General features: G+C 51.3%; 56 protein-coding genes (1 of these 56 running past the window's edge). 19 read left to right on the top strand and 37 right to left on the bottom strand.

What is annotated here, in order from left to right; genetic code table 11:
* The 14 genes from pgmB to pspA form a co-directional block, all read right to left on the bottom strand.
* On the bottom strand, nt 1–588 hold the 5' portion of the coding sequence (gene pgmB, locus ACJHWK_RS16800) for a beta-phosphoglucomutase (RefSeq protein WP_001523149.1). Its footprint begins 72 nt before the window's first position; the window shows 588 of its 660 coding nt (coding positions 1–588); the start codon lies at nt 586–588; the stop codon falls past the left edge of the window.
* Nucleotides 585–2,852, bottom strand: coding sequence for a kojibiose phosphorylase (gene ycjT, locus ACJHWK_RS16795; RefSeq protein ID WP_087901802.1), 2,268 nt, complete (start codon nt 2,850–2,852; stop codon nt 585–587). The genes pgmB and ycjT overlap by 4 nt, the downstream gene beginning before the upstream one ends.
* Nucleotides 2,849–3,904 carry a Gfo/Idh/MocA family protein gene (locus tag ACJHWK_RS16790; RefSeq protein WP_000833579.1) on the bottom strand — a complete coding sequence of 352 codons (1,056 nt, stop codon included), beginning with the start codon at nt 3,902–3,904 and terminating at the stop codon, nt 2,849–2,851. The genes ycjT and ACJHWK_RS16790 overlap by 4 nt, the downstream gene beginning before the upstream one ends.
* Before the next feature lie 9 nt (nt 3,905–3,913).
* Nucleotides 3,914–4,702 carry a sugar phosphate isomerase/epimerase family protein gene (locus ACJHWK_RS16785; protein WP_001523146.1) on the bottom strand — a complete coding sequence of 263 codons (789 nt, stop codon included), beginning with the start codon at nt 4,700–4,702 and terminating at the stop codon, nt 3,914–3,916.
* An 18-nt stretch (nt 4,703–4,720) separates the two neighbouring features.
* Complete coding sequence (locus ACJHWK_RS16780; protein ID WP_001523140.1) at nt 4,721–5,773, bottom strand: zinc-dependent alcohol dehydrogenase; 1,053 nt, start codon at nt 5,771–5,773, stop codon at nt 4,721–4,723.
* Nucleotides 5,774–5,803: 30 nt separating this feature from the next.
* Nucleotides 5,804–6,646, bottom strand: coding sequence for a carbohydrate ABC transporter permease (locus tag ACJHWK_RS16775; RefSeq protein WP_000224659.1), 843 nt, complete (start codon nt 6,644–6,646; stop codon nt 5,804–5,806).
* A complete protein-coding gene (locus ACJHWK_RS16770; protein ID WP_001080790.1) occupies nt 6,633–7,514 on the bottom strand; it encodes a carbohydrate ABC transporter permease in 882 nt (293 codons plus the stop codon). The genes ACJHWK_RS16775 and ACJHWK_RS16770 overlap by 14 nt, the downstream gene beginning before the upstream one ends.
* 20 nt (nt 7,515–7,534) lie before the next feature.
* Nucleotides 7,535–8,827, bottom strand: coding sequence for an ABC transporter substrate-binding protein (locus ACJHWK_RS16765; RefSeq protein WP_170886130.1), 1,293 nt, complete (start codon nt 8,825–8,827; stop codon nt 7,535–7,537).
* Between the two features lie 14 nt (nt 8,828–8,841).
* Nucleotides 8,842–10,521 carry a glucosylglycerate phosphorylase gene (gene ycjM, locus ACJHWK_RS16760; RefSeq protein ID WP_170886131.1) on the bottom strand — a complete coding sequence of 560 codons (1,680 nt, stop codon included), beginning with the start codon at nt 10,519–10,521 and terminating at the stop codon, nt 8,842–8,844.
* 213 nt (nt 10,522–10,734) lie between these two features.
* A complete protein-coding gene (gene pspE / locus ACJHWK_RS16755; protein ID WP_000473128.1) occupies nt 10,735–11,049 on the bottom strand; it encodes a thiosulfate sulfurtransferase PspE in 315 nt (104 codons plus the stop codon).
* Between the two features lie 74 nt (nt 11,050–11,123).
* The gene (gene pspD, locus ACJHWK_RS16750) at nt 11,124–11,345 is read right to left on the bottom strand and encodes a phage shock protein PspD (protein ID WP_001295585.1); all 222 of its coding nucleotides are present in this window, start codon (nt 11,343–11,345) and stop codon (nt 11,124–11,126) included.
* A gap of 8 nt (nt 11,346–11,353) precedes the next feature.
* Nucleotides 11,354–11,713, bottom strand: a complete 360-nt coding sequence (pspC, locus tag ACJHWK_RS16745) for an envelope stress response membrane protein PspC (protein WP_000907387.1) — start codon at nt 11,711–11,713, stop codon at nt 11,354–11,356.
* The gene (gene pspB, locus ACJHWK_RS16740; protein ID WP_001274963.1) at nt 11,713–11,937 is read right to left on the bottom strand and encodes an envelope stress response membrane protein PspB; all 225 of its coding nucleotides are present in this window, start codon (nt 11,935–11,937) and stop codon (nt 11,713–11,715) included. The genes pspC and pspB overlap by 1 nt, the downstream gene beginning before the upstream one ends.
* A 53-nt stretch (nt 11,938–11,990) precedes the next feature.
* On the bottom strand, nt 11,991–12,659 hold the full coding sequence (gene pspA / locus ACJHWK_RS16735; protein WP_000511025.1) for a phage shock protein PspA: 669 nt from the start codon (nt 12,657–12,659) through the stop codon (nt 11,991–11,993).
* 166 nt (nt 12,660–12,825) lie between these two features.
* Between pspA and pspF the strand changes: the two genes are divergently transcribed.
* The gene (gene pspF, locus ACJHWK_RS16730; RefSeq protein WP_000852835.1) at nt 12,826–13,803 is read left to right on the top strand and encodes a phage shock protein operon transcriptional activator; all 978 of its coding nucleotides are present in this window, start codon (nt 12,826–12,828) and stop codon (nt 13,801–13,803) included.
* 119 nt (nt 13,804–13,922) lie between these two features.
* Here the strand turns inward: pspF and puuE are convergent, their stop codons facing one another.
* The 5 genes from puuE to puuD form a co-directional block, all read right to left on the bottom strand.
* Complete coding sequence (gene puuE / locus ACJHWK_RS16725) at nt 13,923–15,188, bottom strand: 4-aminobutyrate transaminase (protein WP_000069237.1); 1,266 nt, start codon at nt 15,186–15,188, stop codon at nt 13,923–13,925.
* Between the two features lie 37 nt (nt 15,189–15,225).
* Nucleotides 15,226–16,506, bottom strand: coding sequence for a gamma-glutamylputrescine oxidase (gene puuB, locus ACJHWK_RS16720; RefSeq protein ID WP_001523131.1), 1,281 nt, complete (start codon nt 16,504–16,506; stop codon nt 15,226–15,228).
* Between the two features lies 1 nt (nt 16,507).
* Entirely contained in the window at nt 16,508–17,995 is a 1,488-nt protein-coding gene (puuC, locus tag ACJHWK_RS16715) for an aldehyde dehydrogenase PuuC (protein WP_170886133.1), read from the bottom strand.
* A gap of 149 nt (nt 17,996–18,144) precedes the next feature.
* A complete protein-coding gene (gene puuR / locus ACJHWK_RS16710) occupies nt 18,145–18,702 on the bottom strand; it encodes an HTH-type transcriptional regulator PuuR (protein WP_001278727.1) in 558 nt (185 codons plus the stop codon).
* A 26-nt stretch (nt 18,703–18,728) separates the two neighbouring features.
* Nucleotides 18,729–19,493, bottom strand: a complete 765-nt coding sequence (puuD, locus tag ACJHWK_RS16705; protein ID WP_001308626.1) for a gamma-glutamyl-gamma-aminobutyrate hydrolase — start codon at nt 19,491–19,493, stop codon at nt 18,729–18,731.
* 211 nt (nt 19,494–19,704) lie between these two features.
* Here puuD and puuA point away from each other — a divergent pair, with 211 nt between their 5' ends.
* From puuA to sapF, 9 genes are all read left to right on the top strand, one after another.
* Nucleotides 19,705–21,123, top strand: coding sequence for a glutamate-putrescine ligase (puuA, locus tag ACJHWK_RS16700; protein WP_001296746.1), 1,419 nt, complete (start codon nt 19,705–19,707; stop codon nt 21,121–21,123).
* Between the two features lie 148 nt (nt 21,124–21,271).
* Nucleotides 21,272–21,436, top strand: a complete 165-nt coding sequence (locus tag ACJHWK_RS16695) for a protein YmjE (RefSeq protein WP_120795382.1) — start codon at nt 21,272–21,274, stop codon at nt 21,434–21,436.
* Nucleotides 21,426–22,811 carry a putrescine/proton symporter PuuP gene (gene puuP, locus ACJHWK_RS16690; RefSeq protein WP_001308624.1) on the top strand — a complete coding sequence of 462 codons (1,386 nt, stop codon included), beginning with the start codon at nt 21,426–21,428 and terminating at the stop codon, nt 22,809–22,811. Before ACJHWK_RS16695 ends, puuP begins: the two co-directional genes overlap by 11 nt.
* Before the next feature lie 133 nt (nt 22,812–22,944).
* Complete coding sequence (locus tag ACJHWK_RS16685; RefSeq protein WP_001015102.1) at nt 22,945–23,190, top strand: YmjA family protein; 246 nt, start codon at nt 22,945–22,947, stop codon at nt 23,188–23,190.
* A gap of 312 nt (nt 23,191–23,502) precedes the next feature.
* Nucleotides 23,503–25,146: an ABC transporter substrate-binding protein SapA gene (gene sapA / locus ACJHWK_RS16680; protein ID WP_001250221.1), complete on the top strand. Its 1,644-nt coding sequence runs from the start codon at nt 23,503–23,505 to the stop codon at nt 25,144–25,146.
* Nucleotides 25,143–26,108 carry a putrescine export ABC transporter permease SapB gene (sapB, locus tag ACJHWK_RS16675; RefSeq protein ID WP_000583281.1) on the top strand — a complete coding sequence of 322 codons (966 nt, stop codon included), beginning with the start codon at nt 25,143–25,145 and terminating at the stop codon, nt 26,106–26,108. The genes sapA and sapB overlap by 4 nt, the downstream gene beginning before the upstream one ends.
* Nucleotides 26,095–26,985 (top strand): peptide ABC transporter permease SapC, encoded by an 891-nt coding sequence (gene sapC, locus ACJHWK_RS16670; protein ID WP_001146161.1) that lies wholly within the window; start codon nt 26,095–26,097, stop codon nt 26,983–26,985. The genes sapB and sapC overlap by 14 nt, the downstream gene beginning before the upstream one ends.
* Nucleotides 26,985–27,977, top strand: coding sequence for a peptide ABC transporter ATP-binding protein SapD (sapD, locus tag ACJHWK_RS16665; protein ID WP_001128858.1), 993 nt, complete (start codon nt 26,985–26,987; stop codon nt 27,975–27,977). The genes sapC and sapD overlap by 1 nt, the downstream gene beginning before the upstream one ends.
* Nucleotide 27,978: 1 nt before the next feature.
* Entirely contained in the window at nt 27,979–28,785 is an 807-nt protein-coding gene (sapF, locus tag ACJHWK_RS16660) for a peptide ABC transporter ATP-binding protein SapF (RefSeq protein ID WP_000573407.1), read from the top strand.
* A gap of 49 nt (nt 28,786–28,834) precedes the next feature.
* Here sapF and ACJHWK_RS16655 read toward each other — a convergent pair whose 3' ends face one another.
* The 5 genes from ACJHWK_RS16655 to ACJHWK_RS16635 form a co-directional block, all read right to left on the bottom strand.
* Nucleotides 28,835–29,998: a multidrug effflux MFS transporter gene (locus tag ACJHWK_RS16655; RefSeq protein ID WP_001523129.1), complete on the bottom strand. Its 1,164-nt coding sequence runs from the start codon at nt 29,996–29,998 to the stop codon at nt 28,835–28,837.
* Between the two features lie 8 nt (nt 29,999–30,006).
* Entirely contained in the window at nt 30,007–31,380 is a 1,374-nt protein-coding gene (locus tag ACJHWK_RS16650; RefSeq protein WP_001523128.1) for an efflux transporter outer membrane subunit, read from the bottom strand.
* 3 nt (nt 31,381–31,383) lie between these two features.
* Nucleotides 31,384–34,491 (bottom strand): efflux RND transporter permease subunit, encoded by a 3,108-nt coding sequence (locus ACJHWK_RS16645; RefSeq protein ID WP_000492814.1) that lies wholly within the window; start codon nt 34,489–34,491, stop codon nt 31,384–31,386.
* Nucleotides 34,491–35,612: an efflux RND transporter periplasmic adaptor subunit gene (locus ACJHWK_RS16640; protein WP_000873807.1), complete on the bottom strand. Its 1,122-nt coding sequence runs from the start codon at nt 35,610–35,612 to the stop codon at nt 34,491–34,493. Before ACJHWK_RS16640 ends, ACJHWK_RS16645 begins: the two co-directional genes overlap by 1 nt.
* A gap of 148 nt (nt 35,613–35,760) precedes the next feature.
* On the bottom strand, nt 35,761–36,327 hold the full coding sequence (locus tag ACJHWK_RS16635; RefSeq protein ID WP_000202113.1) for a TetR/AcrR family transcriptional regulator: 567 nt from the start codon (nt 36,325–36,327) through the stop codon (nt 35,761–35,763).
* A 477-nt stretch (nt 36,328–36,804) separates the two neighbouring features.
* Here ACJHWK_RS16635 and fabI point away from each other — a divergent pair, with 477 nt between their 5' ends.
* The 3 genes from fabI (at nt 36,805) to rnb (ending at nt 40,866) form a co-directional block, all read left to right on the top strand.
* Complete coding sequence (fabI, locus tag ACJHWK_RS16630) at nt 36,805–37,593, top strand: enoyl-ACP reductase FabI (RefSeq protein WP_000506485.1); 789 nt, start codon at nt 36,805–36,807, stop codon at nt 37,591–37,593.
* Nucleotides 37,594–37,736: 143 nt separating this feature from the next.
* Entirely contained in the window at nt 37,737–38,864 is a 1,128-nt protein-coding gene (locus ACJHWK_RS16625; RefSeq protein WP_170886134.1) for a carboxymuconolactone decarboxylase family protein, read from the top strand.
* Between the two features lie 67 nt (nt 38,865–38,931).
* Entirely contained in the window at nt 38,932–40,866 is a 1,935-nt protein-coding gene (gene rnb / locus ACJHWK_RS16620; RefSeq protein WP_000484983.1) for an exoribonuclease II, read from the top strand.
* A gap of 76 nt (nt 40,867–40,942) precedes the next feature.
* On the opposite strand, the gene ACJHWK_RS16615 is transcribed toward rnb, so the two are convergent.
* Entirely contained in the window at nt 40,943–41,047 is a 105-nt protein-coding gene (locus ACJHWK_RS16615; RefSeq protein ID WP_000221855.1) for a hypothetical protein, read from the bottom strand.
* 53 nt (nt 41,048–41,100) lie between these two features.
* On the opposite strand from ACJHWK_RS16615, the gene pdeR reads away from it, so the two are divergent.
* Complete coding sequence (gene pdeR, locus ACJHWK_RS16610; RefSeq protein WP_000859966.1) at nt 41,101–43,086, top strand: cyclic di-GMP phosphodiesterase; 1,986 nt, start codon at nt 41,101–41,103, stop codon at nt 43,084–43,086.
* Here pdeR and ymiD read toward each other — a convergent pair.
* The gene (ymiD, locus tag ACJHWK_RS16605; RefSeq protein WP_023143869.1) at nt 43,068–43,196 is read right to left on the bottom strand and encodes a protein YmiD; all 129 of its coding nucleotides are present in this window, start codon (nt 43,194–43,196) and stop codon (nt 43,068–43,070) included. The genes pdeR and ymiD overlap by 19 nt on opposite strands.
* Before the next feature lie 36 nt (nt 43,197–43,232).
* Between ymiD and yciZ the strand changes: the two genes are divergently transcribed.
* The 3 genes from yciZ (at nt 43,233) to osmB (ending at nt 44,732) form a co-directional block, all read left to right on the top strand.
* A complete protein-coding gene (yciZ, locus tag ACJHWK_RS16600; RefSeq protein ID WP_001288368.1) occupies nt 43,233–43,406 on the top strand; it encodes a protein YciZ in 174 nt (57 codons plus the stop codon).
* A gap of 89 nt (nt 43,407–43,495) precedes the next feature.
* On the top strand, nt 43,496–44,245 hold the full coding sequence (locus tag ACJHWK_RS16595) for a DNA-binding transcriptional regulator YciT (protein ID WP_001088621.1): 750 nt from the start codon (nt 43,496–43,498) through the stop codon (nt 44,243–44,245).
* Nucleotides 44,246–44,513: 268 nt separating this feature from the next.
* Nucleotides 44,514–44,732 carry an osmotically-inducible lipoprotein OsmB gene (gene osmB, locus ACJHWK_RS16590; RefSeq protein ID WP_000498253.1) on the top strand — a complete coding sequence of 73 codons (219 nt, stop codon included), beginning with the start codon at nt 44,514–44,516 and terminating at the stop codon, nt 44,730–44,732.
* Between the two features lie 125 nt (nt 44,733–44,857).
* Here the strand turns inward: osmB and yciH are convergent, their stop codons facing one another.
* The 5 genes from yciH to pgpB form a co-directional block, all read right to left on the bottom strand.
* Complete coding sequence (yciH, locus tag ACJHWK_RS16585; RefSeq protein ID WP_001523123.1) at nt 44,858–45,184, bottom strand: stress response translation initiation inhibitor YciH; 327 nt, start codon at nt 45,182–45,184, stop codon at nt 44,858–44,860.
* On the bottom strand, nt 45,184–45,921 hold the full coding sequence (pyrF, locus tag ACJHWK_RS16580; RefSeq protein WP_024166568.1) for an orotidine-5'-phosphate decarboxylase: 738 nt from the start codon (nt 45,919–45,921) through the stop codon (nt 45,184–45,186). Before pyrF ends, yciH begins: the two co-directional genes overlap by 1 nt.
* A 190-nt stretch (nt 45,922–46,111) precedes the next feature.
* On the bottom strand, nt 46,112–47,281 hold the full coding sequence (lapB, locus tag ACJHWK_RS16575; RefSeq protein WP_000891353.1) for a lipopolysaccharide assembly protein LapB: 1,170 nt from the start codon (nt 47,279–47,281) through the stop codon (nt 46,112–46,114).
* Nucleotides 47,282–47,287: 6 nt separating this feature from the next.
* Complete coding sequence (lapA, locus tag ACJHWK_RS16570; RefSeq protein WP_000876284.1) at nt 47,288–47,596, bottom strand: lipopolysaccharide assembly protein LapA; 309 nt, start codon at nt 47,594–47,596, stop codon at nt 47,288–47,290.
* A 148-nt stretch (nt 47,597–47,744) separates the two neighbouring features.
* A complete protein-coding gene (gene pgpB / locus ACJHWK_RS16565) occupies nt 47,745–48,509 on the bottom strand; it encodes a phosphatidylglycerophosphatase B (RefSeq protein WP_001256550.1) in 765 nt (254 codons plus the stop codon).
* A 169-nt stretch (nt 48,510–48,678) separates the two neighbouring features.
* On the opposite strand from pgpB, the gene ribA reads away from it, so the two are divergent.
* Nucleotides 48,679–49,269 carry a GTP cyclohydrolase II gene (gene ribA, locus ACJHWK_RS16560; protein WP_001176295.1) on the top strand — a complete coding sequence of 197 codons (591 nt, stop codon included), beginning with the start codon at nt 48,679–48,681 and terminating at the stop codon, nt 49,267–49,269.
* Between the two features lie 63 nt (nt 49,270–49,332).
* Here the strand turns inward: ribA and acnA are convergent, their stop codons facing one another.
* From acnA to topA, 6 genes are all read right to left on the bottom strand, one after another.
* A complete protein-coding gene (acnA, locus tag ACJHWK_RS16555; protein ID WP_001523121.1) occupies nt 49,333–52,008 on the bottom strand; it encodes an aconitate hydratase AcnA in 2,676 nt (891 codons plus the stop codon).
* 163 nt (nt 52,009–52,171) lie between these two features.
* A complete protein-coding gene (gene ymiC, locus ACJHWK_RS16550; protein WP_001310756.1) occupies nt 52,172–52,267 on the bottom strand; it encodes a small membrane protein YmiC in 96 nt (31 codons plus the stop codon).
* A 113-nt stretch (nt 52,268–52,380) separates the two neighbouring features.
* Entirely contained in the window at nt 52,381–52,548 is a 168-nt protein-coding gene (yciX, locus tag ACJHWK_RS16545; RefSeq protein ID WP_000233043.1) for a protein YciX, read from the bottom strand.
* Between the two features lie 2 nt (nt 52,549–52,550).
* Entirely contained in the window at nt 52,551–52,691 is a 141-nt protein-coding gene (locus ACJHWK_RS16540; protein ID WP_001300896.1) for a YmiA family putative membrane protein, read from the bottom strand.
* A gap of 318 nt (nt 52,692–53,009) precedes the next feature.
* Nucleotides 53,010–53,984 (bottom strand): HTH-type transcriptional regulator CysB, encoded by a 975-nt coding sequence (cysB, locus tag ACJHWK_RS16535; RefSeq protein ID WP_000776253.1) that lies wholly within the window; start codon nt 53,982–53,984, stop codon nt 53,010–53,012.
* A gap of 209 nt (nt 53,985–54,193) precedes the next feature.
* Nucleotides 54,194–56,791 carry a type I DNA topoisomerase gene (topA, locus tag ACJHWK_RS16530; protein ID WP_001295576.1) on the bottom strand — a complete coding sequence of 866 codons (2,598 nt, stop codon included), beginning with the start codon at nt 56,789–56,791 and terminating at the stop codon, nt 54,194–54,196.
* Between the two features lie 379 nt (nt 56,792–57,170).
* On the opposite strand from topA, the gene ACJHWK_RS16525 reads away from it, so the two are divergent.
* Nucleotides 57,171–57,422, top strand: coding sequence for a YciN family protein (locus ACJHWK_RS16525; RefSeq protein ID WP_001031530.1), 252 nt, complete (start codon nt 57,171–57,173; stop codon nt 57,420–57,422).
* Nucleotides 57,423–57,530 lie beyond the last annotated feature (108 nt).

Below are 57,530 nucleotides of genomic sequence, written 5' to 3'. Positions count from 1 at the left end.
CCCGGTTAAGCCCGCGCCGATCCCCACCGAGCGCATACCGCTGGCGTTAATGGCGTCAATGCCCGCCTGCGCATCTTCAATACCGATACATGCCTGCGGCGGCACGCCCAGTCCGGCACAGGCGGCGAGAAAGATTTCCGGGTCCGGTTTCGAGTTTTTAAGTTGGGAAGCGTCCGCGCAGAAGGTGAAAAACTCGCGCAGCTCCAGCGCTGCTAAAATCGTCGGCGCATTCAGGGAGACAGAAGCCAGCCCTATAGGGATCTGCTGTGCGCAGAGATCTGTCAGCAAAGAGCGAATGCCGGGCAGCACAGCATTAACCGTCAGTTCGCGCAGTGAGTGGACGTAGAGCAGATTTTTGCGATACGCCAGTTGCGCCCTTTCCTGCGGGTTAAAGTCGCCCTCTTTGCCCCCGTGTTGCAGAATGCGTCGCAGAGACTCATCGCGGCTGATCCCTTTTAGGGATTCGTTAAACTGCGCATCAATGCTGATGCCAATTTCAGCGGCAATCTGCTGCCACGCCTTGAAATGCAGATGCGCGGTATCGGTGATTACACCATCCAGATCGAAAATTACCCCTTGCAGTTTCATTCATCCTCCTGATGCGTGGTAGCGGTCCCATTGAAGGGCAAAATAAAATCACCCAAACAGAAAACAGATTCTTCAGCCACAGATATAAGCTGCCCGTTCAAACGCAGTGAAACGGGCGCAGAAGTTCGAATCGCAATACGCTGCGCGTCGAGAGTGACCTGTAATTCGCAGCCCTGCCAGAACAGAGGGAAAGACAACTGTTGCCACTGCACAGGTAACGCCGGATTCAAATTTAATTCACCGTCACGCACGCTCACCCCGGCAAAACCCTGAATCGCCCCCAGCCAGATAGCGCCAGTTGCGGCAGCATGGATACCGTCGTCGCAGCTATGCGGGTCAGCACCGAGATCGATTTCAGTCCCCTCCCGCCAGAACTGATAACTTTGCGCCAACAGGCCACAGCGTGCGGCAACAATGCCGTGGATCGCTTTACTCAGTGAAGAGTCGTGAATGGTGCGCGGTTCATAAAATTGCAGATTGGCAAGACACGATGCCGCTGAGTACTGCTCCGGCAGCATGTAATTGAGCATCACCACATCAGCTTGTTTGAGGATCTGCATCTCGTTCACTTCTGCGCGTGAATAATCCAGCAGAATGGTTTGCTTCCCCGCCGCCGCTTTGTATTTCGCCAGATTAATCGCTGGTTTCGCCATAAACGAATCATCCTGCGGCAAAACGCCGTCGGGCTGAATTTCTGGCAGCCGCAGTTCTTTAAGGAACATTTCGGCGCGATGGATAAACGCATCGTCGCTACAGCCAAATTGACGAGCGATGTTCAGCGCCTGCTGGACGTTGTAATACGCCATATAGCTGGTGAAGGCGTTATTATTGACATGTTCGGTATATTCGTCTGGCCCAATAACATCATGAATTTCCAGACGGTCGTTAACCCTCACCGTGCGGCTAATCCAGAACTTTGCAGTTTCCAGAAGTAGCGCCATGCCTTCATGAGCAATGAAACTTTCATCCCCCGTGGTCTGCCAGTATTGAACAACCGCCCAGGCGATATCGGCGACCAGATGATGTTCCGCCTGCGCCGAGGCCACTTTTTGCCGCAGCCCGGTGCGAATGTTAATGGCGGCAAATTCCGGCGTCTCTTCTTCGCCGCTGCGCGCGCTTTCCCACGGAAATAGCGCGCCCTGCCAGCCGTTGCGTCGCGCTTTCTCCTGCGCGCCTGGCAAGTTGTGCCAGCGATAACGCAGTAAACTTCGGGCAACCGTCGGATCGCTAAACAGATGAAACGGTAGCAAAAATACTTCTGTATCCCAGAAAACGTGGCCTTTGTAGCCTTCCCCGGTCAAACCTTTTGCCGCAATACTGCTGCGCTCGTCGTGAGCAGGCGTCATGATGCGCAGATGATAAAGCGCATAATCTAACGCCTGCTGATTGTGCTCATCGTTACTCTTTACCGTGATACGACGTTTCTGCCACCATTGACGCCAGTTTTCTGTGGATGCTGCAAGAAGTTGGTCGTAACTCTGCTGTACACACATTTCAAGCTGACGAAGCGATGCACTGCCCCACTCGTCTAAAGCGACGTGTCTGTCGTCCCGCCAGTCGAACCACACCAGTTTTTGCAGCGTCAGCGTTTCGCCTGCGTGAAGTTGCGCACTGGTATGTTGCAGCAAGCGGCGCTCTTTGGCGGTATAGCATTGCTGCACATCACCGCTCACCTTACAGCAACAGCTGATGGCCACATCACTGCGTCCATCCTGAGTGGTATAGATCCCCTGCATCAAATGCTGACCAAACACCCGCACCTGGGTTTCGTCGAGATGTTGTCGTCCGTGGTTGGTTTGCGTGGCGTCAATGCCTGTTGAAATCAGCACTGACGCGTCAGCGTCCAGCGGAGTAATAGTGATTTCCAGCGCAATCAGCGGCAGTTGGTCTGCCGAAACAAAGCGACGGCTGACGATTGTGTAACGCGCGCCGTTACTGGTACACCAGACAACGTTGCGGCGTAATTCGCCACTGGCAAAGTCAAGCTCACGCTGCCATGTTTCGCGGGATAACGCAAAAACCTCACCATTTATGGCAATCTCCATCCCCACGACATCAGGCAGGTTCACCAGTTCGTTGATTTCACCCTTACCCGCCCGATGATACAGCCCCGCCAGATACATCCCACGGGTCTGGCGCGTGTAATCTTCTTCATGGCTGGCGCGAAGCCCAAGATAGCCGTTCCCCTGCGCCATCAGTGAAGCATATTTGTTCAGTGTATGCTGGCTGAAATGGGGTTCTGATAACGTTACTGGCCTGGTCATAATTCCACACGCGTCCCTGTTTCTGCGGATTGATACAACGCCGCCACCAGTTGCTGGATGATGTACCCCTGCTCGGCGTCGGCTATCATCACGGGCTTGCCCTGTACGTGATTGATAAAGGCTTCCATACTGCGCAAATGGCGGTTGTCGTCTGCCATTTCCCGTTGCATCAGCGTCATTAACTCACCGTTGTTATCGGTATAGATATGCGCCGGAAACAGCGTCGCCCCTGCTTTATCGCCACAAAAGCTGACGTTCATAATCGACTGTTCGCGGATGTTGAGTGCAAATGACGTTTCCAGCCACAGAATGCCGCCGTTATGAAATTCAATGGTGCCAAACAGCGAATCTTCGACGCTGTAAGTTGCCGGGTCCCACTCGCCAAATTGACCGCAGCTCTTTTGCGTGCCGATCTTTTGAAAGCTATGCGCAGTCACGCTTTTCACCGCTGGAAAACCCAGCACATACATCGCCGCATCCAGCATATGAATGCCGATGTCGATCAGCGGGCCACCGCCCTGCAATTCTTTATTGGTAAAGACACCCCAGCCGGGAACACCGCAACGACGCAGGGCGCGGGCGGTGGTAACGTAAATCTCTCCCAAAACGCCGTTGGTCACCTGTTCACGCAGCTGTTGCGTATCGAGCGCAAAACGATGGTGAAAGTCGTAGGCCAGCACCTTGCCCTGTTTGCGCGCGGTATCGCACATTTCCCGCGCCTGTTCTGGCGTCATGGCGGGCGGTTTTTCGCACATCACATGGCAGCCCGCTTCCAGCGCCATCAGGGTATGTTCGTAATGAAAACGGTTAGGTGAGCAGACGCTAACCACATCAGGTTTCACCGCCAGCAGCATGGCCTGCGGATCGTCCCACACGGATGCATTCCCGTATTTTTCTGCCAGCGCCTGCGCCTGGGAAAGGCGGCTGTCACAGACAGCCACCAGTTCCAGATCGTTGCGGGTGCAGTAGTACGAAGCATGAACCTTATCCGCCACCTGGCCCGCGCCTATGATCGCGACCCGCAGCGGAGAGCTTGTCATTGCACTTTTCACAAAGACCTCTTAGCAGGTACGCAACCAGGCCAAAGAATCACGGTACGCCTGGGCAGGATCTTCTGCCCGGATACGCCCTTCGTACACCACATAGCCCTGATAGTTATCCGCGCGCAGCTGTTCAAACAGCGCGTGGAAATCCAGGGTGCCGCTGCCCGGCTGGTAGCGATGGTTATCTGCAATATGCACATGACCGAGCAGGTCGCGGTTGTCATGCAGCGCCTGCGCCAGGTTATCTTCTTCGATATTCATGTGATAGAAATCGCCGATAATCTGTACATGTTTAAGATCGTTTTCGACGATGTAACGACGAGCATCGGCGAGGGTGTTGATCATGTGATCCTGATAGCGGTTTAACGGTTCGAGGTACACCACGGTTCCGGTACGCGCTGCCACCTGTTCCAGTACGCGCAGGGAATCACTCACCATTTTGCGGTCGCCATCCAGGCTGCGCGGCGAGGCCATCGGCGGTAAACGGAAGGTAAACATGCCCCACGCTGCCGGAACGACGATACCTTTACCGCCCACTTCGGCCAGCGCTTCAAGAATGCGTTCGATCTGCTTTAAGCCATTAAGACGACGCTCTTCAATAAAGTCGCCAATCCAGCCGTCATAGCCGCCGCAGGCGGTGGTCACCGGTAAACCGGTTTCTTTGATCGCCGCTTTGACTTCTTCGATGTTGTTGACCAGAAGTTTGCCGTCAATCTCAAAACCATCGAAGCCCATCTCTTTGATATAACGAAATTTCTCCAGAATATTTTCCGGAAAGAACGCCTGATTCTGTGTGCCGATTTTCATTTTTTTCATTCCTTTGAATTAAAACGTGACGCCCATTTTGATGCTCAGTTCCGGATGCTGGTCGACATACTGCATGTAGCTTTCCGGGCTATTGGCAAAGGTCACCACCGGGTCGATTAAATCTTCGCAATTGAGATAACCGTTCATCAGCAGTTCCCAGCAGGTTTCTTCGATACGCTTGCGGCTCCAGCGCGGATAATCCGGGTTCGGTTCGCTGCACGCGCGGGAGAAGACAATTTTTGCGTTATTGAAATGCGCTTCGCGTCCGAGGTTAAAACCTTCGGCAAACGGTTTGGCAAACGCGACATAGGAGATGGTGCCGCCATAAGCCAGACCTCGTAGCGCCGATTGCAGCGCGTCGGCATAGCCGCTGGTTTCGATAATCACATCGGCACCCTGCTTGCCGGTTAGCGTTTTGATCTCTTTGCCTACGTCAGTGCCAATGGGGTTAAGGCAGAAATCCGCGCCGTGGCGACGGGCAATATCACAGCGATAGGCGATAGGATCGACGCCAATCACCACCGACGCGCCAGCGCGTTTCGCCAGTTGGATGGCTATTTGACCAATCGCGCCAAGCCCTACCACCACCACAAAATCACCCACGCGCACGTTGGCATCGCGCACGCCGCTCATGGCAAACTGCGCCGGGTCGTAACAAACGGCGTTTTTCCACGAGCTGCCTTCCGGCATTTTGCGCAGCTTGTAGTTATTCACCGCGTTAATGATGACCGTCTCGGAGAGCGGGCCGTAGCCGCATACGCTGTCGCCCACCGCGTAGTCGGTAACGTCGCTGCCGCACTCGATAATGTCGCCAACCACCATGTTGCCAAGCTGGAATTTGCCAAACTCAATGCCGCGCGGCGCATCTGCCGGACGCGGAGTGAACATCTGCCATTCGCCGTTAAAGTCTTCATCGATAAACGGGCTGGCGGCGCGGAAGTCGACCACTTCCGTTCCGTGTTTCGGTGCGCCGAAACGCACGCGGATTTTCACTTCATTGGCTAAAATCGCCCGATCTTCATACTCAACCAGCGCAGCAACACGCGGTGCTGTGGCTACTAACTTTTTCATTTAAAACTCCTTGTAAAGAAACTGGCCGCTTTAGCCCTTCACGCCACCGGCGGTCAAACCACTCTTAATAAAACGTTCCGAAAGCGCATACATAATCACCACCGGCAATGCGGTCACCAGTGAGGCCGCCATCATCCGTCCCCAGATGTAATCTGGCGTACTGAACAGCGCGTTCAGGCCCACCGGTAAGGTGAAATTGCTGGCGCTGGAGAGGAAAATCGACGCAAACAGATAGTCGTTCCACGCCACCATAAAGCAGTAGACGAACACGGATATCAGCCCGGACATCGCCAACGGCACGGTGATGCGGAAGATAATTTGCAGACGGTTGAGGCCATCCATCATCGCCGCTTCTTCGATCTCATCGGGGATGGTGTCGAAGTAGCTTTTCAGCATAAACACGGCGGTGGGCAGAGTTTGCGTCACCATGGTGATGATCAGCGCCATCTCGGTGTCGTAAATGCCCAGCGCGGTGATGATTTTGAACAGCGGCACCACCAGCAAAATGCCAGAGAACATATACACCGTGTAAAAGCTGGCATTGATGGTCATCCGACCTTTAAAGCGCAGGCGGGAAAGCGCGTAAGCCCCAAGAATGCCGAGGAATACCGCCACCACGGATGAAACCACCGACACCACCAGACTGTTACGGAAGTAGTCGACAAACGGGAAAATCATCGGGTTAAAAATGTCGACGTAATGCTCCAGCGTCCACTGCTGCGGCAGCAGCGTAGGATGCAGTGAGATCGCCTCTTTCGCGCCCTTGAACGAGGTCATCAGCATCACAAAAAATGGAAACAGCGTGATGATGAGAAACAGCGCCAGCCCGCAGTAAAAACCGATGCGACTGAGTGTGCGTTTATTTGTTGCCATTGAGGTTCACCCGTTTCCTGGTCAGCAGAATGACAGCGAAAATAATGATGAAGAGCACCACCGAGATCGCCGCCGCTTTTCCTAAATCATTAAAGGCAAAGGCGGTTTTGTAGAGATATACACCGAGAATATCGACCTTGGTCGTCAGCAAATAAACATCCGCGAACATGTAGAACATCCAGATGGTGCGCAGGGTCACCACCGTCGCCAGGACCGGCATAATCGCGGGCAGCGTGACGATGCGAAACCGTTGCCAGGCATTAGCGCCATCCATCTCTGCCGCTTCGTACAGCGATTTGTCGATGGTCTGCAAAATCGCCAGAAACGAGATGAAGGCATACGGGAAGTAGCGCCAGATGGCGAACAGCACCACCAGCACAAAGCTACTGCCCGGATTATCGAACCACAGCGGCGCCTGCTCGTAGAGATGCAGAAGATCGACGCCGAGGTAGTTCACAATGCCGTAGCCGTTGTTGAACATGTATTTCCAGGCGAACACCAGCGAAATGGACGGCGTTACGTAGGAGAGGATCACCAGCGAACGCGCGGTTTTGCGCAGGCGGAACTCGCGGTTGAAAAACATCGCCACGGCCAGCCCGAGCACGGTGCTGCCCGCCACCACCAGCGCCGTATACCAGACCGTCATCCACAGCGAGTGCCAGAAGCCGGGATCGGAGAGAATGCGCACATAGTTACTCACCCCAACAAACGTTGACTCGATGTTGGGATTGAGCGGCAGACGTAAAAAACTGATTTCGATATTCGACACCATCGGCCACGCCACCAGACCGCCCAGCAGTAATAAGCTGGGCGCGAGAAGCAGCAGCGCAAAGGGCATATCGGAACGACCTGAAAAAAGCCTGTTCATTGCGGATTCCTGTCCTGGGTTTAGTGCTGTTCGATCAGTTCATCCAGCTTTTTCTGGCTCGCTTGCAGCGTGCCAGGGAGATCGGCTTTACCCACGGTGACGTTATGCACCATGGAGCTCACCACGCCAGAACCCGTCACATCACCCATGCGGGTAAAATTTTTATCCCCTACTGCGCCAAAGACCTGAATATTTGGCAGTTCGCTGATTAACTGATTTGGCAGCTCACCCAGCGCCTTAATAACGTCGTTGTCTTTCCAGGTGGCGGTAGTGACAACCGCTTTGTTCACCGGCAGCGCCGCGCCTGGCGACATCATCACCCAGTCGGCAATGTTGTCTGCCTGCTCCATAAAGGTGACAAATTTTTCTGCTGCTTCCGTCTCTTCGGTCTTTTGCCCGGCGGTAATGGTCAGCGAGGTCAACATGCCGTAGACCGCAGAGTTTTTCTCGGTTGGCACCACGAAACCGACGTTTTTCGGATCGCCTTCTTTAATTACAGCCGGAAGGATATAGGTGGAGTAAATCGCCAGCGGCGCGGTGCCGTTCATAAAGGCGTCTTTCACTTCCATGATGTCGTTAGAACCCGGCATCGTGTTGGCGGCAAGGTCGCGGTAATAGGTCAGCGCCTGCATCATCTCTGGGGTATCAAGGGTGATTTTGCCTTCTGCGTTAAAGACGTTGGCCTGGTTGGATAACGCAAACTGGGAGAAGGATTGTTCCGTCAGTACGCTTTCTGCCGTCGGCAGTGCAATGCCGTATTTTTTATTCGCCGGGTCATTCAGTTTCTGTGCAACGTCCAGTAGCTGTTGCCAGTTTTTCGGCTCCTCCAGCCCCGCTTTTGCCAGCACATCTTTGCGATACCAGATGCCGCCAATCCAGGCACTCACAGGAACACCGGTCCATGCGCTACCATCTTCGGTGCGCACAATACGCAGTACGCCATCGTAAAACGCGCCTTCACCCACGTTGCTGATGACTGTGGCAACCGCTTTGCGATCGATAAGCTGCTCTTTGTCCATAACTTTGGCGTAGTCATGGCTGGTTTCGATCACTTCCGGCAGCGAGCCGCTACGTGACAGGGTTATGACTTTGGTGTTATAGGCATCTTCTTCCACTGGCACTTGTTTAACGGTGATGCCCGAGTTTTCTTTTTCAAAACGGGCAATCAATTTACTGATAATGGCTTGACGCTCCTGCTCCACCGAAGAATGCATAAATTCGATGGATACATGGGTTTTATTTTCTTCTTTACAGCCTGAAATCAGGGCGCAGGAAACCAGTGCTGATAACAGCACGATTTTTGATTTAATCATGAGATGTTCCTTTTTTATTTAATCCACATAACCTGCCAGGGGCGCAGCGTTATTTCATTACCCAATATATCAACTTCACTAATCAGATCCCGACCGTGCAGATCAGTAATATTTATATGCTGAATATTTTCACTGACATTAAACAATCCTGTCAGACAATTACCATCCGCGTTGTTTCTTTGAATACGCATTACGGATGAATTAACCGTATCGATGGTAAAATCATTATCCGGATGAAACTCGTTATGACTGCAACGAAGTGTAATTAAACGCGACAACTGATGATATACCGCATGCCTTAATGTATCTTCATCGTTCAGTTCTCGGGTTATCTCTTCATTGTGATATTTTTTACGGTTAATCGCACGGTTATATCCCAGTTTTTCGACACCTGCGTAATCATTACGCGAGCCAAGAATACTTTGAATATATATCGCTGGCACACCGGGGAAACTTAACAAAATCGCATGGGCAAGGATAAACCTGGCACACCGCTCTTCATCGCTATTCTCGCGGCGGCTTAACGCATCCATATAGGTGACATTTATTTCATAGGGACTGCGCGTACCGTCGGGATTATTTTTCCAGTTTACTAATGCACCTTCCTGCTGTAACGCCTCGACCAGCGCTAATATTTCGCTTTCTGGTAACAAGCCACGCAGTGGGTTCAGCCCGATGCCATCGTGAGAGGCGAGGAAGTTAAACCAGGTGGTGTTGCTGGAAGGTAGTGTCAGGTTTTGCGCCCACGCACAAAGCGCCTCAACGTTCTGTTTTTGCACCGCATGCAGCACCAGCGGCGGCAGCGAGAACTGATACACCATATGCGCTTCGTCATCGCCTTCGCCAAAGTAAGCAATGTTGTCTTTATGCGGAACATTGGTCTCGGTAATGATCACTGTACCTGGTGCTACGTCATCAATAATCGACCGTAACAGCTTGATAATCAGATGTGTTTTTTCCAGATGGATGCAGCTTGTTCCTGGCTCTTTCCACATAAAGCCAACGGCATCCAGCCGGACATATTCTGCGCCCTTTTCCAGGTAGCACAGCAATACATCCACCATCGCCAGCAACACTTCAGGGCTACGGTAATTGAGGTCAATTTGATCGTCGCTAAAGGTGGTCCATAAATGGCGCGTGGAATTATCATCCATTTGAAACGGTGTTAATAGCGGTAACGCACGCGGACGGGTGACGGCGCTGAGATCGGTTTGCGGATCAACAGCAATAAAAAAATCTTCAAAACCTGGCTGCTGTTGTAAATAGTTTTTAAACCATTCACTTTTTGCCGACATATGGTTGCAGACAAAATCAAACATTAAATGACTGCATTCACCGAGTTGCTGAATATCCTGCCACTCCCCCGCTTCACTGGCGACCTGATGATAATCAATTACCGAAAACCCATCATCAGATGACCATGGATAAAAAGGTAATAAATGAACATGTGAAAAAATGCTTTGCAGCCATTGATGGTAAAACTGATTAAATGTGGGTAGTGGTTTTAAATCATTACTGTGAAATTGATCAGCATAGGTAATTAACACGACATCACTTTCATCCCAGTGTTTTTTACGTCGCTGTGTAATTAATCGTTTCGCACTCTCAAGACGCGTTACAAGTTTCTGTAAATGAGTCGCGGTAAATGTTCCACCGTAGATTTCGTCCAGGTAATCCGTAATTTTCTGTTTCATGTTGCCTTTCCGTGGTAGCGGTCCCATGAAACGAGAGACTACTCCGCAGAAAATAAACTGTCAATTGAGCACAAGGGTTTTAGTCACGCAGGAAATCATTTTTTACCAGGGAAAAAGCGTATTTGTGAGCTGACGCAAATAATCTATGGGGATGTAAATAAGGTGTGACAGAAAAAGTAAACGGCGCATAAGCGCCGCTTAGGGTGGATTCTTTTAACCTTTGACCTTCGGCATTGCGATGTCTTTCAGGCCACCGGCGTTCTCAACGTGGGTATATCCCATCTCGCTAAGGATCTCTTTTGCCTGCCCTGACTGGCGTCCGGCATTGCAATACACTTTCACGGTGTCGTTTTTATCCGGAACGGCGGTGGCAATGCGCTCTTTTACTTCCTTCAGGGGAATATTGATGGCTCCCTGAACGTGCTCTTGCTGATACTGCTCTGGAACACGAACATCGATCCAATGTTCAGCGGCGAAAACGGGCAGTGAAAACACCAGTGTCAGAGCAAGTAAGCCTTTTTTAAACATGTAAGCGTCCTTCTATGGATGAAAATTGCCATCCATAATATGCCTTAGCTTTAACAATTTTTGCGAAACTCCCCTCACCTTTTATAACGCTGCGCCAGTTTATTGGCAGCCCGACTTAACAGCGGTTCCAGCGCCACGGCCAGCAACATTTTCAGTGGTCGGCGAGCAACTGATTTTATCGCCCAGCCAGCTACACCCGCCGGGCCATAGCGCAGTGCGGTAAGAAGTACCAGCTTGCCTGCTAATTTGAAACCAGGCTTCACCTTTTGCCCGGCCTGTTGCCAGCGAGTATTCATAACTTTCCTCACAGTTGACGGAAACGGCTACGTAACGTGAAAGTATCGGAAGTGACATAACGTTCCATCTCGCGTAAACGCGTTTCACTTGCCGCCAGTTCACGGTCGACTTCATCCAGCAATTCACTGCTGGAAGGTAGCTGCTCACCAAAGGCCATGTTGTCCGGCATTGGATCAAGCGCAAATGACAAAATGATGTAAGCAACCAGGGTAAACAGCGCCAGACCGAAGAAAATCGACAGCACCACCAGGATACGCACCAGTTTTACTGGTACATCAAAATAGTTGGCAATCCCGGCGCAGACGCCGCGTACCATGCCCTGCTGCGGAATACGCCATAATTTTTTATTGAGATTAATGCCCGCCATTAGCGATCCCTCCAGTTCGGATGTTCTGCATCAAGAATAGATTCCAGCGCCTGAATACGTTCGCGCATCCGTTTTGCTTCATCAGCCAGTTGCGCTAATCGCTGCTGCTCACTTTGCGACAATTCACTGCGACCAGAACGATTGCTGTAATGCAGCCATAACCAGATCGGTAAAACAAACAGCACAAAAATGGTTAACGGAATAGCCAGAAATAGCGCGCTCATAAGGACTCCTTAGACGATGAGCGGCGGCGCGTTCGGACGCCGCCTGGATGTTATTATTGATTGTCTTGCTTCATTTTGGCTTTTAATTGTGCCAGTTGCTCGCTGATTGCATCATCGGCTTTCAGTTCGGCAAACTGATCGTCCAGCGATTTTTGTTTACCGAAGCTGTGGCTTTCTGCTTCCGCTTCCATCTGGTCAATTCGACGTTCGAAAGATTCGAAACGAGCCATTGCTTCATCCAGTTTGCCACTGTCCAGCTGACGACGCACATCGCGCGACGAGTTTGCCGCCTGATGGCGTAACATCAATGCCTGCTGGCGAGCGCGTGTTTCGCTCAATTTGTTTTCCAGCTCGCCGATCTCTTTCTTCATGCGTGCCAGCGTATCGTCCACCAGCGTCACTTCATGTTCCAGGCTCTTAATCAGATCGGTCAGTTTCTGTTTTTCAATTAACGCCGCACGCGCCAGATCCTCTCTCTCTTTCAGCAGCGCCAGTTCGGCTTTTTCCTGCCATTCAACTTCACGCGCCGACGCTTGTTCAATACGGCGAGTCAGCTGTTTCTTTTCTGCCAGCGCACGCGCCGAAGTAGAACGTACTTCAACCAGTGTATCTTCCATCTCCTGGATCATCAGACGCACCAGTTTCTGTGGATCTTCCGCTTTCTCTAACAGAGCGTTGATGTTGGCATTCACGATGTCGGCAAAGCGAGAAAAAATACCCATAATGTTGTCCTCTTGATTTCTGCGTTCAGGATTGTCCTGCTGAACTATTAATACAATTTGCGTGCCAATTTTTTATCTTTTTGATTTATAATGATCTGATTGAAGAATCAACAGCAACATGCCAGGATGAGTTAGCGAATTACACTAACAAGTGGCGAATTTCATCATGGCAGAATACAAAGATAATTTACTTGGTGAGGCAAACAGCTTTCTCGAAGTGCTGGAACAGGTTTCGCATCTCGCACCGCTGGACAAACCGGTGCTCATCATCGGCGAGCGCGGCACAGGTAAAGAGCTGATTGCCAGCCGTCTGCATTATCTCTCCTCCCGTTGGCAGGGGCCGTTTATTTCCCTTAACTGCGCGGCGTTAAATGAAAATCTGCTGGATTCCGAACTGTTTGGTCACGAAGCGGGCGCGTTTACCGGTGCGCAAAAACGTCATCCAGGGAGATTTGAACGTGCCGACGGCGGTACGCTATTTCTTGATGAACTCGCTACGGCACCGATGATGGTGCAGGAGAAATTATTGCGCGTGATTGAGTACGGTGAACTGGAGCGCGTTGGCGGCAGCCAGCCATTGCAGGTGAATGTGCGGTTGGTATGCGCGACGAATGCCGATCTCCCGGCGATGGTCAATGAAGGTACTTTTCGCGCTGACCTGCTCGACCGACTGGCTTTTGATGTTGTACAACTGCCGCCCCTGCGCGAGCGCGAAAGCGACATTATGCTGATGGCAGAACACTTTGCCATTCAGATGTGTCGGGAAATCAAGCTGCCTCTGTTCCCGGGGTTTACGGAGCGCGCCAGAGAAACATTGCTGAATTATCGCTGGCCGGGAAATATTCGTGAATTGAAAAACGTGGTGGAACGTTCAGTGTATCGCCACGGCACCAGCGATTATCCGCTTGATGACATCATTATTGATCCCTTTAAACGGCGTCCGCCTGAAGACGCTATCGCCGTTTCAGAAACCACCTCGCTTCCAACACTGCCGCTGGATTTACGTGAGTTTCAGATGCAGCAGGAAAAAGAGTTGCTGCAACTCAGTTTGCAACAAGGGAAATATAACCAGAAGCGCGCGGCTGAATTACTGGGGTTAACCTATCATCAGTTCCGCGCGTTGTTGAAAAAGCACCAGATTTAGCGAAGTTGGGCAATACAACTTGCCGGATGCGGCGTGAATGCTTTGTCCGGCATACATAATCAATACGTCGTTTGCAGGCCTGATAAGCGCAGCGCATCAGACATTATTGCGTTGGGCTATTAATCGTTCAGCGCATCCTGCAAAATTTTCATTGCCGCATCGAATTGCGCATCCGGGATGGTCAGCGGATACAGGAAACGAATCACGTTGCCGTATGCGCCACAGGTCAGCAGAAGCAGCCCCTGCGCCAGCGCGCGTTGCTGGATTTTCTGTGCAATCGCCGCTGACGGCTCGCCCGTTTGCGGATCGTTAAACTCTGCCGCAATCATAGACCCCAGACCGCGTACCGCCGCGATGGCCGGAACGCTTTCTTTGGCATCAATCAACGTGTTTGTCAAGCGCTGGCCCAGTTGATTCGCGCGTTCGCAGAGCGATTCTTTGTCGATAATGTTGAGTACCGCGTGCGCGGCAGCCACCGCCAGCGGGTTCCCGGCGTAGGTGCCACCCAACCCGCCCGGCGCGGGCGCGTCCATAATATTCGCGTTACCGACCACGCCCGAAAGCGGCATGCCGCCCGCGAGGCTTTTCGCCATCGTCATTAAGTCCGGCTTATCGGCGTAGTGATCCATGGCAAACAGTTTACCGGTACGCGCAAAGCCGCTTTGCACTTCATCGGCAATCATCACAATGCCGTGCTCGTCGCACAGGCGGCGAATGGCGGCAACCAGCTCTTTTGGTGCAACGTTGAAACCGCCTTCGCCCTGCACCGGTTCGAAAATAATTGCCGCCACCTGCTTCGCTTCAATGTCCGATTTAAACAAGCGTTCGATGGCGTCGAGAGAGTCCTGCGTTGAAACGCCATGTAAATCTGACGGATAAGGTACGTGATATACCGAACCGGGGAACGGGCCGAAGCCGATTTTGTACGGCGCGACCTTTCCGGTCAGCGCCATGGTCATATATGTACGACCGTGGAAGCCGCCGCTAAACGCAATCACGCCAGGGCGTCCGGTATGGGCGCGGGCGATTTTCACCGCGTTCTCCACCGCTTCCGCACCGGTGGTGAAGAACGCAGTTTTAGCCTGCCCGCTCACCGGGGCAAGGGCGTTGATTTTCTCCGCCAGGGTGACGTAGCTTTCGTACGGCACAATCTGATACGCCGTGTGGGTAAACTGTTGCAATTGCTGCTCCACCGCCGCGACCAGATCAGGGTGGCGATGCCCGGTATTCAGCACCGCAATGCCTGCGGCGAAATCGATGTATTCGTTGCCCTCTACGTCCTTCAGCGTAGCGTTTTCTGCCGACTGGGCGAAGAAGTTACACATCACGCCAACCCCGCGTGGGGTAGCAGAAAGACGACGCTGATGGAATTCATTGTTGCTCATGTTTCACACCTTTTGACTCTTCACTGTTAATCGGAAATTAAACGCCCAGACGATCGCGCAGGCTGTAATAAGCCGCGCCCATCGCGGTAAACGGAACGCGCAGCGTGCGCCCGCCGGGGAACGGGTAATGCGGCAGATTGGCGAAGGCGTCGAAACGCTCGGCGTCACCGCGCAGCAGTTCAGCAATCAAACGCCCGGCGAGGTGGGTACAGGTGACGCCGTGGCCGCTGTAGCCCTGCATGTAATAGATGTTGGTATCGAGGCGACCGAACTGCGGCATCCGTGAAAGGGTCAGCAGGAAGTTGCCCGTCCAGCGATAGTCGATTTTGACGCCCTTCAGCTGCGGGAAGGTTTTCAGCAGTTTCGGCACCACAAGACGCTCAACGTCATCCGGGTCTCGCGCGCCGTAGACCACGCCGCCGCCGTACAACAGGCGGTTATCGGCGGTAAGACGGTAGTAATCAAGCAGATAGTTACAGTCTTCCACGCAGTAGTTTTTCGGGATCAGCGAACGGGCTAAATCTTCCGACAGCCGCTCGGTGGTGATCACCTGCGTGCCGCACGGCATGCTGCGTTTCGCTAGTTCCGGCTCTACTTTATCGCCCAGATACGCATTCCCGGCGACAATCACATACTTCGCCGTCACCTGACCATTGGCAGTCCGCACCACGGCTGGCGTGGTGTGCTGGATCTGCGTCACGGCGGAAAGCTCATACACGCGCCCTCCGTTCAGGCGGATGGCATCGGCTTCACCAATGGCGAGGTTTAGCGGGTGAATATGCCCACCGCTGTGATCCAGAAGCGCACCAGTGTAGCGATCGCTGGCGACCTCGCGGCGAATAGCGTTGGCGTCCAGCAGCTCCAGCTGTTTATTGCCGTAGCGTTCCCAGTTCTCTTTCTGCTCTTCGAGTGTGGCGAGCTGTTTATCATTCATCGCCACAAACAGGCCGCCGGGGCGGTAGTCGCAGTCAATCTGATAACGTTTGATACGTTCGCGGATGATCTCTCCGCCTTCAAACATCATGCTGCCGAGCATACGGGCGGTGTCCATGCCGTAGCTTTTTTCGATCACGTCGATGTCGCGGCTGTAGGAGTTCACAAGCTGCCCGCCATTGCGTCCGCTTGCGCCGAAGCCGATGCGTGAGGCTTCGAGAACCACTACATCAAAGCCCGCTTCCGCCAGATGCAGCGCGGAGGAAAGTCCGGTATAGCCGCCACCGACCACGCAAACGTCGCAGGAAATCGACTCATTCAGCGTGTCGAATGGCGCGTATTTATTCGCACTGGCGGAGTAGTAACTGCTGGTATGTTCGGTCATTTCAGGCCTCCAGGCTTATCCAGATAGTTTTCAGTTCGGTGAATTTTTCAAGGGCGTGCAGGGATTTGTCGCGACCGTTGCCGCTCTGCTTATAGCCGCCAAACGGCACGGTCATATCGCCGTCGTTGTAGTTATTGACGAAGACGGAGCCGGCTTTCAGGCGGCGACTCATGCGGTGCGCGCGGGAGAGGTCGCGCGTCCATACTGCCGCGCCGAGGCCGTACTGGCTGTCGTTGGCAAGCTGTAGCGCCTGTTCTTCTGATGTGAAACGCGTGACCACCAGCACCGGACCGAAAATCTCTTCGCGGCTTAAGGACGCATTCGGGTCTACCTCCACAAAGATGGTCGGGCCGATGGCGGCAGCCAGCTCGGCGTTACGGCCATCCAGCAGCAGTTGCCCTTTGCTTTCGCCTTCCCGAATAAAGCTATGGACCGAGTCGGCGTGGGCGCAGTCGATTAAGGTGCCCATGGTGGTTGCGGGATCAAGTGGATGGCCCGGCTGCCAGTTTTGCGCCTGCTGTTTTAACAGGGCTAAGAATTCATCGGCGATGCTCTCTTCTAGCAACAAACGCGTTCCGGCGATACACACCTGGCCCTGGTTGTAGAAAATGCCTGCGGCGGTGGCGCTTGCCGACTGTTGCAAATCCGGGCAGTCGGCGAAAACGATGTTGGCGCTTTTGCCGCCCGCTTCCAGCCAGACGCGTTTCATGTTGCTGTCGCCTGCATCTTTCAGCAGCTGTTTCCCGGTGCGGGTTGAGCCAGTAAAGGCGATGGCATCGATATCGTTATGACGCGACAGCGCCTGCCCCGCTTCATGACCAAAACCCGTCACCACGTTCAACACACCATCCGGCAAGCCTGCCTCTTTAGCCAGCCCGGCGAGACGAATCGCACTGAGCGGTGATTTTTCAGACGGTTTCAGAATCACGCTGTTTCCCGCCGCCAGCGCCGGGCCGAGTTTCCAGCAAGTCAGCAGCAGCGGGAAGTTCCACGGCACGATGGCGGCAATCACGCCGACCGGTTCACGCACGATCATCGCCAGCTCATGGCTACTGGTGGTCGCCACTTCGCCATACACTTTGTCGATCGCTTCGGCGTACCAGCGAATGGCGCGTGCCGCGCCGGGAATATCATCACGCAGGCTGTGACAAATCGGTTTGCCGGTGTCGAGCGTTTCCAGCAGCGCCAGTTCTTCAGCGTTAGCTTCCATTAAATCGGCGAGTTTATTCAGCACCGCTTTACGCTTAGCCGGAGAAGAGAGTGACCAGTCGCCACGTTCAAACACGCCGCGTGCTGCGCTCACCGCACGGTCAATATCGACGCTCTTGCCGCGGGCAATATTCGCCAGCGGTGCCTGGGTGACCGGATCAACGGTTTCAAAAGTTTCATTTTCCGCCGCAGCAGTATATTCACCGTTAATAAATAAGCGGGTTTCAATGGCGAGACTTAACGCTTTATCCTGCCAGTAAGCCAGATGATGAAAATTCATTATGACTCCTGTTTCACGTCTATCAGATATATGCAGTTTGTGAACGTCAGGGCGCAGAGATCCCCGGGCCGTATGCCCGTTTATTTCTGGCGACATTCTTTATAGATTGCCGGGCGCATTGCGCTTACCCGGCTTACAGAACAAAAAGATTAAAACGTGGTGGGCGTATGGGCGCTGATAATTCGGCAAATACCTGCCGACGTATTACTGAAACTGTGCGGGATGCCGGTATTAATGGCATAACTTTGCCCCGCGACGAGGTGGTAATCCTGACCATTAATCGTCAGAACAATTTCACCTTCCAGTACAGTGCCTATTTCCTCACCCTGATGCTTAATTCTTTCCCCAGTGGTTGTGCCCGGCTGGTAAGTTTCAAAGATCATCGCCAGCGTGCGATTCGGGTTACCGTTATGAACCAGCTTCATTGACACACCCTGACTGCCCATCTCAATTAAGTCGTCCTGATTAATGACGACCTGCGGCTCATCAGGTTTTTCCGGCTCGGAAAAGAATTCCGAGAGTGACAGACCATACACCTTCAGCAGCTTTTGCAGCGTACTGATGGCAGGGCTGACTTTATCTTGTTCTATCGTACTGATAGCACTGTGAGTCAGCCCGGAGAGTTCGGCGGCACGACGTTGTGAAAGCCCCTGCTGCTGGCGGATTTCCGACAAGCGTTTTCCTGGCGCCAGTCCCTCATCACTCATATTTGCATTTCCTTAAACTGTAGTGGTCAGAGTCGCTGTTTTTCAGCGATATGGTGCTGACAAGCGGTGATAAAGCCCTCGAACAATATACGCGAAAGCGCGTACTCGCTACTGTTCCATTCCGGGTGCCACTGTACGCCCAGCGCAAAAGGATGATTGATGACGCTAACCGCCTCAACTAAGCCATCCGGCGAGCGAGCTTCAACACGCAACCGTGGGCTAACGACCTTCGCCCCTTGTCCATGCAGAGAGTTTACCCAAAAGTTGCTACATTCAGGTAACAACGCAGACAGTAATCCCCCCTCTTCAACCAGAACTTCATGCGACGGCGCATATTGCTGCTCCACCGGCAGTTCGGGATCTTCCCGATGTTCCAGCAATTCAGGCTGTTCGCACAGCTTGCGATGCAACGAACCACCGGTTGCCACCACCAGTTCCTGTAAACCCCGGCAGATGGCGAAAATGGGGATGCGCCTTTCGAGTGCGGCATTAATTAACGCCATGCTCAGAAGATCACGCCCGGGATCGGCGTCAGGCTCATCGCCGTTTTCACCATATAGGTGCGGCTGCACATTGCTGGGACTACCAGGAAGATAAATACCATCGAGTTTCGGCAAAAGTTGTTCAAGTAATGACGGTTCCGCCAGCGCATGTGGCAGCGCAATTGGCAAGCCGCCTGCGTGGATGATGGCATTCAGGTACTTTTCTTGCAGAGTCTGGGTCGCATGACCCTTAAGCCTGTTCCTGCACATTACGACACCGATAACCGGATTGTTCATTATATTTTCCATACTCAATCTCACAAAGTGGACTAAATTATCGCCATTACTGCGCTTTAAATGACCTTTATGTTCAATATTTTTTCAATCTAGCAGTGGGTTTTCATTTTTGCAAACTCAATTTAACATTTGACAAACATTTAGTTTGCATACAGATTCGAATGGTGGTCATTATATTTTACGCTTTGATAACGAGCGGAAAACAAACCAAAGGCGAAGAATCATGGAAACCAATATCGTTGAAGTAGAGAACTTTGTTCAGCAGTCAGAAGAGAGGCGGGGTAGCGCCTTTACGCAGGAAGTGAAACGCTACCTGGAGCGCTACCCGAATACACAATATGTTGATGTTTTACTTACCGATTTGAATGGTTGCTTCCGTGGAAAACGTATTCCTGTTTCAAGCCTTAAGAAGCTCGAGAAAGGGTGTTATTTCCCGGCCTCGGTATTTGCAATGGATATTCTGGGTAATGTAGTAGAAGAAGCGGGCCTGGGTCAGGAAATGGGCGAGCCGGATCGTACCTGTGTTCCTGTTCTCGGTTCCTTAACCCCTTCTGCCGCCGATCCAGAGTTTATAGGTCAGATGCTCCTGACCATGGTCGATGAAGATGGCGCTCCCTTTGACGTTGAGCCGCGGAACGTTCTTAACCGCCTGTGGCAGCAGCTGCGCCAGCGCGGATTGTTCCCGGTCGTAGCGGTAGAGCTGGAGTTCTATTTACTGGATCGCCAGCGCGACGCTGAAGGGTATCTGCAACCGCCCTGCGCGCCCGGCACCGATGACCGCAATACACAAAGCCAGGTTTACTCCGTTGATAATCTCAACCACTTCGCCGACGTGCTCAATGATATTGATGAGCTGGCGCAGTTACAGCTGATTCCGGCAGATGGCGCGGTCGCCGAGGCCTCGCCAGGTCAGTTTGAAATCAATCTTTACCATACCGATAACGTGCTGGAAGCTTGCGATGATGCGCTGGCACTAAAACGCCTGGTGCGTCTGATGGCAGAAAAGCATAAGATGCACGCCACTTTTATGGCGAAGCCGTATGAAGAGCACGCGGGCAGCGGGATGCATATCCATATCAGTATGCAAAATAACCGTGGCGAGAACGTGCTTTCTGACGCGGAAGGCGAAGATTCGCCGCTGCTGAAAAAGATGCTCGCCGGGATGATTGACCTGATGCCGTCATCAATGGCGTTGCTGGCACCAAACGTGAACTCGTATCGCCGCTTCCAGCCGGGAATGTATGTGCCGACGCAGGCGTCGTGGGGCCATAACAACCGCACCGTCGCCCTGCGTATTCCCTGCGGCGATCGCCATAATCACCGCGTGGAATATCGCGTGGCGGGTGCCGATGCCAACCCGTATCTGGTGATGGCGGCGATTTTTGCCGGTATTTTGCATGGCCTTGATAACGAACTGCCATTACAGGAAGAAGTCGAAGGCAACGGGCTGGAACAGGAAGGCTTACCCTTCCCGATTCGCCAGAGCGATGCCCTGGGTGAGTTTATCGAGAATGATCACCTGCGCCGCTATTTAGGCGAACGCTTCTGCCATGTCTATCACGCCTGTAAAAATGATGAGCTGTTGCAGTTTGAGCGCCTCATCACAGAAACAGAAATTGAGTGGATGTTGAAAAACGCGTAATACCCCTTGCGGGGTTGTTTCATCGGCCTGAGCGGAGCCAGGCCTGACATTTGCTGGTAATCCAGACATTTCCCGGATGTCGCGTTATGGAGCGCAGGCGGCAACGGGCTTCCGTTAACGATTAAGACTGTGACGAGGAAATGAGATGATGCCGATGATTAAATCCCCGCATGGCGAGGGAGGCTGCGTATGCGCCCCTCCTGCGACTGACTGGACTCCGCCCCCTTTGCTTCCCTTGCTAAACAGGTTTGATTTCAGGTCGACACGACCGCAAACCTTATTACGCAGGGGAGGCAGCAACTATGGCTATTAATTCACCACTGACTATTGCTGCGCAATCTGGCAAAACCCGTCTGCGAAAATCACTGAAATTGTGGCAGGTGGTGATGATGGGTCTGGCCTATCTCACGCCGATGACCGTATTTGATACTTTTGGTATTGTCTCCGGCATTAGCGACGGTCACGTTCCGGCGTCCTATTTGCTGGCGCTGGCGGGCGTGCTGTTTACCGCTATCAGCTACGGCAAACTGGTTCGCCAGTTTCCGGAGGCCGGTTCGGCCTATACCTACGCGCAAAAGTCGATTAACCCGCACGTCGGATTTATGGTCGGCTGGTCATCACTGCTGGATTATCTCTTTTTGCCAATGATCAACGTTTTGTTGGCGAAAATCTATCTCTCCGCCCTCTTCCCGGAAGTGCCGCCGTGGGTGTGGGTGGTAACCTTCGTCGCCATTTTAACCGCCGCGAATCTGAAGAGCGTCAACCTGGTCGCTAACTTCAATACCCTGTTTGTACTGGTGCAAATCTCCATCATGGTGGTGTTTATCTTCCTGGTGGTTCAGGGACTGCATAAAGGAGAAGGCGTTGGCACCGTCTGGTCACTTCAGCCGTTTATCAGCGAGAACGCGCACCTGATCCCGATTATTACCGGGGCGACGATTGTCTGTTTCTCCTTCCTCGGTTTCGATGCGGTGACCACGCTTTCGGAAGAGACGCCGGACGCCGCACGCGTGATCCCGAAAGCCATCTTCCTGACGGCGGTATACGGCGGCGTTATCTTTATCGCTGCGTCGTTCTTTATGCAGCTGTTCTTTCCCGATATCAGCCGCTTTAAAGACCCGGACGCCGCACTGCCTGAAATTGCGCTATACGTCGGCGGCAAGCTCTTCCAGTCGATTTTCCTCTGTACCACGTTTGTGAACACGTTAGCGTCTGGCCTGGCGTCGCACGCCAGCGTGTCGCGTCTGCTGTATGTGATGGGGCGTGACAATGTGTTTCCGGAGCGCGTGTTTGGCTATGTGCACCCGAAATGGCGGACTCCGGCACTGAACGTCATTATGGTCGGGATTGTCGCGTTGTCAGCGCTGTTCTTTGATTTAGTCACCGCGACAGCATTGATTAACTTCGGTGCTCTGGTGGCATTTACCTTCGTAAATCTGTCGGTGTTTAATCATTTCTGGCGGCGTAAAGGAATGAATAAAAGCTGGAAGGATCACTTCCACTATTTGCTGATGCCGCTGGTTGGCGCGCTGACGGTGGGTGTGCTGTGGGTTAATCTCGAGTCAACGTCACTGACACTCGGTCTGGTATGGGCTTCGTTAGGCGGCGCATATTTGTGGTATCTGATCCGCCGCTATCGCAAAGTGCCGTTGTATGATGGTGACAGAGCGCCGGTGAGCGAAACGTAATAGTCGGATGCGCGGCGCATTATCCTGCCTGAGGGTAATGCACCGCGCCATTAACTATAAAAAGATGTATGACCCGGATCACGAGTGCTATCATCCGCCCTTATGCTTAGCGCATTAACCCCAGGGGGAAATAATGAACCACGATATCCCGCTAAAATATTTTGATATTGCCGATGAGTACGCGACCGAATGCGCAGAGCCTGTCGCAGACGCTGAACGCACACCGCTGGCCCTCTACTTCCAGTTACTGCTCACCCGTTTGATGAACAATGAAGAGATCAGCGAAGAAGCCCAACATGAAATGGCTGCTGAAGCGGGGATTAATCCCGTACGCATTGATGAGATCGCAGAGTTTTTGAATCAATGGGGTAATGAGTAATTATTTCATTGCAGACGCTCGGTCAGTATCGTTGCCCGGATAAAGCGTTCACGCCGCAGCCGGCTAACAATGACGCGCACTGCAGCGTGCTTTAATGGGTTTCTCACGATCGTACCGCTCTGCTCCTCGCTAAGTTGTTCTGTGAGTTATAGTTATAGAGAAATCACGGGTACGAATGTTGAACAGATGGCGACGTCACCTGTTCAACGACCAACCACACGGCCCTCATTACGACCCCTGAACACAAACGGTAATGGCAAATGTCATTAAATATTAGTAAGATAGCCTCTTTACATAAAATCCATTAATATTATGCGCCAGGTATTATCGTCTCTTTTGGTGATTGCTGGACTTGTGAGTGGTCAGGCAATCGCCGCGCCTGAATCCCCCCCGCATGCTGATATCCGCGATAGCGGTTTTGTCTATTGCGTCAGCGGGCAAGTCAACACCTTTAACCCATCCAAAGCGAGCAGTGGGTTAATTGTCGATACCCTTGCCGCCCAGTTTTATGATCGACTGCTGGATGTCGATCCCTATACCTATCGCCTGATGCCGGAACTTGCCGAAAGCTGGGAAGTTCTCGACAACGGCGCGACCTATCGCTTCCACCTGCGTCGCGATGTTCCGTTTCAAAAAACCGACTGGTTTACTCCCACTCGTAAAATGAATGCCGACGATGTGGTGTTTACCTTCCAGCGAATTTTTGACCGCAACAACCCGTGGCATAACGTCAACGGCAGCAACTTCCCCTACTTCGACAGCCTGCAATTTGCCGATAACGTGAAAAGCGTCCGCAAACTGGATAATCATACGGTTGAGTTCCGACTCGCCCAGCCGGATGCTTCTTTTTTGTGGCACCTGGCGACCCATTATGCATCGGTCATGTCGGCAGAATATGCCCGGAAGTTAGAGAAAGAAGATCGTCAGGAACAACTCGACCGTCAGCCGGTCGGCACTGGACCGTATCAGTTGTCGGAATACCGCGCCGGGCAATATATTCGCTTACAACGTCATGATGATTTCTGGCGTGGTAAGCCGTTGATGCCACAAGTGGTGGTGGATTTAGGCTCTGGCGGTACCGGACGTCTGTCGAAACTCCTGACCGGGGAGTGCGACGTTCTGGCCTGGCCTGCTGCCAGTCAGCTATCCATTTTGCGTGACGACCCACGCTTGCGTTTAACGCTGCGTCCTGGGATGAACGTCGCCTATCTGGCATTCAACACCGCCAAACCGCCGCTAAATAATCCCGCTGTCCGCCATGCGCTGGCACTGGCGATTAATAACCAGCGTCTGATGCAATCCATCTATTATGGTACGGCTGAAACGGCAGCCTCTATTTTACCGCGCGCCTCGTGGGCCTATGACAACGAGGCTAAAATTACTGAATATAATCCGGCGAAATCGCGCGAACAGTTGAAGGCGTTGGGGCTGGAAAACTTAACGCTGAAACTGTGGGTACCAACACGTTCGCAGGCGTGGAACCCCAGTCCACTGAAAACTGCCGAATTGATTCAGGCGGATATGGCACAGGTTGGCGTAAAAGTGGTGATTGTGCCGGTAGAAGGTCGCTTTCAGGAGGCGCGGTTGATGGATATGAGCCATGATCTGACGTTATCCGGTTGGGCGACTGACAGTAACGACCCGGACAGTTTCTTCCGTCCGTTACTGAGCTGCGCGGCAATTCATTCGCAGACCAACCTCGCCCACTGGTGCGATCCGAAATTCGACAGCGTGTTGCGTAAGGCGCTCTCCTCGCAGCAGCTGGCGGCGCGTATTGAAGCCTATGACGAAGCGCAGAGTATTCTGGCGCAGGAATTACCCATTTTGCCGCTGGCGTCGTCATTGCGTTTGCAGGCCTATCGGTACGATATCAAAGGTCTGGTACTTAGCCCGTTTGGTAACGCCTCCTTTGCTGGGGTGTATCGCGAGAAACAGGATGAGGTGAAAAAACCATGATTATCTTCACCTTACGCCGCATTTTGTTATTGATTGTCACCTTGTTCCTGCTGACCTTCGTTGGCTTCAGCTTGAGCTATTTCACTCCACACGCGCCGTTACAAGGCGCGTCACTGTGGAATGCCTGGGTGTTCTGGTTTAATGGCCTGATCCACTGGGATTTTGGTGTTTCCAGCATTAACGGTCAACCGATTGCCGAACAGTTAAAAGAGGTCTTCCCGGCGACGATGGAACTGTGCATCCTCGCCTTCGGTTTTGCGCTGATTGTTGGCATCCCCGTGGGGATGATTGCCGGGATTACGCGCCATAAGTGGCAGGATAACTTGATCAACGCCATCGCCTTACTGGGCTTTTCAATCCCGGTGTTCTGGCTGGCGCTTCTGTTGACGCTGTTTTGTTCACTCACGCTAGGTTGGTTGCCCGTTTCAGGGCGTTTCGATCTGCTCTACGAAGTGAAACCGATTACCGGTTTTGCGTTGATTGATGCCTGGCTTTCGGACTCACCATGGCGGGATGAAATGGTCATGAGCGCAATCCGCCATATGATATTGCCCGTGATCACCCTGTCGGTTGCGCCAACAACTGAAGTGATCCGACTGATGCGTATTAGCACTATCGAAGTGTATGACCAGAACTATGTTAAAGCAGCGGCGACCCGCGGTTTGTCGCGCTTTACTATTTTGCGTCGCCACGTTCTGCATAACGCGTTACCTCCGGTTATTCCTCGCCTGGGCTTACAGTTTTCTACCATGCTGACGCTGGCGATGATCACCGAAATGGTTTTTAGCTGGCCGGGTTTAGGGCGCTGGTTAATTAACGCCATTCGCCAGCAGGATTACGCAGCCATTTCCGCCGGAGTGATGGTGTGTGGCTCACTGGTCATTATTGTTAACGTGATTTCTGATATTTTGGGTGCCATGGCTAACCCTCTGAAACATAAGGAATGGTATGCCTTACGATAGCGTATACAGCGAAAAGCGCCCGCCGGGCACGCTGCGTACCGCCTGGCGCAAATTTTATAGTGACGCCTCTGCGATGGTCGGCCTGTACGGCTGCGCGGGGCTGGCTGTACTGTGTATTTTTGGCGGCTGGTTTGCGCCTTACGGCATCGATCAGCAATTTCTCGGTTATCAATTATTGCCGCCGTCATGGTCGCGCTATGGCGAAGTTTCTTTCTTCCTTGGGACTGACGACCTCGGACGCGATGTTTTAAGCCGTTTACTGAGCGGAGCTGCGCCAACCGTAGGCGGCGCATTTGTGGTGACGCTTGCCGCGACGATCTGCGGCCTGATACTGGGCACCTTCGCCGGGGCGACCCACGGCCTACGCTCAGCGGTGCTTAACCATATTCTGGATACCTTACTGGCGATCCCTTCGCTGCTGCTGGCAATTATCGTTGTAGCGTTTGCCGGACCGAGTTTGTCTCACGCCATGTTTGCCGTCTGGCTGGCGCTGCTGCCTCGTATGGTACGTTCGATTTACAGCATGGTGCATGACGAACTGGAAAAAGAGTACGTTATCGCCGCCCGTCTGGATGGCGCATCAACGCTGAATATTCTCTGGTTTGCTGTGATGCCAAACATCACCGCTGGGCTGGTCACCGAGATCACCCGCGCACTGTCGATGGCAATTCTCGATATCGCCGCGCTGGGCTTTCTCGATCTCGGCGCACAACTCCCCTCGCCTGAATGGGGAGCGATGCTCGGTGATGCGCTGGAACTGATTTATGTCGCCCCGTGGACTGTCATGCTGCCAGGTGCGGCAATTATGATTAGCGTGCTGTTGGTTAACCTCCTTGGCGACGGTGTCCGTCGTGCAATTATTGCGGGGGTGGAATAATGCCATTACTCGATATTCGTAACCTGACCATTGAATTTAAAACCGGTGATGAGTGGGTTAAAGCCGTCGACCGCGTAAGTATGACCTTAACCGAAGGTGAAATCCGCGGTCTTGTTGGCGAATCAGGTTCCGGCAAAAGTTTGATTGCGAAAGCGATTTGTGGGGTGAATAAAGATAACTGGCGTGTTACTGCTGACCGTATGCGTTTTGATGATATCGATTTGCTGCGTCTCTCCGCACGCGAACGGCGCAAGCTGGTAGGTCACAACGTGTCGATGATTTTCCAGGAACCGCAGTCGTGTCTTGATCCTTCAGAACGTGTGGGTCGCCAGTTGATGCAAAACATCCCAGCCTGGACCTATAAAGGCCGTTGGTGGCAGCGTTTTGGCTGGCGCAAACGCCGTGCCATTGAACTGCTGCACCGCGTGGGGATTAAAGATCACAAAGATGCGATGCGCAGTTTTCCCTATGAGTTGACCGAAGGTGAATGTCAGAAAGTGATGATAGCCATTGCACTGGCGAATCAACCGCGTCTGCTGATTGCTGACGAACCGACAAACTCAATGGAGCCAACAACCCAGGCGCAAATCTTTCGCCTCCTGACGCGTCTCAACCAAAACAGCAATACCACTATTTTGCTTATCAGCCATGACTTACAAATGCTTAGCCAATGGGCGGATAAAATTAACGTGCTTTACTGCGGTCAAACGGTGGAAACCGCGCCAAGTAAGGAGTTGGTGACAATGCCACATCATCCTTATACCCAGGCGCTGATCCGCGCGATACCAGACTTCGGCAGCGCGATGCCGCATAAAAGTCGCCTCAATACGCTGCCCGGCGCTATCCCACTGCTGGAACAGTTACCGATTGGGTGTCGTCTGGGGCCGCGTTGCCCGTATGCACAACGAGAATGCATTGTGACGCCACGTTTGACGGGGGCGAAAAATCATCTCTATGCCTGTCATTTCCCGCTGAACATGGAGAAAGAATGAGATGATCGAAACGCTGCTTGAAGTGCGTAATTTAAGTAAAACGTTCCGCTACCGGACCGGTTGGTTTCGTCGTCAGACCGTAGAAGCGGTAAAACCCTTGAGCTTTACGCTACGTGAAGGCCAGACACTGGCGATTATTGGCGAGAATGGTTCGGGTAAATCCACGCTGGCAAAAATGCTGGCGGGAATGATAGAACCTACCAGCGGCGAGTTATTAATTGACGATCATCCGCTGCATTTTGGCGATTATTCCTTCCGTAGTCAGCGTATTCGCATGATTTTTCAGGATCCTTCGACATCGTTGAATCCCCGTCAACGTATCTCGCAAATCCTGGATTTTCCACTGCGTCTGAACACCGACCTGGAACCGGAACAGCGTCGCAAACAGATTATTGAAACGATGCGTATGGTTGGGCTGCTACCGGATCACGTCAGTTACTATCCGCATATGTTGGCACCCGGGCAAAAACAGCGTCTGGGGCTGGCGCGCGCGCTGATATTGCGCCCAAAAGTCATTATTGCCGATGAAGCCCTCGCCTCACTGGATATGTCGATGCGTTCGCAGTTGATTAATCTGATGCTTGAGTTACAGGAAAAACAGGGCATTTCGTATATTTATGTTACCCAGCATATCGGAATGATGAAGCACATTAGCGACCAGGTGCTGGTGATGCATCAGGGCGAGGTTGTCGAGCGAGGCAGCACCGCCGATGTGCTGGCATCGCCGCTGCATGAACTCACCAAACGGCTGATCGCCGGTCATTTTGGCGAGGCATTGACGGCGGATGCGTGGCGTAAGGACCGTTAGTGTTTTGCACCTCATCCTGACAGGGGCCCCCCTCAGGATGAGGTGTTCATTACTTTTGATTGTCGATTCTGGTGAGAGCAACCAGCAATGCCAGCGTATAACACACCGTAATTGCCAGACTCATTTTTAACAGTGTTTCTCCGCCAATTCCCGACAATGGCGCGGCTATACCGCCGAAGACAAACATGCTCATCCCCATCAACGCAGACGCCGTTCCAGATTCCTGCGTCCCTACTGCACTCATAGCCTCTGCCCCGCCAACAGTGCCGATGCCGCTACAAAATGCGATGGTGAAAAATAATGCCACCAGTGCCGGAATGGGCAATTGTATCCATGCGCATAAGACCGTGAGCAATGCACACAAAATTGCCGCTATCAGGCCACCTCGCAACAATGTCATCGCGTTAATCCGTCGAGCCAGGCGCGAAAAGATCCATGAAGCAATGATAAGTCCGATGCCGTTAAGGCCAAACACCAGGCTAAATTGCATTGGACTAAAGCCAAATTCCTTCTGCAACACGAACGACGAAGAGCCGATATATGCAAACAAGCCTGCCAGCATAAAACTTTGAATCAGGCAAAAGCGCATAAAACGGCGGTTCTGCACCACGCTTCGTCCGGTTAATAGCAATGATGAGCCCCTTTTATTTTCTGGCAAGGTCTCATTAATAAATAACACGCAGCCCAGCAACAATACGGTGCTAATTTCAGCCATTACCCAGAATAAAGTGCGCCAGTCAAAAGTGCTAACAATGTACCCGCCCAGCACTGGCGACAACACCGGTGCCAGGCCATTCACCGTCATTAACAGCGCAAAAAACTGGGTCAACGTTACTCCCTGATATTTGTCACGAGCAATAGAACGAGAGAGCACCGAACCACCCGCCCCCGCGATCCCTTGAATAAAACGCCAGACCACCAGCCAGTAAATATTGTTCGTTGTCGCGCACAAAATGGAAGAAACAATAAACAATAGCAACGACAAGATTAACGGACGTTTACGCCCTATTTTGTCGCTCAGAGGGCCAAATAACAGTTGTCCGACGCCAAGACCGATCAGTGATGCGGTCAGGGTTAATTGCGTTATGGTCGTGGTTGCCGCCAGTTGCTCAGACATCTCCGGCAAAGCCGGCAAATAAAGATCGGTACACATCGGGCCTATACCGGCTAAAAGACCAAGAATCAATGCCCATGAAAGAGAGACTCTAGCCATATTATTCCTTACTTGAGTGATGACATGCCGCCGCCCAGCGACTGCCAGAGCGTGATTCGGTTTGTAAAATCAGTCAGTTGCAGTGCCAGCAGCTCCTGCTGTGCGATCCACAAGCTGCGCTGCGCCGTCAACACGGTCAGGTAATCACCAACACCCGCCTGATAGCGACGCAAGCCAACATCGACCGTTTGTTGCTCAGCTTTAACATACTGGCGTTGTGCATCCAGTTGCTCTTCAAGCGTGGTCCGCCGCGCCAGTCCGTTAGCGACATCTTTAAATGCGGTCTGAACGGTTTTTTCATAGGTGGCAATGAGCCCACGCTTTTGTGCTTCTGCGTAACGAAGCTGCGCCAGATTACTTCCGCCAGTGAACAGCGGTAATGTGACCGATGGCGCAAATGACCAGATCTGCATTCCGTGGCTGAACAACGACGACAATGCGTCACTGCCAACACCGGCACTGGCAGTCAGCGAAATCGTCGGGAAAAAGTTAGCCCGCGCCGCGCCAATATCTGCATTGGCGCTCTTCAAATTATGTTCCGCTTCCTGGATATCCGGGCGACGCAGCAGAACATCAGATGATACTCCCGCAGGAACCAGACTTATCATTTGTTCCGGCAGGCTTTCCAGTGTTCCCGGTAGCAGATTTTCCGCAAGCGTTGTACCTGCCAGTAAGTTCAGCGCATTTTTATCCTGCATCACTTGTGTCTGATAGCTGGCAACGCTGGCGCGCGCTTGCTGATAAACACTCATCGCCTCACTGACATCTGTCGCTGCCGCCGTGCCAACCTGTTGCTGGCGCTGGATAATTTTCAATGAGTTTTCTGCACTGGCCATCGTTTCTTTTGCCAGGGCCAGGTTGCTGTTATCAGCCGCCAGTGTCAGCCAGGCGGTGCTGATTTCAGCAATCAGCGTTAAACGAGTGTTCTGGGCTGTAAATTCACTGGCAAGCCAGGTTTCCCGCGCCGCCCGAGATAAACTCTGATTACGACCAAACAGATCTAACGTATAACTGGACACCGTGCCGTCAGCCTCGGCAGTTGTTCCCGTACCATTCGCCAGCGAACGACTGCGAGTCGAACTTAAGGCCGCATTCACCGTCGGAAATAACGACGCATTAGTTTGCCCATAGAGCGCCCGTGCTGAGTCAATATCAGCAATCGCTTTTTGCACATCGCGGTTACTGTTCAGTGCAATGGTTACTACCTGCTGCAATCGGGGATCGTGGATCACCTGCTGCCAGTCATGGCTGATTGCCTTCCCCTGGCCCTGTGCTCCCGGCAAGGTCGCCGGGATTGGGGATTCAGGCGTACTGTAGTGAGGATCGAGCGAGACACATCCCGCACTCAACAACACCAGAAAAATAAGAGAACGACGCAACATAACTTACTCCTGACGGCGCGGTTTACCGGCAAACAAACGTTTCACCAGTACAAAAAACAGAGGAACGAAGAAAATGGCCAGTAATGTAGCGGTCAGCGTGCCGCCAATAATGCCCGTACCAATGGCGATGCGGCTGTTCGCCCCTGCGCCGGTTGCTATCGCCAGCGGCATTACCCCCGCAATAAACGCCAGCGAGGTCATGATGATTGGGCGTAAACGAGTCTGCGCCGCGCGTAATGCCGCACGACTCAAGGAATAGCCCTCTGCAACCGCCGCTTCAGCAAATTCCACAATCAGAATGGCGTTTTTCGACGACAAGCCGATAGTAGTTAATAGCGCTACCTGGAAGTAAACGTCGTTGTTTAAATCACGCATCCAGGCCGCCAGCGCCGCGCCAAGAAGCCCCAGAGGGATCACCAGAATGACCGAGAACGGGACTGACCAGCTTTCGTACAGTGCTGCAAGGCAGAGGAAAACCACCAAAATAGAAACTGCATACAGACTTAATGCCTGACCGCTGGCCAGTTTCTCCTGCAATGACAAACCACTCCAGGCCCATGTTGTTCCCGCAGGAAGACTGTTTGCCAGTTCCTCCATTTTTGTCATTGCATCGCCGGAACTAAAGCCAGTCGCGTTTTCGCCCTGAATTTCATAGGCTGCCGAGCCGTTGTAGCGCACCAGTCTTTCCGGTCCATACAGCCAGCGGGTGGTCGCAAAAGCAGAGAATGGTGTCATGGCGTTATCGCTACCGCGCACAAACCATTTACCTAAGTCTGACGGCGCGGAACGAAATTCACTGTCGCCCTGAATGTAGACTTTTTTCACACGACCACGGTCAATAAAGTCATTCACATAAGTACCGCCCCACGCACTGGACAGGGTGTCGGTGACATCATTCAAACTCAACCCTAATGACACCGCTTTATTACTATCAATATCTACCTGCAATTGCGGCATTTGTGGCAAATCATTGGCACGCACAGAATGTAACTCCGGACTTTGATTCGCTTTTTCTATCAACTGATTACGCATTTGCAGTAGTGTTTCGCGATCGGTTCCACCGTTAGCTAACAATTCAAACGTAAAACCATTGCTTTGCCCCAGCCCATCAACGGCTGGCGGCGTCATCGCAAATACCGTGGCATCACGAATTGTGCCCAGCTCTTTGGTTGCCCGTAGGGCGATAGCCTGGGCGGTGTTTTCTGCCCCTTTACGTTGAGACCAGTTTTTCAACGAAACAAACGCCATCCCGGTGTTCTGTCCGCTACCGCTAAAACTGAAACCATCAACGGTAAAGATGACATCGGTATTTGCTTTCTCGTTAATCAGGAACCAGTCAACAATCTGGCGATTCACTTCTGCTGTACGGGCAGCGGTCGCCCCAGCCGGCAGCGTGTACTGCACCATGATTTCGCCCTGGTCTTCAGTGGGTAAGAAACTGCCCGGCAGTTTCCACATCATCAGGGCCATTCCACCACCCAGCACGACATAAAGCCCCATCGTTCGGGCTGCACGGCGCAGGACATAAATTACGCCTCGCTGATATTTATCTTCAGTACGGCGGTAAAAGCGGTTAAATGCGCCGAAAAAGCCTTTTTTATGTGGCGGAACATGCTGGAGGACGGAACCGCACAGGGCGGGAGTCAAGGTCAATGCCACTACCACGGAAAGCAGCATTGCGGAGATAATGGTTATCGAAAACTGACGATAAATTACCCCCGTAGATCCCCCAAAGAAGGCCATAGGCAGGAATACGGCTGACAACACCAGCGCAATGGCAACCAGTGCGCCAGAAATCTCGCCCATTGATTTTTCCGTGGCTTCACGCGCGGGCAACCCTTCGTCACGCATAATGCGTTCGACGTTCTCCACCACCACAATGGCATCGTCCACCAGCAAGCCGATCGCCAGCACCATTGCAAACAACGTCAGGGTATTAATCGAATAGCCAAACAACGCAAGAACGCCGAATGTGCCCAGCAAAACGACGGGGACAGCTAACGCCGGAATCAGTGTGGCACGCAGGTTTTGCAGGAATAAATACATCACGCAAACCACCAATACGATGGCTTCAAACAGCGTCTGAATTACGTCCTCTACAGAGATTTTAATAAATTCAGTGCTGTCTTTCGGGTATGCGATGTCGTATCCCTGCGGCATGTTCCGCTGGAATTCGGCAATCTTATCCTTGACCAGCGTCGCCGTATTCAGCGCATTCGCACCGGGCGAAAGCATTACAGCAACCCCGGCAGACGGGTGACCGTTAAGTTTGCCGATAGCGGTATAATCTTCACTGCCCATCTCAACGCGAGCCACATCTTTTATACGAACAACTGCGCCGTCTGACTGGCTTTTCACGATAATATTTTTGAACTGATCCACCGTCTGCAAGCGAGACTGCGCACGTACCGTTGCGGTCAGTTGCTGAGTATTCGGTGAAGGCAATGCCCCTATTTTCCCGGCAGTAACCTGCACGTTTTGCGCTTCAATAGCACTTTGCACGTCTGAAGGCATTAGCGAGTAAGACGCCAGTTTGGCCGGGTCAAGCCAGATGCGCATAGCGTATTCCGCGCCAAAGACTTGCAGACTCCCCACACCTTCAACACGCGCCAGCGGGTCCTGAACGTTACTAACCAACCAGTCGGCGATATCCGAACTGGAGGCTTTGTCAGTGGTGTCATACACGGCAGCAATCAGCAAAAAGTTGCTTTGTGATTTCTCCACCGTAACACCCGTTTGCTGCACTTCGCTGGGTAGGCGCGACTCCGCCTGCTGAATTTTATTCTGCACCTGAACCTGTGCAGTATCTGGATCGGTACCTTGTTCAAAGGTCACATTAATACTGACCGAACCATCAGAGCTGCTGGTTGAGCTGAAATAGAGTAAATTATCAAGCCCAGTGAGTTGTTGCTCGATAACCTGAGTCACGCTGTTCTCCAGCGTTTCGGCAGAAGCACCAGTATAAGTGGCTGAAATTTTAATGGTCGGTGGCGCAACGTCAGGATATTGCGCGACGGGCAATGTGCGAATAGCCAGAATCCCCGCCAACATAATCAAAATGGCGATAACCCAGGCAAAGACCGGGCGGCGAACAAAAAAGCGCGAAAACATCAGGCGTTGCCTCCATTAGCCTGAACTTCAACAGCCTTGACGGTCTGCCCTGAAGTGACTTTGGCAGAACCTTCAACAATCAGTCGGTCGCCGTTGTGCAGGCCGTTCAGCACCAGCCATTTATCACCATACGTTTCTCCCGTTTCGAGCGTTCGCTGCTCTACTTTATTGTCTTTATTCACCACCAGCGCAGTTGCATTGCCTTTAGCATCGCGCGTGACGCCCTGTTGCGGCGCGAGAATAGCGTCTTCCATCACGCCTTCATCGACACGAGCGCGAACAAACATTCCCGGTAATAACTGCTGTTGTGGATTGGGGAAAATCGCCCGTAATGTCACCGAACCGGTAGACTCATCTACAGCGACTTCGGTGAGTTCCAGACGCCCTTTTTCGCTGTAGGTTGTGCCATCTTCCAGAATAAGTGAGACGCTCATGGTGTCACTGTTGGTCGCCAGTGACTGTTTACGCAGACGTAATAAATCGACACTGGAGCGAGTGAGGTCGACATACATTGTATCCAGACCACGAATAGTCGTTAACGCTGTATCTTGCGACGCGGTCACCAGTGCGCCAGGGGTTACCGACGAAATGCCAATGCGCCCTGAAATCGGTGCGGTTACCGTGGTCCAGTCAAGATTAATGCGCGCAGTTTCCAGTGCGGCTTTTTTCGCCTCTACACTGGCTTTATCTTGTGCACAGGTAGACTGAGCATCATCAGCATCCTGTTGTGAAACACCGTTCTCTTTCACCAGTCGGGCATAACGCTGCGCTTTCTGGCAATCGGCTTTTACCAGTGCCTGTGCTTGTTGTAATGCTGCCCGAGCTTCATTCCATGCAGCCTGATAACTGGCCGCATCAATCTGGTAGAGCGGCTGTCCAGCCTTGACCAGATCACCTTCCTTAAATAAGCGTTTCTGGATAATTCCCCCAACCTGCGGACGTACTTCGGCACTGAGCGCAGCACTGATGCGTCCGGTTAATTCACTGACTACCGAGACCGGTTGAGATTTGACTGTAACAACGCCGACTTCTGTTTCTGACGGGGATGAATTGTTACTTTGCGTATTATCACAACCAGATAAGAGCAGCATTGCCACTACAGATGTTGCTATATACTTCATTATTTTCTCCAGGGTGAGAAATACCCTCCTCATTAAAATTAATGAGGATATGTCAGGGATATTCAGTTATAACGAACCCGCATCGCGAAATGAATTTCGCAATGAAATAAGGGGGATTAATATCCCCCGCTATTGGTTAATTCTGTTCTTATTTATTTATCAACATACTAACAATATCCTGATATATTTCCTGCAGATGTTGTGGATCGCTTTTTTGCGGTGTTAAACGACGATAAACCGTACCTTCCATCATGGTAGCAAACACTTCAACGCAGCAACGAATGTGCTCGTCGCTAAGATGGGGATGCATTCTTTTCATATGTGCACAACCGTTAGCGAACATTCTGGCGTCAGCTTCTTCAAGCATTGCCATAACCCGCGGGTTGCGTGTGGCTTCTGCAGCCACTTCCAGCATCAGCGCGTCGTCGTCCTCATTTAAGGATTTACGCAAGGCAAGGACTTCCGGGAAGTGATCGGTACGCGCGTCAATGTCCATTTGGGCAATACGAAAGTCGATGATACGGCGAACCATCTCTTCAATAATGGCGTCTTTGTTGGCGAAGTAACGATATATCTGACCCACGCTAAGCTGAGCTTCGCTGGCAATTTGCGACATACTGGCGGCATGAAACCCGCAGCGACGAAAACACCGACGGGCGGCGTTAATGATTTCATCCTGACGCTGTTTGTGGCGTATCTCCAGCTTGCTGGTCATTTCTGTCTCCTGGCCTATCACTTGGTGAGAATGATCGTTCTCATTTTTGCTGATTATACGTTTCTCCAAAGTAATGGAAAGTATTTTTATCTTATTCATGGTGCATATTCTGATAATGAAGAGATTGTGGAGATTATGTGAAGATAGTTGACAATATTAAGTTGGGGTCAATTCATCAGAAAGGCTGCTACTTGTTGTCGCCAGTTCTGTTTTCATCATCAAACTTATCGGAGCTAATACGAATAGTTTCATAGTCAGATTCTATAAGATATTCCCCCAACCTACCCCTTGCAGGCGTCAAGAGTAGATAACGCAAAATGCTCTGTACCGCAGCTTCTCTCCGGTACAGAAAGCGCAACTATAGCCACCCACAGCCAGGTTGATTATAATAACCGTTTATCTGTTCGTACTGTTTACTAAAACGACGAATCGCCTGATTTTCAGGCACAACAAGCATCAACAATAAGGATTAAAGCTATGGGTTTTCTTTCCGGTAAGCGCATTCTGGTAACCGGTGTTGCCAGCAAACTGTCCATCGCCTACGGTATCGCTCAGGCGATGCACCGCGAAGGAGCTGAACTGGCATTCACCTACCAGAACGACAAACTGAAAGGCCGCGTAGAAGAATTTGCAGCTCAATTGGGTTCTGACATCGTTCTGCAGTGCGATGTTGCCGAAGATGCCAGCATCGACACCATGTTCGCTGAACTGGCGAAAGTTTGGCCGAAATTTGACGGTTTCGTACACTCTATTGGTTTTGCACCTGGCGATCAGCTGGATGGTGACTATGTTAACGCCGTTACCCGTGAAGGCTTCAAAATTGCTCACGACATCAGCTCCTACAGCTTCGTTGCAATGGCAAAAGCTTGCCGCTCCATGCTGAATCCGGGTTCTGCCCTGCTGACCCTTTCCTACCTTGGCGCTGAGCGCGCTATCCCGAACTACAACGTTATGGGTCTGGCAAAAGCGTCTCTGGAAGCAAACGTGCGCTATATGGCGAACGCGATGGGTCCGGAAGGTGTGCGTGTTAACGCCATCTCTGCGGGTCCGATCCGTACTCTGGCGGCTTCCGGTATCAAAGACTTCCGCAAAATGCTGGCTCATTGCGAAGCCGTTACCCCGATTCGCCGTACCGTTACCATTGAAGATGTGGGTAACTCTGCGGCATTCCTGTGCTCCGATCTCTCTGCCGGTATCTCCGGTGAAGTGGTCCACGTTGACGGCGGTTTCAGCATCGCTGCAATGAACGAACTCGAACTGAAATAATCGTTCTGTTGGTCAAGACGGGCGGCGTTCTGCCGCCCGTTATCTCTGTTATACCTTTCTGATATTTGTTATCGCCGATCCGTCTTTCTCCCCTTCCCGCCTTGCGTCAGGATAACGATTTCCTTTACGACCAAGGAGCGCCCATGGAACAACGCCACATCACCGGCAAAAGCCACTGGTATCATGAAACGCAATCCAGTACTGCGGAATATGACGTTCTGCCTCTGGTCCCGGAAGCCGCAAAGGTCAGCGATCCCTTTCTGCTCGACGTGATCCTTGATGAAGAAACGCTGGCCCCCTTCCTTTCATGGCTGGTCCCTGCGCGCGTTCTTGCAGTGGAGTTGTTCCCTGACCAGCTTACCGTGAGCCGTTCACAGACCTTCACCGCTTATGAACGCTTGTCGACGGCCCTGACGGTTGCTCAGGTTTGCGGCGTCCAGCGGTTATGTAACTACTATTCGGCGCGACTTACGCCGCTCCCCGGGCCTGATTCCTCCAGGGAAAGTAATCATCGGTTAGCACAAATCACGCAATATGCCCGCCAACTGGCTAGCTCGCCTTCTATTATCGACAACCGATCGCGCCAGCATCTGAATGACGTCGGTCTTACTGTCTGGGACTGTGTGATCATTAATCAAATCATTGGTTTTATTGGCTTTCAGGCGCGGACCATTGCGACATTTCAGGCTTATCTCGGGCATCCGGTACGCTGGTTACCCGGTCTGGAGATACAAAACTATGCCGACGCGTCACTGTTTGCTGATGAGTCAATACGCTGGCGAAGCAGCTATGAGGTGGAAAAACTACCTGAAGAGCACACAAAAAGTTCAACTGCAGAACTTTGCCAACTGGCCGAAACACTCTCTCTCCACCCTATTTCACTTTCCCTTCTCGAAAAGTTGCTAAACAGCACACGGGTCAATACACAGCCGGATAATCAGCTTGCGGCGTTGTTATGCGCGCGGATAAATGGCAGTCCTGCTTGTTTTGCCATCTGTATGGATTCATCAAATGAATATAAAAAAATCAGCGCCCTTCTGCGCAAGGGCGAAAATGAAATTAACCAATGGGCTGACCGTCATTCTGTTGAGCGCGCTACCGTTCAGGCGATACAATGGCTGACCCGAGCACCCGATCGCTTTAGCGCCGCCCAGTTCAGCCCATTACTCGAACACGAAAAATCATCAACGCAGATTATTAATCTGCTGGTATGGAGCGGGCTGTGTGGCTGGATAAATCGCTTAAAAATCGCGTTGGGTGAGACATATTAACCTTGCCGCGTCAGACAGATTCGCGTAAAACTGTCAGCCGCTCTAATGGCCACCAAAATAGACAATTATGTTTCAGGACAACCCGCTGCTAGCGCAGCTTAAACAGCAACTGCATTCCCAGACGCCACGCGCTGAAGGGGTGGTAAAAGCCACAGAAAAAGGCTTTGGCTTCCTGGAAGTCGACGCGCAAAAAAGTTATTTCATTCCGCCGCCGCAGATGAAAAAAGTCATGCATGGCGACCGAATTATCGCGGTTATCCACAGTGAAAAAGAACGTGAATCCGCAGAGCCAGAAGAACTGGTTGAACCGTTTCTGACTCGTTTCGTGGGTAAAGTTCAGGGCAAAAATGACCGTCTGGCCATCGTTCCTGATCATCCACTCTTAAAAGACGCCATTCCTTGCCGCGCAGCCCGTGGCCTGAACCACGAGTTTAAAGAAGGCGACTGGGCGGTTGCCGAAATGCGCCGTCATCCGCTGAAAGGCGATCGTTCTTTCTATGCTGAACTAACACAATACATCACTTTTGGTGACGACCACTTTGTACCGTGGTGGGTTACCCTTGCGCGCCATAATCTGGAAAAAGAAGCACCAGACGGCGTCGCTACCGAAATGCTCGATGAAGGTCTGGTTCGTGAAGATCTGACCGCGCTGGATTTTGTCACCATCGACAGTGCCAGCACAGAAGATATGGATGACGCCCTTTTCGCTAAGGCGTTGCCGGATGACAAACTTCAGCTGATTGTGGCGATTGCCGATCCAACCGCGTGGATTGCTGAAGGCAGCAAGCTGGACAAAGCCGCGAAAATTCGCGCATTCACCAACTATCTGCCTGGCTTCAACATCCCTATGCTTCCTCGCGAGCTTTCTGACGATCTCTGCTCACTGCGCGCCAATGAAGTCCGCCCGGTACTGGCATGCCGCATGACGCTCTCCGCTGATGGCACCATTGAAGATAATATCGAATTCTTTGCCGCCACCATCGAATCCAAAGCGAAGCTGGTGTATGACCAGGTCTCTGACTGGCTGGAAAATACCGGTGACTGGCAGCCTGAAAGTGAAGCAATTGCCGAACAAGTCCGTTTGTTAGCGCAAATTTGCCAACGCCGCGGCGAGTGGCGTCATAACCACGCACTGGTATTTAAAGATCGCCCGGATTACCGCTTTATTCTCGGTGAAAAAGGTGAAGTGCTGGATATCGTCGCCGAGCCTCGTCGCATTGCCAATCGTATCGTCGAAGAAGCGATGATTGCCGCTAACATTTGTGCGGCCCGCGTACTGCGCGATAAGCTCGGTTTTGGCATCTATAACGTGCATATGGGCTTTGATCCGGCGAATGCCGACGCGCTGGCAGCGTTGCTGAAAACCCACGGTCTGCATGTCGATGCCGAAGAAGTGCTCACGCTGGACGGTTTCTGCAAACTGCGTCGTGAACTGGATGCGCAACCAACTGGTTTCCTCGACAGCCGCATTCGTCGCTTCCAGTCATTTGCTGAAATTAGCACTGAACCCGGTCCTCACTTTGGCCTCGGTCTGGAGGCATACGCCACCTGGACTTCGCCGATCCGTAAATATGGCGACATGATCAACCACCGTCTGCTGAAAGCGGTTATCAAAGGCGAAACTGCGACGCGTCCGCAGGATGAAATCACTGTCCAAATGGCCGAGCGTCGCCGTCTCAACCGAATGGCAGAACGTGATGTTGGCGACTGGTTATACGCACGCTTCCTGAAAGACAAAGCCGGGACCGACACCCGTTTCGCGGCGGAAATTGTCGATATCAGCCGTGGCGGCATGCGTGTGCGTTTGGTTGATAACGGCGCTATCGCCTTTATTCCGGCACCTTTCTTACACGCTGTGCGCGATGAACTGGTTTGCAGCCAGGAAAACGGCACTGTACAAATTAAAGGTGAAACGGCTTACAAAGTGACTGACGTTATTGACGTCACCATTGCCGAAGTCCGCATGGAAACCCGCAGCATTATTGCGCGCCCGGTCGCGTAATCTCCTTTCACGGCCCATTCCTCATGAATGGGCCGTTTATTTCCCCGCTCCACCTTCGTCATATCCCGGCAGATTTTTAACTGACTTTCGTTTGAAAACTGGCGTTTTTCCAAAACTGGATTACAAATAAATATATAAAAAAAACAATGCGTTTAGCCGCCGTTAATTTCATGTAAGTCATGTTGTTCCTTTTATTTAACCGCGGACTCCGCTGTTAACCGGAGGATATGCATCATGAAAACCGTTAGGGAGTCCACAACGTTGTACAACTTTCTCGGATCGCACAATCCATACTGGCGGTTAACGGAAAGCAGCGATGTTTTGCGCTTTTCTACAACCGAAACCACAGAACCTGAACGTACGTTGCAGTTATCTGCCGAACAGGCTGCTCGCATCAGGGAAATGACAGTCATCACTTCCAGTCTGATGATGAGTCTGACCGTCGATGAAAGCGATCTTTCTGTGCATCTGGTAGGACGAAAAATCAATAAACGGGAATGGGCTGGCAACGCGTCGGCATGGCATGACACACCGGCGGTTGCTCGTGATTTATCACACGGGCTTTCCTTTGCTGAGCAGGTAGTTTCTGAAGCACATTCCGCAATAGTGATTCTCGACAGTCGGGGGAATATCCAGCGCTTCAATCGGTTATGTGAAGATTACACAGGGTTGAAAGAACACGACGTCATTGGGCAAAGCGTGTTTAAACTGTTTATGAGCCGTCGTGAAGCTGCGGCATCCAGGCGCAATAACCGTGTATTTTTTCGAAGCGGCAATGCATATGAAGTCGAACTGTGGATACCAACACGTAAAGGCCAGCGGCTGTTTCTGTTTCGCAATAAATTTGTCCACAGCGGCAGTGGCAAAAACGAGATTTTTTTAATCTGTTCCGGCACCGACATTACCGAAGAGCGCCGCGCTCAGGAGCGACTGCGCATTCTGGCAAATACCGACAGTATCACCGGACTGCCGAATCGTAACGCAATGCAGGAGTTAATCGATCACGCTATTAATCAGGCAGATAACAATAAAGTTGGGGTTGTGTATCTTGATTTGGATAATTTTAAAAAGGTCAACGACGCCTATGGGCATTTGTTTGGTGACCAGCTATTACGCGACGTGTCATTGGCCATTTTAAGCTGTCTGGAGCATGACCAGGTTTTGGCGCGTCCAGGTGGCGATGAGTTTCTGGTACTGGCATCCAATACCTCACAAAGCGCGCTGGAAGCAATGGCATCACGAATTTTGACTCGCTTACGACTCCCCTTCCGCATTGGTTTAATTGAAGTTTATACCAGCTGTTCAGTGGGTATTTCACTCTCTCCCGAACATGGTTCGGACAGCGCGGCTATTATTCGTCACGCCGACACAGCAATGTACACAGCGAAGGAAGGCGGACGAGGACAATTTTGCGTTTTTACTCCAGAAATGAATCAGCGGGTATTTGAATATCTCTGGCTGGATACCAACTTGCGTAAAGCACTGGAAAACGATCAGTTGGTTATTCACTATCAACCGAAAATCACCTGGCGTGGCGAAGTGCGCAGTCTGGAAGCTCTAGTACGTTGGCAGTCACCTGAACGTGGGTTGATTCCACCGTTGGACTTCATTTCCTACGCCGAAGAGTCAGGGCTCATTGTGCCTTTAGGCCGTTGGGTGATTCTCGATGTCGTACGCCAGGTGGCAAAGTGGCGGGATAAAGGTATTAACCTGCGAGTGGCGGTAAACATTTCTGCACGTCAGCTCGCCGATCAAACCATTTTCACCGCCCTGAAACAGGTTCTCCAGGAACTCAATTTTGAATACTGCCCTATTGATGTTGAACTGACGGAGAGCTGCCTGATTGAGAATGATGAACTGGCACTTTCTGTTATTCAACAATTTAGCCAACTAGGTGCGCAAGTGCATCTGGACGATTTTGGTACCGGCTACTCTTCACTTTCGCAACTGGCGCGCTTTCCGATCGATGCGATTAAACTTGACCAGGTTTTTGTTCGAGATATTCACAAACAACCTGTATCGCAGTCGCTAGTCCGGGCGATCGTCGCTGTGGCCCAGGCATTGAATCTTCAGGTGATCGCTGAAGGTGTGGAGAGTAAAAAGGAAGATGCTTTTTTAACCAAGAACGGGATCAATGAGCGGCAAGGATTTTTGTTTGCCAAACCGATGCCCGCCGTCGCCTTCGAACGTTGGTATAAACGCTATCTGAAGCGCGCATAAGTAGATGAATATATATACTTAGCGATATATTCCGTCATTATATATCGTATTACTGGATGATAATTAGCCGTTGCTGTTAAACACTTCTCTTTTAGCGGCAATTTTTGCATTATTCCTTTTCCACTTTTGCTATAAGGATGTCCTTGATGTCTGAATTTGATGCCCAGCGCGTTGCCGAACGTATTGATATTGTGTTAGATATCCTTGTGGCAGGCGATTACCACTCTGCGATCCATAATCTCGAGATACTTAAAGCAGAACTCTTGCGCCAGGTTGCTGAATCTACGCCAGACATCCCGAAGGCACCGTGGGAGATTTAACAATCGTGCCTTCAGGTTTTCCTATTTGAGGATGCCCGGCGCGTCAGTATTTTTTTATTTAGTATTATAACGTTATAAGAATTACAGCGATGAATTCCCGACAACAAACAATTCTACAGATGGTCATTGACCAGGGTCAGGTTAGCGTAACCGATCTGGCAAAAGCCACTGGAGTTTCTGAAGTTACCATTCGCCAGGATCTCAACACCCTCGAAAAACTGAGTTACCTCCGCCGTGCACATGGCTTTGCAGTATCGCTTGATAGTGATGACGTCGAAACTCGTATGATGAGCAACTATACGCTGAAGCGTGAACTCGCCGAGTTTGCCGCGTCACTGGTTCAACCGGGCGAAACCATCTTTATCGAAAATGGCAGCAGCAATGCCCTGCTCGCCCGGACTCTGGGCGAGCAGAAGAAAAATGTCACTATCATCACGGTCAGCAGCTACATCGCGCATTTGCTGAAAGACGCGCCTTGTGAAGTTATTTTGCTCGGTGGCGTGTACCAGAAAAAAAGCGAAAGTATGGTTGGTCCTTTGACACGCCAGTGCATCCAACAGGTGCATTTCAGCAAAGCATTTATTGGTATTGATGGCTGGCAACCTGAAACTGGGTTTACCGGTCGCGATATGATGCGTACCGATGTGGTCAATGCCGTGCTGGAAAAAGAGTGCGAAGCGATAGTCCTGACTGACAGCTCGAAATTTGGTGCTGTACATTCATACTCCATCGGCCCCGTTGAGCGATTCAATCGCGTGATTACCGATTCGAAAATACGCGCCAGCGATCTGATGCATCTTGAGCACAGTAAACTCACCGTTCACGTCGTTGACATTTAACCATTTCCCTTCTCTACGGATGATTTGCTGTTTTGCAAATCATCCGCTCTAAGATGATTCCTGGTTGATAATTAAGACTATTTACCTGTTATTAACACTCTCAAGATATAAAATTATTATCAGCGATATAACAGGAAGTCATTATCACCTGCGTGATATAACCCTGCGCGCGAGCGGATTTCACGGAATAATTTCACCAGGCTTATTCTTAGCTATTATAGTTATAGTGAGCTTACTTCCGTGAATCATAAATTCAGGAGAGAGTATTATGTTTGTAACGAGCAAAAAAATGACCGCGGCTGTTCTGGCAATTACCCTGGCAATGTCTCTGAGTGCCTGTTCTAACTGGTCTAAACGGGATCGCAACACCGCAATCGGCGCGGGTGCAGGGGCATTAGGCGGTGCAGTACTGACCGATGGCAGTACGTTGGGTACATTAGGTGGCGCAGCTGTCGGTGGTGTTATTGGTCACCAGGTCGGTAAATAATCGTAAATAAATGTCGATTATCGACTCGCAATTATAATACGCTTGATTCTGTTCAGTACGAAATAACTGAATAATACACACAGTAAAATATTCGAAAGCCACGGATATATCCGTGGCTTTTTATGTTAGCCGCCTGCGAGTTTTACCTTCATCCCTTTCGCTTCAAGCAGTGATTTTAATAAATCACGCTTATCGCCCTGGATTTCAATAATTCCATCTTTAACTGCTCCGCCGCAGCCGCATTTTTTCTTCAGTTCCGCTGCCAGTTTCGTCAGTTCGGCATCATCGAGATCGACACCGGTAATCAGGCAAACGCCCTTACCTTTACGTCCACTGGTCTGACGATGAATACGCACCACACCGTCGCCTTTAGGGCGTACAGGGGCCGCTTTTGGCTCATCAATACGTCCGGTTTCCGTTGAGTAGACCAGACGGCTGTTGGAATCACTCATCATGCACTCCGCTGTAAAGAGGCGTTGATCGCTTTCAGCGTCTGCGCTGGATCTACCGATTGCGTTACCGGGCGACCAATCACCATATAATCAACACCAGCCGCCAACGCCTGTTCTGGCGTCATAATGCGGCGCTGGTCACCTGCTTCACTCCCCTGCGGACGAATGCCCGGTGTAACCAGTTTGAACTCCTGACCGAATACCTGTTTAAAGCGCACAGCTTCCTGAGCAGAACACACCACACCATCAAGGCCACATTTTTGCGTCAGTGCCGCCAGACGTTCTGCATAATCTGCAGGTGACAGTGTCACGCCAAGATCGGCCAGGTCGCTGGCTTCCATGCTGGTCAATACTGTCACCGCAATCAAAAGCGGTGCATCTTTGCCAAACGGAACCAGTGCCTCACGCGCTGCGGTCATCATACGCGCCCCACCGGAGGCGTGAACATTCACCATCCACACGCCTAAGTCAGCTGCAGCAGCGACAGCGTGCGCTGCAGTGTTGGGAATATCGTGGAATTTCAGGTCAAGAAAGATATCAAAACCACGCTGTTGAAGTTCGCGCACAAACTGTGGCCCAAACAATGTAAACATCTCTTTGCCGACCTTCAGACGACAATCGCGTGGGTCGATCTTGTCGACAAAGGCCAGCGCGTCATCACGATTATGATAATCAAGGGCAACAACCACAGGAGAATTCGTAACAGCGCGGGAAGAAGATGAAGCAGTTAACGTCATGACCAGACCTTCTTGATGATGGGCACCGGAAGTGGCGCGAAACAGGTAAACGGCGAGCATTCTACCCGTGGAAATAAAAAATTAACAGTTGCGATTTCTCCCATGGCAGGCTTTTCTGCGCCTGAGTTACCGGAGCACAATGAACATTAATTATTAGTATGTTGTAACTAAAGTCGGATTTTTTTAAAAATTACAGGCCATCAAGACCGCGAATCGGTTTAATGGTTGACCAGGCCCGACAAGACGGACAATGCCAGTAGAGGGTGTATGCGGTAAAACCACATTTCTGGCAGCGATAACGAGGCTTACTACGCACCTTCTCGCCAACCATGTCACGCAGCACCATCAGACTCTCTTTGGCACGCCCTTCTTCCGCTTCATTTAAGTGGTAATCCATTAGCTTATGGAACACACGCATGGTCGGATGACGCTGAAGCTGACGCGTAATATAGACCTGTGCGGCCTCACTACCGTCGCGCGCTTCGATAATATCCGCAAGCATCAATTCAGCATCGGCACCGGTGTTCTCTTCCACCGCGCGCTGCAGGAATTCTGCCCATTCGGCAGTTTTACCCAACTGCTGATAGCAGGTTTGCAACATTTCCAGCGTTTCGCTGACCAGTTCTCTGTCCTGGGATATCACGCGTTGCAAACTTTCGACGGCTTTGGCGTATTCTCCTTTCGCCATAAACACGCGTCCCATCATGATGGATACGCGGGCGCTATTTTTATCTGCCGCAGCCCCTTTTTTTAGCAAGGTCATGGCACGATCGAGATCGTCGCTGGCCATATGCTGCAGGGCTAACTCACAGTAGAAATGGGCAATTTCGACGCGCTGTTTATCTTTACCCAGCTTCACCAGGCGTTCGGCAACATCAATTGCTTTCTGCCACTCGCTGGTAGCCTGGTAGATTTGTAGCAACTGTTGCAGCGCGCCAATGCGGAAGTCAGTTTCATCGGTCAGCTGATTGAACATGTCTTCCGCGCGGTCGTATAACCCGGCGGCCATGTAATCACGCCCCAATTGTTGAATCGCCAACAGACGCTGTTCATAGGTCAGCGAGGCGCTTTCCATTAGGGTCTGATGGATGCGAATAGCGCGATCAACTTCGCCACGCGAACGGAACAGGTTTCCGAGCGTAAGGTGGGCTTCAACGGTACCCGTATCCTCTTTAAGCATATCGAGAAACAGGTCTACCGCTTTATCCTGTTGATTACTAAGCAGGAAGTTAACCCCCGCTACGTAATCACGCGACAAGCGGTTGGCTTCATCTTGCTTGTTTTGTTGCGCACTTCTGCGGCCCATATACCAGCCATAGGCAGCGGCTACAGGCAAAAGCAGAAACAACAACTCCAGCATAGAAAGTTATTCCTTCGCCGCTGACGAATGCGGCGCTACAGCCACGTCAGTCGCGGGTGAAAGCTGGTTTTCCAGTCGCTTTATTTTACGTTCAGCGCGCGCCAGGGAAACACGAACTCGCAGCCAGAACAGACCGCAAATCAGCCAACCGATAGCAAACCCCGCAGCAAACAATACCGCCAGCAATGTGGAAATACGGTACTCCCCTTGCGCTAACAGATAATTAAACGTCACCTGTTGATCGTTCTGCGCACCTAACGTGACCGAAATCACGAAGATCGCTAACACCAGTAAGAAAATGAGTAAATATTTCACATTACTTCCCGTTATGTGGTTAGAGCGAATAAATTATGGTCAACTTACCGCAATAGCCCTTTAAAGTACCATTTTCGCGCCGTCTGCGAAATGGCATCCACGCGCATTGTTGATGATTTAAGGGCTAAATTCGGAAAATCAACCAGCGTTAACTTTCTTGTTCTCGTTGTGCAATTTCGCGATTTTCTTCCGCAGGTGGTGTTAATGGCCCACAAATTCGTTGCGCAAGCCACGTTGCCACCGCCACCAGCGCCCACGAAATCAACGTAGCTACCACCAGATCGCGTGGCCAATGCATCCCGAGCAGCAGGCGGCTTCCCATGACTCCCGTTGCCCAGACCAACAAGATAGCAATGGTTAGCGTTCGCCGACGCGGCCACAGCAAACCAACGGCCAGCAGTGCCCAACTGGCAGCAAACATCGTGTGACCGGAAGGAAAGGCAAACCCCGTCTCTTTCTGCCAGTGTGAACGCAAATATTGTGGGATGTTTTTCTCTTCAGCCAACTGTTCTTTCACTAGATTTCCGCGTTCTGCTCGCTTTAAAGTGTAGAACTCATCAACCGGAATATGATGTGTTTTTTCCAGCCAGATAACAAAAGGTCGCGGTTCCTGGACTTTGTCTTTGATCCAGGATTTAACGCCTTGTCCCACAAGAATTGCCGCCGCCAGAATGGCAAATAACATAATGGCAGCCTTAATGCGAAAACGCAGACACCAGAGAAACCAACCGAATAAAATCAAATGTGTAATGACGCCCCAGGGCTGGGTGACGGTTTCAGTAACCCAAAAAGCCGCTTTTAGTAGCCAACTTTGTTCTCCAGGTTGCCAACGCCAGCCAGAAATCCATACGGCTACTGGCATAACAAGCAATAGTGCAGCTCCCACTGCGGTACGTCTGGCAATCGAACGCATGGCCTCTCCTTTTTGATAAGTCCCACAATCATAACTGAAAATGCCAGTTCCAGGAAAAATTGACAGATTTGTGCCATTCCGTGAACGATCGACGCGTCGTGATTAGGTGAACCCCTTCTCGTTATGGCAAAATAAGCCAATACAGAACCAGCATTATCTGGAGAAATTCATGCAGCTTAAACGTGTGGCAGAAGCCAAACTGCCAACCCCATGGGGCGATTTCCTGATGGTGGGATTTGAAGAACTGGCAACCGGACACGATCATGTCGCGCTAGTCTATGGCGATATATCCGGGCATACCCCGGTACTTGCGCGCGTCCATTCCGAATGTCTGACCGGTGACGCCCTGTTCAGCTTGCGCTGCGATTGTGGCTTCCAGCTCGAAGCGGCACTGACGCAAATTGCCGAAGAAGGCCGTGGTATTTTGCTGTATCACCGTCAGGAAGGTCGTAACATTGGTCTGCTGAATAAAATCCGCGCTTATGCACTGCAGGATCAAGGTTACGATACCGTAGAGGCTAACCACCAGTTAGGCTTCGCCGCTGATGAGCGCGACTTCACTCTTTGCGCTGATATGTTCAAACTCCTTGGCGTCAATGAAGTCCGCTTGTTAACCAATAACCCGAAAAAAGTCGAAATTCTGACCGAAGCAGGGATTAATATTGTTGAACGCGTACCGTTGATTGTAGGTCGTAACCCCAATAACGAACATTATCTCGATACCAAAGCCGAGAAAATGGGTCATTTGCTGAACAAATAACCCTCTTGCATTGTGTAATTCATTTGCTTGCCGGAAGCAAAATAACCGGCAAGCAAATACTCGTTACTTCAACATATTACGAATGACATAATGCAAAATGCCGTCGTTCTGGTAGTAGGTCAACTCCGTCGCGGTGTCGATACGACAACGGCAGGGTACGACTTCCTGGCTACCATCCGCGCGCGTAAACGTCACCGGAACCGTCGCGCCGGGTTGTAGACTTTGCAGATCGACAATATCAATCTTCTCTTCCCCGATTAGCCCTAACGTTTTACGCGTCACGCCTTGCGGAAATTCCAGCGGCAGGATGCCCATGCCAATTAAATTCGAACGGTGAATTCGTTCAAACGATTCGGCAATCACCACACGAATGCCAAGCAGACGAGGACCTTTTGCCGCCCAGTCACGGCTGGAGCCTGATCCATACTCTTTCCCGGCAATCACCGCCAGCGGCGTTTGCTCCTGCTTATAGCGCATCGCAGCATCATAAATAGAGACTACGTCGCTGTCAGGTAAATGCCGCGTCATCCCCCCTTCAACGCCAGGCACCATTTCATTACGGATGCGAATATTGGCGAAGGTGCCGCGCATCATCACTTCATGGTTACCACGCCGCGAACCGTAGGAGTTAAAGTCTTTTCGCTCAACACCCCGACCTTGTAGATATCGACCCGCCGGGCTGTCGGGCTTAATACTGCCCGCCGGAGAGATATGGTCAGTGGTGACTGAATCCCCCAGCATTGCGAGGATCCGCGCACCGTGAATATCTTCCACTGGTGCTGGTGTTGCCTGCATTTCATCAAAGAAAGGCGATAAGCGAATATAGGTTGAATCTTCCTGCCAACCGTAGGTATCGGATCGTGCGACGTTAATTTCCTTCCACTCTGCTGTGCCTTCAAAAACTTCTGCGTACTCTTTACGGAACATTTCTGTGGAGACTTGTTCTACCGCACGGGCAATTTCTTGTGCCGATGGCCAGATATCTTTCAGATATACCGGATCGCCTTTGCGATCATGGCCGATAGGCTCAGATGCGAGGTTGATATTCATATTTCCCGCCAGCGCATAGGCAACCACCAGCGGCGGCGAGGCCAGCCAGTTGGTTTTAACCAGCGGATGGATACGGCCTTCAAAGTTACGGTTGCCGGACAGCACTGCACCGACGGTTAAATCGCCTTTTTTGATTGCCGTTTCGATAGGATCGGGCAGCGGCCCAGAGTTACCAATACAGGTGGTACAACCATATCCCACAAGGTTAAACCCCAGTTCATCGAGATACGGTGTCAATTTCGCTTTTGCCAGATAATCAGAAACGACTTTCGAACCCGGTGCCAGCGACGCTTTGACCCACGGTTGCCGCTTGAGGCCCAGTGTTACAGCTTTTTTCGCCAGCAAACCTGCGGCCATCAGCACACTTGGGTTAGAGGTGTTGGTGCACGACGTTATCGCAGCAATGACCACCGCGCCATCAGGTAACTGATACTGATGTCCGTTCATAACATAATCGACCGGCTGGCGATCTTTATGCGTGGCATTTACTTCCAGTTCGTTACTGGCGGCAAATGCTTTTGGTACATCGGGCAGTGCAACGCGATCCTGTGGGCGTTTTGGCCCTGCCAGGCTCGCTTCAACGTCATTCATATCCAGTTCTAACGTACTGGTAAAAATCGGTTCATCGCCCGGGTTACGCCACATGCCCTGCGCTTTGGCGTATTTTTCGACCAACTCGACCTGATCTTCGCTGCGCCCGCTTAAACGCATGTAATCGAGGGTGACAGCATCGATTGGGAAGAAGCCACAGGTGGCACCATATTCTGGCGACATATTGGCAATGGTGGCGCGATCCGCCAGCGGTAGTGAATCCAGCCCATCACCATAAAATTCGACGAATTTCCCCACCACACCATGTTTGCGCAGCATTTGGGTAACGGTGAGAACCAGGTCTGTGGCGGTAATACCTTCACGTAATTTTCCGGTGAGTTTAAAGCCCACTACGTCCGGGATAAGCATGGAAACCGGCTGGCCTAACATTGCGGCTTCGGCTTCGATGCCACCAACGCCCCACCCCAGCACGCCAAGGCCGTTGATCATGGTGGTGTGCGAGTCAGTACCAACGAGTGTATCCGGATAAGCAATCCATTCACCGTCCTGCAATTCGCTCCACACTGCTTTGCCGAGATATTCGAGGTTAACCTGATGGCAAATGCCTGTGCCTGGCGGCACGACGCTAAACCGACTGAACGCTTGCTTTCCCCATTTCAGGAACACATAACGTTCGTGGTTGCGCTCCATTTCCAGGCGTACGTTTTCTTCAAATGCCTCATCATCACCAAAACGATCGACGGTCACCGAGTGGTCAATAACCAGGTCGACCGGTGAGAGCGGGTTAACCTTTGCAGTATCGCCGCCGAGGCGTTTAACCGCTTCGCGCATTGCCGCCAGATCAACAACGGCAGGTACGCCGGTAAAGTCCTGCATCAGCACCCTTGCCGGGCGGTAGGCAATTTCACGGTCAGCATGGGCATTTTTCAGCCATCCCGCCAGCGCGTAGATATCCTCTTCGGTAACCGAGTTACCATCCTGCCAGCGCAGCAGGTTTTCGAGCAAAACTTTGAGTGACTTAGGCAAACGGGTGATATCGCCCAGTGATTTGGCAGCAAGCGGCAGGCTGTAGTAGTGGTAAGTTTTATCTTTGGCCTGCAACGTGTCCTTACTGGCTTCTCGTAGGGTTGACGACATAGCTCCTCCTTAATGACAGGGTTGCGAAGCCCTGATTCTCTTCAGGGTGAATATTAAAGATAACACAAACATCGCGTAACGATTTGATAACAACCCAAATTGATAAAAGAGGAGAAAGCTTGTGGCAAAACAAATGAAAACCCCGCCGCAGCGGGGTCAGGGATCAGTGAGTAATGATCCAGAGGAGTTCGGCCCAGAAGAGCATCGACAGAGAAAATGCGCCCATCCAGGACCAATATTTCATATTTGTGTTGATCATAGGCTACACCCTTAACGGTTATTACTTTGTGTTGAGATAACTCAACCTGTTATTGCTGCGGTGTATTAAAAGCCATTTAATTCATTAAAAATGGGTAATAAGAATGATGATAATTATTGTTTCGGCTGATCATCTTCAGCAAACAGTTCTATAAAGGCTTGCTGCTGCGATGTTAGTTGCCAGTCGTCTGGAATAACGACGGAACATTCCCGTTTCGTTTCTGGTTCATTATCACTATGCTGACATAATGGTGACGACTCCAGTTGCTCCTGACCGACCATAGTTATCCCCACACTTTCCAAATCAGCAGTGCGACAACCACCCAGAAAAGAGCAGAACCAAGAAATACCGCCAGCCAGGCTTTGCGTTTTAATTCAGGGTCCCGGCGGGGTTCCTGATTTCCAGAAGGCATTGCTAACCTCATATAATCGCCATCACTTATCAGCAAGACGTTGAACGATTGGTGTAATTAATCATACGATGAGACAAATCCTAAAGAAACTTTAGTCAAAAATCCAGCGAATTTACGAATCGTCTCCAGTGAATAATTCAATCTTTTGACCTGAAATAGATATTTGAAAACTGGAATTTGCGAGGCGGGTAATTAGACACTACTTTACAGGTAATTTACCCTATAAATATGAGGGATAAAAATATTGTGCACGGTATACAAATAAGTAACAAAAGAGAATATATTCCGGCACCTTCGCTACATAAAAGGTGCCGAAAATAACGCAAGAAATTATTTTTCCGGCAGTTTTATATCTTTAAACATGACCTCAATTTCTTCATTGGAGCGCAATGCGACAGCCGCATCAACGACATCACGCGTTAAATGCGGTGCAAAACGCTGAATGAAATCATACATATAACTGCGCAAAAAAGTACTACGGCGAAAACCAATTTTGGTTGTACTGTGGCTGAAGATATCGTGAGCATCAACACGCACAAGGTCGGGATCGGCGACCGGATCCACCGCCATGCTGGCAATGACCCCTACCCCCAGCCCCAACCGGACGTAAGTTTTAATGACGTCAGCATCCGTTGCCGTGAAGACGATACGCGGCGTTAACCCTGCGCGGTTAAAGGCAGTATCCAATTCTGAACGTCCGGTAAAGCCGAAGGTATATGTCACCAACGGATATTGCGCCAGTTCTTCAATGGTAATGGCTTTTTTGCCTGCCAGCGGGTGATCCGGAGTGACTACAATAGCCCGATTCCAGTGGTAGCACGGTAACATCACTAAATCTTCATACAGATGCAGCGCTTCTGTGGCGATAGCGAAATCGGCATTGCCTTTAGAGACAGCATCAGCAATTTGTGTCGGCGAGCCCTGGTGCATATGCAAAGAAACGCGGGGATAACGCTCAATAAAGCCTTTGATGACGTTTGGTAACGCATAGCGTGCCTGGGTATGCGTGGTGGCGATATACAGCGAGCCTTTATCCGGCCAGGTGTGCTCTCCGGCAACCGATTTTATGGCATCGACTTTCGACAGGACTTCACGAGCGATACGAATTATTTCTTGTCCTGCTGGCGTTACCTGCGTCAGGTGCTTGCCGCTTCGGGAAAAAATTTGAATGCCTAGCTCGTCTTCCAGCATTCTGACTTGTTTACTGATCCCGGGTTGTGATGTGTAAAGTCCTTCCGCCGTTGATGAGACATTCAGGTTATGATTGACCACCTCAACAATATAGCGAAGTTGTTGTAATTTCATGTTAAACCATCCACTTAGACGCCATCAGAACATCGTTTTTTCGTCACACCTGGCGGGTGACTAATACGATTTAATAATAAAAAAGGTGCTAACTATAACCACTATATCATTTATAGCCTTAGTGTATAGGTGTGAAGAAAAAATAATATGCAATAAAAAAGGGCCGCTTTCGCGACCCTTTGTTTATAAAAACCTGACAGAATTAAAGGTTATTTTTTCCCTTCAACCCATTTGCCATCAACATAAAATGCTGACCAGCCAGTCGCCTTTCCGTCTTTTTCCGAAGAGACATATTGCTGTTTGGTTTTACGGCTAAAGCGAACCATGGTCTTATTACCTTCCGGATCCTGCTGTGGCGCATCGGCCAGATAACGCAGTTTTTCCGGCAGACGGTCGCGGAAGCGATAAAGCTCTTCCACCAGTGGCGCACGTGTTTCACGCGATTTCGGGAAGGTATTGGCCGCCAGGAACACACCGGCAGCACCGTCACGCAGCACGAAATAAGCATCTGATTTTTCGCACGGCAGCTCAGGTAATGGCACCGGATCTTCTTTCGGCGGTGCCACTTCGCCGTTACGTAAAATCTTACGTGTGTTTTTACACTCTTCGTTGGTGCAGGCCATGTATTTACCGAAACGCCCCATTTTCAGGTGCATTTCAGAGCCACATTTTTCACACTCAACGATCGGGCCGTCATAACCTTTAATGCGGAATTCGCCCTCTTCGATCTCGTAACCGTCGCAGGTTGGGTTATTACCACAGACATGCAACTTACGTTTCGGATCGATGAGATAGCTGTCCATCGCCGTGCCGCATTTCGGGCAACGACGTTTTGCGCGCAGCGCGTTGGTTTCAGCGTCTTCGCCTTCCAGCACGTTCAGCACTTCGTTTTCCGGCACCAGGTTAATGGTGGTTTTGCAACGCTCTTTCGGCGGCAGCGCATAGCCAGAACAGCCAAGGAATACCCCGGTGCTCGCTGTGCGAATCCCCATTTTGCGACCACAAGTCGGGCAGTCAATGCTGGTCAGAACCATCTGGTTCGGGCGCATCCCCCCCTCTTCCGGATCTTTTTCAGCTTTATCTAACTGCTGGGTGAAATCCGAGAAGAAGTGATCCAGTACAGCTTTCCACTCTGCTTCGTGATTTGCCACCTGGTCGAGGCTGTTTTCCATCTGTGCGGTGAAGTCGTAGTTCATTAACTCACGGAAATTTTCTTCAAGGCGATCGGTGACAATTTCACCCATTTTTTCCGCGTAGAAACGACGATTTTCTACTCGCACATAGCCACGATCCTGAATGGTCGAAATGATCGACGCATAGGTAGACGGACGACCGATGCCGCGTTTTTCCAGCTCTTTAACCAACGATGCTTCACTGAAACGCGCTGGCGGCTTGGTAAAGTGCTGGGCTGGTGTCAGTTCAACGAGCGTCAAAGCATCACCTTTATCGACTGCCGGTAAGATACGATCTTCATCGCCTTTACGCAGTGCAGGCATCACTTTTGTCCAGCCATCAAAGCGCAAAATACGACCGCGTGCTTTCAGGCGGAAATCGCCCGCACCAACGGTCAGTGTCGTGGAGTCATATTTCGCTGGAGTCATCTGGCAGGCAACGAACTGACGCCAGATTAACTGGTACAGTTTCTGCGCATCTGCTTCCATATCCTTCAGCGATTCCGCCATCACATTGACGTCAGAAGGACGAATCGCTTCGTGCGCTTCCTGTGAGTTTTCTTTGCTGGCGTACTGATTCGGACTTTCCGGCAGATATTTCTTACCAAAATTATCGCTGATATAACCGCGAACCATATTTACCGCGTCCTGACTCAGGTTAGTGGAGTCGGTACGCATGTAAGTGATATAGCCTGCTTCATACAAACGCTGAGCCATCATCATGGTTTTTTTCACGCCAAATCCAAGACGGGTGCTGGCAGCTTGTTGCAGCGTAGAGGTAATAAAAGGAGCGCCAGGTTTACTGGTTGTCGGTTTGTCTTCACGTTCCAGCACGCTGTAGCGCGCTTTTTCCAGCAGACTTACCGCAGCCTGAGTTTGTTCTTTGTTGACCGGACGGAACGGTTTGTCGTTCTGATGAGTGACCTGTAACGCCAACGCTTCACCAGATGGCGTGGTCGTGCTGGCATCGACTTCCCAGAACTCTTCCGGCACGAACGCTTTAATTTCACGCTCACGCTCGACCACCAGGCGAACCGCCACCGACTGCACACGACCGGCAGACAGACCACGAGCGATCTTTTTCCATAGCAGCGGCGAAACCATATACCCCACCACGCGGTCCATAAAGCGGCGCGCCTGCTGGGCATTAACACGATCAATATTCAGCTCACCCGGTTTGTTAAATGCCTGGCGGATCGCGTTTTTAGTAATTTCGTTAAACACCACTCGGCTATAGCGCGCATCATCACCACCAATCACTTCCCGCAGGTGCCATGCAATGGCTTCCCCTTCGCGGTCAAGGTCGGTTGCGAGATAGATGTGGTCGGCTTTTTCAGCCAGTTGTTTCAGTTCAGAGACGACCTTCTCTTTACCAGGCAACACTTCATAGTGCGCCTCCCAATTGTGCCACGGGTCAACCCCCATACGGTTGACGAGAGCGCCACGTTCATCCTTTTTAGGCTTTTTAGCCGTCTTGGTGGAGGTAGAGTCGGCACTCTTTTTGGCAGCTGAGCCACTGGTCGGCAAATCGCGGATGTGACCGACGCTGGATTTCACCACGTAGTCACTACCCAGATACTTGTTGATCGTTTTGGCTTTTGCCGGGGACTCAACGATGACAAGAGCTTTACCCATATTCACCTTACCTAATTTGATTCTTCCAGGAATGCGTCGCACGTTGATAAACCTTCCACTGGCAACGAGTTACCGATATGGACTCGCTCTCTGCGGATATCAACCCCTTGTCGTGACTCTGTTCACGAAAATTCAGGTGACTGAGTTAACAGGTCTTGGCCTACAGGCGCTATAGCACGACGGAATTTTGGTCGAATGTCAAGCAAATCTATTGCCAGATTGACGAAAGCGTCACACTGTACCTGATAAAATCCGATACGCAACTTTATTAGCATGCAAAATCCAAAGTTGCCAGTAAGGCGCTCTTGCCACCAGCGTGGTATATTTGTCTGCAAGCCATGCCTGGCGTAGACTAATGTCCTTGTTTAAGGAGTAAATAATGAACAAAGAGACACAACCCATCGACCGCGAGACGCTGTTGAAAGAGGCCAACAAAATCATTCGTGAGCATGAGGATACGCTCGCAGGGATTGAAGCCACCGGCGTCACGCAGCGTAATGGCGTGCTGGTATTTACCGGCGACTACTTTTTAGATGAACAAGGATTGCCAACAGCCAAAAGCACCGCGGTGTTTAATATGTTCAAACACCTGGCCCATGTGCTTTCAGAAAAATATCACCTGGTTGATTAAATAAATATCCTCCGGCATAGCCGGAGGTTTTTCAAATGCGCCTATAAGGCTCTCTTACCAGCCGCGCCCTAACAGGCGCACACGATCTGACATTTGCATCCAACTTCG

Source organism: Escherichia sp. WS547, from assembly GCF_046486065.1.
Taxonomy (GTDB): domain Bacteria; phylum Pseudomonadota; class Gammaproteobacteria; order Enterobacterales; family Enterobacteriaceae; genus Escherichia; species Escherichia coli.
This window is presented reverse-complemented; position numbering and strand designations above follow the sequence as displayed.

What these genes read in the sequence shown, in the direction of transcription:
- pgpB (WP_001256550.1), bottom strand. Translation starts at nt 48,509, where the DNA reads ATGCGTTCGATTGCCAGACGTACCGCAGTGGGAGCTGCACTATTGCTT.
- puuB (WP_001523131.1), bottom strand. Translation starts at nt 16,506, where the DNA reads ATGACCGAACATACCAGCAGTTACTACTCCGCCAGTGCGAATAAATAC.
- pspA (WP_000511025.1), bottom strand. Translation starts at nt 12,659, where the DNA reads ATGGGTATTTTTTCTCGCTTTGCCGACATCGTGAATGCCAACATCAAC.
- ACJHWK_RS16765 (WP_170886130.1), bottom strand. Translation starts at nt 8,827, where the DNA reads ATGATTAAATCAAAAATCGTGCTGTTATCAGCACTGGTTTCCTGCGCC.
- ACJHWK_RS16645 (WP_000492814.1), bottom strand. Translation starts at nt 34,491, where the DNA reads ATGTTTTCGCGCTTTTTTGTTCGCCGCCCGGTCTTTGCCTGGGTTATC.
- ycjM (WP_170886131.1), bottom strand. Translation starts at nt 10,521, where the DNA reads ATGAAACAGAAAATTACGGATTACCTGGACGAAATCTACGGTGGAACA.
- ACJHWK_RS16540 (WP_001300896.1), bottom strand. Translation starts at nt 52,691, where the DNA reads ATGAGGTTAGCAATGCCTTCTGGAAATCAGGAACCCCGCCGGGACCCT.
- puuR (WP_001278727.1), bottom strand. Translation starts at nt 18,702, where the DNA reads ATGAGTGATGAGGGACTGGCGCCAGGAAAACGCTTGTCGGAAATCCGC.
- ribA (WP_001176295.1), top strand. Translation starts at nt 48,679, where the DNA reads ATGCAGCTTAAACGTGTGGCAGAAGCCAAACTGCCAACCCCATGGGGC.
- sapF (WP_000573407.1), top strand. Translation starts at nt 27,979, where the DNA reads ATGATCGAAACGCTGCTTGAAGTGCGTAATTTAAGTAAAACGTTCCGC.
- sapC (WP_001146161.1), top strand. Translation starts at nt 26,095, where the DNA reads ATGCCTTACGATAGCGTATACAGCGAAAAGCGCCCGCCGGGCACGCTG.
- osmB (WP_000498253.1), top strand. Translation starts at nt 44,514, where the DNA reads ATGTTTGTAACGAGCAAAAAAATGACCGCGGCTGTTCTGGCAATTACC.
- ACJHWK_RS16785 (WP_001523146.1), bottom strand. Translation starts at nt 4,702, where the DNA reads ATGAAAATCGGCACACAGAATCAGGCGTTCTTTCCGGAAAATATTCTG.
- yciZ (WP_001288368.1), top strand. Translation starts at nt 43,233, where the DNA reads ATGTCTGAATTTGATGCCCAGCGCGTTGCCGAACGTATTGATATTGTG.
- ACJHWK_RS16525 (WP_001031530.1), top strand. Translation starts at nt 57,171, where the DNA reads ATGAACAAAGAGACACAACCCATCGACCGCGAGACGCTGTTGAAAGAG.
- sapD (WP_001128858.1), top strand. Translation starts at nt 26,985, where the DNA reads ATGCCATTACTCGATATTCGTAACCTGACCATTGAATTTAAAACCGGT.
- pspE (WP_000473128.1), bottom strand. Translation starts at nt 11,049, where the DNA reads ATGTTTAAAAAAGGCTTACTTGCTCTGACACTGGTGTTTTCACTGCCC.
- pspC (WP_000907387.1), bottom strand. Translation starts at nt 11,713, where the DNA reads ATGGCGGGCATTAATCTCAATAAAAAATTATGGCGTATTCCGCAGCAG.
- ymiC (WP_001310756.1), bottom strand. Translation starts at nt 52,267, where the DNA reads ATGATCAACACAAATATGAAATATTGGTCCTGGATGGGCGCATTTTCT.
- ACJHWK_RS16685 (WP_001015102.1), top strand. Translation starts at nt 22,945, where the DNA reads ATGAACCACGATATCCCGCTAAAATATTTTGATATTGCCGATGAGTAC.
- ACJHWK_RS16780 (WP_001523140.1), bottom strand. Translation starts at nt 5,773, where the DNA reads ATGAAAAAGTTAGTAGCCACAGCACCGCGTGTTGCTGCGCTGGTTGAG.
- puuE (WP_000069237.1), bottom strand. Translation starts at nt 15,188, where the DNA reads ATGAGCAACAATGAATTCCATCAGCGTCGTCTTTCTGCTACCCCACGC.
- ACJHWK_RS16595 (WP_001088621.1), top strand. Translation starts at nt 43,496, where the DNA reads ATGAATTCCCGACAACAAACAATTCTACAGATGGTCATTGACCAGGGT.
- acnA (WP_001523121.1), bottom strand. Translation starts at nt 52,008, where the DNA reads ATGTCGTCAACCCTACGAGAAGCCAGTAAGGACACGTTGCAGGCCAAA.
- pdeR (WP_000859966.1), top strand. Translation starts at nt 41,101, where the DNA reads ATGAAAACCGTTAGGGAGTCCACAACGTTGTACAACTTTCTCGGATCG.
- ACJHWK_RS16655 (WP_001523129.1), bottom strand. Translation starts at nt 29,998, where the DNA reads ATGGCTAGAGTCTCTCTTTCATGGGCATTGATTCTTGGTCTTTTAGCC.
- ACJHWK_RS16625 (WP_170886134.1), top strand. Translation starts at nt 37,737, where the DNA reads ATGGAACAACGCCACATCACCGGCAAAAGCCACTGGTATCATGAAACG.
- ACJHWK_RS16695 (WP_120795382.1), top strand. Translation starts at nt 21,272, where the DNA reads ATGCCGATGATTAAATCCCCGCATGGCGAGGGAGGCTGCGTATGCGCC.
- puuA (WP_001296746.1), top strand. Translation starts at nt 19,705, where the DNA reads ATGGAAACCAATATCGTTGAAGTAGAGAACTTTGTTCAGCAGTCAGAA.
- topA (WP_001295576.1), bottom strand. Translation starts at nt 56,791, where the DNA reads ATGGGTAAAGCTCTTGTCATCGTTGAGTCCCCGGCAAAAGCCAAAACG.
- puuD (WP_001308626.1), bottom strand. Translation starts at nt 19,493, where the DNA reads ATGGAAAATATAATGAACAATCCGGTTATCGGTGTCGTAATGTGCAGG.
- ACJHWK_RS16775 (WP_000224659.1), bottom strand. Translation starts at nt 6,646, where the DNA reads ATGGCAACAAATAAACGCACACTCAGTCGCATCGGTTTTTACTGCGGG.
- rnb (WP_000484983.1), top strand. Translation starts at nt 38,932, where the DNA reads ATGTTTCAGGACAACCCGCTGCTAGCGCAGCTTAAACAGCAACTGCAT.
- ACJHWK_RS16770 (WP_001080790.1), bottom strand. Translation starts at nt 7,514, where the DNA reads ATGAACAGGCTTTTTTCAGGTCGTTCCGATATGCCCTTTGCGCTGCTG.
- pyrF (WP_024166568.1), bottom strand. Translation starts at nt 45,921, where the DNA reads ATGACGTTAACTGCTTCATCTTCTTCCCGCGCTGTTACGAATTCTCCT.
- pspF (WP_000852835.1), top strand. Translation starts at nt 12,826, where the DNA reads ATGGCAGAATACAAAGATAATTTACTTGGTGAGGCAAACAGCTTTCTC.
- pspD (WP_001295585.1), bottom strand. Translation starts at nt 11,345, where the DNA reads ATGAATACTCGCTGGCAACAGGCCGGGCAAAAGGTGAAGCCTGGTTTC.
- fabI (WP_000506485.1), top strand. Translation starts at nt 36,805, where the DNA reads ATGGGTTTTCTTTCCGGTAAGCGCATTCTGGTAACCGGTGTTGCCAGC.
- puuC (WP_170886133.1), bottom strand. Translation starts at nt 17,995, where the DNA reads ATGAATTTTCATCATCTGGCTTACTGGCAGGATAAAGCGTTAAGTCTC.
- yciH (WP_001523123.1), bottom strand. Translation starts at nt 45,184, where the DNA reads ATGAGTGATTCCAACAGCCGTCTGGTCTACTCAACGGAAACCGGACGT.
- ymiD (WP_023143869.1), bottom strand. Translation starts at nt 43,196, where the DNA reads ATGCAAAAATTGCCGCTAAAAGAGAAGTGTTTAACAGCAACGGCTAAT.
- sapB (WP_000583281.1), top strand. Translation starts at nt 25,143, where the DNA reads ATGATTATCTTCACCTTACGCCGCATTTTGTTATTGATTGTCACCTTG.
- pspB (WP_001274963.1), bottom strand. Translation starts at nt 11,937, where the DNA reads ATGAGCGCGCTATTTCTGGCTATTCCGTTAACCATTTTTGTGCTGTTT.
- cysB (WP_000776253.1), bottom strand. Translation starts at nt 53,984, where the DNA reads ATGAAATTACAACAACTTCGCTATATTGTTGAGGTGGTCAATCATAAC.
- ACJHWK_RS16615 (WP_000221855.1), bottom strand. Translation starts at nt 41,047, where the DNA reads ATGACTTACATGAAATTAACGGCGGCTAAACGCATTGTTTTTTTTATA.
- ACJHWK_RS16650 (WP_001523128.1), bottom strand. Translation starts at nt 31,380, where the DNA reads ATGTTGCGTCGTTCTCTTATTTTTCTGGTGTTGTTGAGTGCGGGATGT.
- puuP (WP_001308624.1), top strand. Translation starts at nt 21,426, where the DNA reads ATGGCTATTAATTCACCACTGACTATTGCTGCGCAATCTGGCAAAACC.
- yciX (WP_000233043.1), bottom strand. Translation starts at nt 52,548, where the DNA reads ATGGTCGGTCAGGAGCAACTGGAGTCGTCACCATTATGTCAGCATAGT.
- ACJHWK_RS16640 (WP_000873807.1), bottom strand. Translation starts at nt 35,612, where the DNA reads ATGAAGTATATAGCAACATCTGTAGTGGCAATGCTGCTCTTATCTGGT.
- ycjT (WP_087901802.1), bottom strand. Translation starts at nt 2,852, where the DNA reads ATGACCAGGCCAGTAACGTTATCAGAACCCCATTTCAGCCAGCATACA.
- sapA (WP_001250221.1), top strand. Translation starts at nt 23,503, where the DNA reads ATGCGCCAGGTATTATCGTCTCTTTTGGTGATTGCTGGACTTGTGAGT.
- ACJHWK_RS16635 (WP_000202113.1), bottom strand. Translation starts at nt 36,327, where the DNA reads ATGACCAGCAAGCTGGAGATACGCCACAAACAGCGTCAGGATGAAATC.
- lapB (WP_000891353.1), bottom strand. Translation starts at nt 47,281, where the DNA reads ATGCTGGAGTTGTTGTTTCTGCTTTTGCCTGTAGCCGCTGCCTATGGC.